Here is a 57,671-nt window from a genome sequence, read left to right as displayed (position 1 = left end):
AGACCCTGATTGCTACTGGGGAAAAGTTCTCAATCGACGGGGGAACCCTGGTACTACTCCCCCACTCTTCTGTCGGATCTTTTTCATTTTTCAAAACCATCGTCATCAACCAGAATGACTATGTCCATCATTTTGAGCCCATTCTTCGTCATGAGATGCTGCATGTTGAGCAGCGTCATAGCCTGGATATTCTGATGGTAGAACTGATGCGGATCCTGTTTTGGTACAATCCAGTGCTAAGTCTGTTTAAGCGTGATTTGCAGGACGTTCACGAATATCTTGCCGACCATGATGCAGAAAACCGCCAAACCTATGCGCACTTTCTGGTCGCCTATGCACTTGGCACGCCCCAACCTGCTTTAACCAATTCTTTCTTTCAATCTTCTCAAATCAAAACACGAATCACTATGCTTTACAAAAAACGAAGTTCAAAATGGGTCCTGAGCAGCTACTTGGTAGCTATAGTAGCCGTAGGGACCTTTGCACTGACCGTAGCCGGCTGCGAGTCCAGCACCAAACAAGGCGATACAATGCCAGAGACGGCCTTACAGGTCGAAGATTATGAATCTGCGCAAAAGCGAATTGAGAAGGAACTAGAAGGCAAAAAAATCTTTACTGTTGTGGAACAACAGCCTGAATTTGTCGGCGGAGTAGAGGCTATGTACGAATTTCTGGGCACACATCTGAAATATCCCGAAGAGGCAGTGAAGGAGAAGATTGAAGGCAGAGTTTTCCTGTCCTTTGTTGTCACAGAATCGGGAGAAATAGGTCAGATTACAATTCTGAAGGGCCTTGGCCACGGCTGTGATGAAGAGGCCGTGCGCGTGCTAAAATCCTTTCCAAAATGGAAGCCAGGCTATCAGGATGGAAAAGCCATCAACGTAAAATATAACCTTCCTATCCATTTCCAACTGGGAGAAGACTCGAAAAAAACCTCCCTTCGTAAGACTACCAAGAAAGATTCCGATATCGGTTCCCCTCTGGTACTGATTGATGGTAAGAGGCAAAAGGCAAGAGGAAACGAGGCTATTAAATCCATTGACCCGAATGACATCGAAAAAGTCAATGTCCTCAAAGGCGAAGCCGCCACTGCGGCCTATGGAAAAGAAGGTGCAGAAGGGGTCATCGAAATCACCCTAAAAAAAAGCTGATCATTCTTTTTGGGATTAGCACGCCTTAACGGCATGCCGAACCACTGATGGGGCCGGCATGCCATTTTTTAAAATAGAAGCCAATAATGTCACCCATTCTGGGATCTAAACATTGCTATTGGACATTTCTATAATGCATAACACCGCTATAATCATAACACCACTTCGTGGTTTAATTGGCCCGGACTAAACTGACAAAGTAATCGTATCAGATTGGTCCGTGAGGTATCAAGATGACATGATTATTGAAAAAACCAGAACCACAAGCCACGGAATCCCGAAGGGATGACATGATTATAGAATCAAACCAACAACCCAAGCCACCTAATCCCGAAGGGATGATATGATTATAGAATCAAACCAACATCCCAAGCCGCCAAATCCCGAAGGGATGATATGATTATTGAAAAAACCAGAACCACAAGCCGCCAAATCCCGAAGGGATGACATGATTATAGAATCAAACCAACAACCCAAGCAACCAAATTCCGAAGGGATGATATGAATATCGAACAAAACCAAAACCGCAAGCCGATGATTATTGAAAAAACCAGAACCACAAGCCACCGAATCCCGAAGGGATGACATGATTATAGAAGAAACCGACAACCAAATCCCGAAGGGATGATATGATTATAGAAGAAACCAACACTCCCAAGCCGCCAAATCCCGAAGGGATGATATGATTATTGAAAAAACCAGAACCACAAGCCACCGAATCCCGAAGGGATGACATGATTATAGAAAGAAGTAGCCAGAGCAAAAAAGTTCAAATAGGCCCCTACATATATCACATCAAAATAGTATTTTTTTAGACAAAATTTGTACATTAGGAATTACAAATTAAACTAACAGGAGGCTCTGCACAAATCGTAGTACCTCCTGTATCTATCCACCACTAACAACTTCATACCATGGAAAAAATGAGTCCCAATACCAATAGTCTAAACTGGTTCGAAATTCCTGTTTACAATACAAAGCGGGCTAAGCTGTTTTACGAGGCTATATTCGACATCCAAATGGGCACAGATAATATGATGGGGATGGAAATGACCTTTTTCCCTGCCGACATGTCCATGCAAAATGGCAAAGTGTCGGGTGCTTTGGTCAAAAGCGATATGCATATGCCAAGTGCTGACGGATCAATAATTTACTTAAATGCCAATCCAAGTATTCAAATAGTCATCGACAGAATCGAAAAAGCAGGAGGCAAAGTTCTCATGCCCAAGACACAGATCAGTGAAGATGTAGGCTTTATGGCCTTCTTTGCCGATACGGAAGGGAACAAAGTGGGGCTACACGCCGGAGGATGATCCAGAATAAATCTTCTAAATTTGTATGTGGCTGAACTTTCGGCCACATACAACCCCAAAACCCTTATAAACTTGAACCTTAACAAAAAATTCCGTGTAGCGCTAGTCGGAACAGGACATATTGCGGCACAAAATCATCTCCCGGCACTGAGGGCCTGTGCCGATAGGGCCGAAATTGTTGCAGTCTGCGGGCGCGACCCCGAGCGCACCTTCGCCTTTGCCACCCTACATCATATCCCTGCTCATTTTACCTCCCTGGAGCAAATGCTTGAAGAGGCCAAGCCCGATATTCTTATTAATTGCACGGCCAATAATTTGCACCATCCATATACCATCTTAGCCCTAGAGCATGGCTGTCATGTTTTCTGCGAAAAGCCCCCGGCCATGCAGGCACAGGAAGCACAAGAAATGGCCGACACCGCCACCTCCAAGGGACTATTTCTGGGGTATAACTTCCAACGCAGACAGTCTGCTGGATACCTGCTTTTAAAAAATGCAGTGGCGAAGGGTGAGTTTGGACATATCTACCATATCAAGGCCGACTTTCTACGGCGCAGGGGCATACCCGGCTGGGGCAATTTCACTAATAAAAGTATTCAGGGAGGTGGAGCGCTCATCGATCTGGGTGTGCATGTACTCGACCTGGCCCTGGGCCTAATGGACTACCCAAACGCCAAGAGCGTCTTGGGCAACACTTATGACTATATTGGCAAACAGGGGGGAACAGGACTTAAAGGGTCTTGGGACCCAGAGAAATTCGAGGTGGAAGATGCTTGCTTTGCTCATATCAGCCTACCGGGCAACGGTAGCATCACGCTATCGAGCAGCTTTGCCCTCAACCGTAAGGAATCAGAAACGGTGAATCTGCAAATTTTCGGCACCAAGGCTGGCGCCACCCTGCATCCCCTGGAAATCTTCACCGAGTCGGCAGGAGCCATCAGCGATATACAGTTCCCCTTCCTTACCGAAACGGATACTCAATTGGAGAACACCAAAGCATTTTTAGATGGGTGCGAAGGCCTGCCCACCAACATCTGCAATGCCAGTGAGGGGGCCATATTGCAGAGCATTGTGGAGCAAATCTACACCAGTGCACGAATGAATAACCAATCATAAAAATTGCCTGGATCCATAAAAAATGACCCTGATACAAGCACTGCATCAGGGTCATTTTTTATGGCTAGCATAGGACTCAAGGCCTATTTGGCAGTGGCCATCACCATTTTGATATCGTTCTTGGCACCTAGCTCAAGAACATCCACCAGGTCCTGCACGGCCAGATTCTTATCTACTCGCAGCACAATGGTCCTTTCCTCGATTCCAGCGAATATATCGATGAGTCGAGCCTCCAGCATATCACCGGGTATGGGCTCTTTATCGATATAATATACCTTGTTTTCATCGATGGACAACGTGATCTGCTTCTTGTACATCTGCTGACTCGCCGAAGCCTTAGGAAGCATCAGCTTGATCACGTTCGGATTGGACATCGTAGAGATGATCAAAAAGAACAAGAGCAGGAAGAACATGATATCGTTGAGCGAATGCGTAAACACCTCCGGTGCAAACCTGGCCTTTCGACGTATTTTCATAATTTACTTGATAAGCTTGAGGCCCACCGCATCAGTGCAGCGGGCGGTTGAAACGGGTATGGGTCGCAAAGGCCCCTACCTGATATCTGATTTATAAAATCACCATTTTAATTACTTGGAAGCCACTGGCTTCTGCAATACATCCAGAAAATCGGATGCGGCCATTTGCAAGCGTAGGGCGAAACGGTCGATCTTCATATTCAGAATATGGTATCCTGCATAGGCGATAAGACCGATGATCAAACCCGTTCCCGAGGTGATCATCTTCTCGTACATACCCCCTGCAATGGTGCTAATATTAAAATCGTTGGAGATAGAGATATCGTAGAAAATACGGATAATACCCGATATGGTACCGACAAACCCAAGCATAGGCGCAATACCGGCAATCACCCCAAGGTAGGGCAAGTTGCCTTCCATACGTTGGATTTCGATTTGGCTGGCATTTTCGATGGTGGTTTCAATGTCCTTTATCGGATAACCGATTCGGCCTATGGCGCGCTCCAGAATACGTCCTGCAGCATTGCGTTGGTTACGGCAGGTCGACTCGGCCGACTTTAAATTACCCTGCTGTATGAAATCTTTTACGTTATCCACAAACTGAGGCTCAATGGCCGCATTGGCCTTAATACCCAGAAAACGTTCGAAAATCAAAAATAGAGTGACCAAAAAGAGAATACCCAAGGGGAGCATTACCCAGCCTCCTTTTGCTAATAGGTCGAAAATAGAAAGTCCTTGATCGGCCATCGGGGCCGCCAAAGTAGAGTCAGAAAGTGCTTGCAGCAGCATCATATGGAATGATAAATGATTGGTTATGCGTTAAAATTGAGGCCCATAGGCCCAAATCAGGCTTTGAACATAAACGGAGCATTACGCTCCATATTGTTTAAAGGGCAAATATAGAAAAATTACTCTAGGAAGGTACTGCCCTTTGTGCTCTTGCAAAGCATTTAATGTCGTCTTGGGAATTATCTTGGTTAAAAGGAGAGAGTTCGAAGGAGTCCACGGTGGAAGGAACCAACTTGAAGAGAGGAAGGACAGCATACATAAGTCGCCCGCTTCCTAGGAAAGTAATAGCATGGGAACAAAGAAAAGCACAACCAGCAAAGAGGCTGCTATTCCACCAAAAGTACCTATGGCCAATGAATACCAGAAAGCCATATCGGAGCTGTACCATAAAAAGGGTGTCAGGCTGACCAAGACACTCAGTATAAAATACAAAACGGGCTTAAACTTGCCAATAATAGCCTTTTGATACGTCTCCACATTCGAATAGGCACCTGCTTTTAACAAAGAGTTATATTCGTTCATCACCATTACAATGGGAACAGAGGTGAGCCCGATTAGCAAAAGAAATGATGCATAGCCCCCTTGGTCAAAGCCAATATCCAGGGTATAAAAGGCAGCAAAAAGACCCACGAAAGAGAGTGTTACCGAGGCTATTAAAGTAAACGGCTGGCGTAACGATTCGAACATGATGGCCGATATGACAAAGATTAGTAACATGGATAAGCCAATTAACTCATACTGACGACGGCCGTTCAGCTGCCACCAACCAAATAATTTTCGCTCAGCCGTGTATCCCATGGGAAGTTCCTGCTGAAATACTTTTAAAGTTTTATCCAGAAATTTCCCGCCAAAGTTTGCGCTACCCATGTATTCAAAGCTGACCTGCCGAAGGTATTGTTGGTCTTCCTTCCTGATGCTGGGTATTATTTTTTCTTTCACCAAGTCTGCATGATCTCCGGTTTTTAGTCGAATACGATCAGAAACGGCTAATGGCTCATTCCTTAACGCAGTCACATCAAATCTGGATAATGATAAAGGTACGATATTGATTCCTGTATAGGTATCTCCAACAAGCTGGTAAAGATCCGGTTGTGGTCGGGCATTGTATTTTTCAATTGCGCCATATAAAGAATGCATAGAAGCATCATAATGGCTCCAATATACCGGATCCGTATTAATTTTGTAGGCGTACAAATCCTTTTGCCTGAAAAATCCGGGTACCTTGTTAATGTCTACCTCCTGAATACGGGGATGAGCCAGCAATCGTTTTTGAAGTACAATTGCCTTCTCTTCAAGTTCCTTGTAGTTATAACCCTTAAGGGCCACATTAAAGGTAGGTGTACCATTTTCATTTACATTTACATTAAACCCCTGTCCAACACCATAAATATCCCAATCTATCCCACTCATCTCGGTTGACATCGCTATTGCCTTACCTTTCATTTGATAAGGGAAGGAACCATCATTATATTGTTTCTTGAAATAGATAATGATGGTTCCCTGTTGGCCATTGTAAACCCTGCTAATGAACCGATCGATTTCCGAATGCCTTCCCAACTCACCTTCCATTCGTTTTAACACCGCATCCATTTGTTCTATCGTGCTGTGGTTGGGCAAGCCTGCATTAATGTATAATGCTGTTTGTTCCCGCGATCCATAATAAGATTTGTCATAAACATAATTAGAAAAAAGCCGCAGAAAACCGCCAAGCCCTTTGTCGAGATAGGGTCTGACATTTTCAACATACCAATCATTCCCTATTGTGTCGTTATAAATCGCTGAATAGCGACTTTCTTCATCAAGTCGTTGCGGAAGTAAAAATAGGGGTAAGCCAAAAAGTAGAATACAAAAAATGATAGCGGTACGACGGAAACGACAAAGAAACGCAAGTATTACACCATACAAATTTCCAACTATTACCAATAATCCTTTCTGAAGTATTTTCTTGTTCTGATCCTGTATGTTCAACTGCTGTAGCAGCGCAGGAATTAACCAAAGACAAACAGATAGTGACATACATTGTACAACCATCAATATCACTACAAAGTCCGTCAGGTCAGCTCTTATTTCGTCGGGCAGAAGCCATATTACAGATAAGGCCACGCCCAAGATCAGGGTGCTTCCAAAAATTGAAATGATGATCAACCTATTTCGCCTTTGAAGAAAATGAGTGAAGGTCAACAAAATACAACCACTAACCACGCCCATTGAAATGATAATGGTTGCCAACGACGGCACATAAACAACAATTCCCAGGACATAAAGGGCAAGAGCCGCCAGCAACATGCATGTTACCAGGCCTGCCACAACTAATAGTGATAACTTCAAACTCCGAAACACAATCCCTACCATTGCCATGATCGCGACCAAGGCCATTATAACCTGTTTGCTCAGCAAGTCCAGGCTTTCATAGATGTATTCGGTGGCGTCGTAGTCGATCCGGATGCCGTAGCCTGGTGGTAGTTCGGATCCAATTTTCCTCAGTGTTTTCTTTACTTCTGAGGCCACCCGCAGCTGGTTTACATTGGCCAAAGGCATTAAAGCAATTTGTACTGCACTTTTTCCATTAATCCTAAAATAGCCTTCTGCCCGTTTTTCTTGCTTTCTAATTGTGGCAATATCTGAAAGCCGAATTATCCGATCTCCTTTTTTGGCTACTAGGATATTTCCAAAATCCAAAATCCCTGAAGCCAATGAAATACTTTGTTTTAATCCATCGGAAGTGCTCATCCATCCCAGACTACTCAATAACCCATTTTTTGCGACGGCTGCACGAATATCTTCTTCTTTGATTCCCAAACTGAGAATGACATCGGGCTGATATTCCAACAACCATTCTTCTGGCTCACCTCCATGAACTTCCACCGCTCGGATACCTTCTAGGCGGGCAAATTGTGGTTTCAATGATGCCTCAATGTACTTCCTAAGCTGTCCGGGAGCTTCGTTACCATTGAGTTGAAGGCTTAAAAGCGGCTTGGCACGTTCATCGTCGGCGAGGCTATTGAGTGAAATTGCCGGGTAGCTCACACCTTGCGGTAAACTACGATACACTTGCCGAACCAATGATGCAGCCTCCAAACGCATTTTATCAATATCCGCTTTTTCGTCGAGTGACAATACAATCATCCCCTCTTGGTAGTCCGACGATGACGTGATACCCTTTACCCCCTGTATCGTACCCATAACCCCCTCCAAAGGGGCGGTTACCTGGCGCTCCAGTGCCTGTGGTGCGGCATGAGGCCAATGATATGATACAACAATGCGCTTTTCCCAGCTGCTTTTGCTAAAGCGAACAGGAATTTTTGGCAAAGCAAGCAACCCCAGAAGGCTGAACACCACAAATGTCAAAATGACCGAATAGGATCCTTTCATCGCCGATTTCCTTTTTTATTTCCGGATAAAGATCAATAATCGATGCACATTTTGCAATTTTTATTGTCAAGAACTACTAAAAATTAATAAAACACATAATTTTAAATATTGAATATATTAACCATTAATAGCTATTTTGCTATTCTATTGTATTAGATACTATACTTCATTAAATCATCACTGTAATGAAAGCACTTATCGCTAGTCGTGATTCTTTGCATACTGAAGCTATCACTGTCTTACTTTCAACTACAGGATACTCTCAAATACAAACTACTTTCTGCATTGATGAAACAACGAAAATCAATGAAAATATAATGCCCGATGTTTTGATTGTGTGCTACAGTATGAAACAGGAGGGATTTCTTTTCTGGATAGATAACTTACACAAAGTACCCCATGCCTCCCACATTGTAGCCCTTGTGCCTGACTTATTACCTGCAGAACTGGCGGGATTAATTGCCAGACAAGTAACCATTTTGCACGTGAGGGATGCCACAGAATGCTTGGCCTCGGCACTTTTACATCAGCATGCTACCCAGCATCAACCAGTAGGGCTCACATACGACCCATTTCTATCTCCTCAAATTCTGGAGGTAGTGGGGCTGGTACCACCCAAAGGGAATGCGCTTTACGAGCTTACCCATTCCGAACTAAAAGTGGCCTCTCTACTTCTACAAGGATATAATAACAAATGCATTGCCCATCTACTTTTACGGTCCCAACATACCATCGAAAACCACCGAAAACATATTAAAGATAAGCTCGCCCTGCCTGGAGGGAAAAATGCACTTATTGAACACCTTATTCCTTATACCCGTTGGGTACTAATTGCTGCGGGGGGGGGGTAAAAATCCCCATTTTTAATTTTGAAATGGCGATGCCTGCAATAATTTATACATATACTTTTACACGGTAATCCAAGAAACACTTGGGGGCAGTTTCATTTCAAAAAAATAATTATGAAAAAAGCAGTATGTGCAGTGATTCTGGCAGGAGCATTATTCTCTTCTGTGAATCAAAAAGTCGAAGCAGGCCCTATGGGGAATAAAGGGAGATGGCTTGTAAGATCGGATGGTACGTCTTGTTGCGCCTACGCATTATTTATCAATAAGTGTTATCGAGTCGGCACTAATGACTGTTAAAACCCAAACTAAGAATGTTGTATTTTTAAACCTATTTTTTTTATGAAAAAGTTAATTACACTACTCATATTTGTGTCTGCCAGTTTGGCAACTTCTACAACTACGCACGTTAGTGCGGGAATATTTGCCCAGAGAGGAAAGCTATACACCAATGATAATGGTATTTTATGCTGTAAATATGCCATTTTTAGAAACAATTGCGAAAAAGATGGTCAAAAATGGGATGGCTGTTGATCAATAATTTTCTATTGCTATGCAAAGAGATCGATTAGAGTCAAAATCTAATACTCGATTAAACGTATAAGTATATCATGATTTGTGCTGTTAGGAAAGTGTGTAATACGGAGACACCGTTAAATATCTCCGTTTTACACACTTTACCAACAGATATTTTTCTGGTCGCTTCTCCCGGCATTTACTGCATAAACCTATTAAGTAGTTATAATAATGGATAATTTGCCGACAACGACTAGTTCGTGCAAAATACTTTCTAAAGGATATTAGAATGAAATTGTACATAACAATACTTCCGAATCTGATCATAATTTTAATCTCTATAATTTTTCATGGGTGCCAAAAAGAAAGGAAATACCTCAATAACCCCTGCTTGGACCAAAGAAGAAACGCTATCTATTCTATGGCTATTGACACGATCAGTATATCAGTAAATGATTCTATGCCAACAGTGTACGATAAAGTTCAAATTGCAAAGGATAAATATCTGATTGGAAGGTCAAAGAAAAATTATAGATTAGACATTTATGATTTAGAAGTTGGAAAATTTATTAAATCAATAATAATAGATAAGAATTTTGTGCCAAATATGGTATCATTTTATGTTTATACGATGGACAGTATATTCGTAGCACAGGATCCATATACGATCTCACTGGTCAATTCCAGTGGAAACGTAATTAATAAATGGGTTTTGGACAATGCTCCTATAAACTGGAAATTAGATGAAATAATTAATACCCCTCTTTATTATTTTGATACAGATCGTGAGAATATCAATTTTTTTGACCCAAAAACTGGCAATATTCATCTAACTCTTACCAACACTGATATTTACTATTTCTCGGACAGAGAAAAATTTAAATTACACAATACCTTTAATATTCATACAAAAAAGTGGGGAATCCCATTTGGGAAAATAGAAGCAGCCTATTCTGGCGATTCAGAACGCGAGAAACAATATTTGCCTTTTCAGTCTCATCCATTTTGTGTTGTACTAGGTGATTCGTCTTTTGTTTCGTACCCCATGAGTCATAAGGTTTCGATTTACAATAACAAAACAGGTCTTCTCTTAAATGAAAATTGCGTATCCAGTAAGTATATTGAAAAATTGCCTCCACCAATTGACTACGAAACAAATCCTCAGACAGAGAGAAATTTCTTTGTCTCTACTTCCCTATACGGATCGTTAAATTATCATAATAAACTAGGTGTTTTTTCGAGAATTGCCCTGCATGAGCAACCTGAAAAATTACCCAGCGGAAAGCTGAACAGTCACCTGAACAAGACCGTATCTGTGATCTTGTTTAATAAAAAGCTTGAAAAATTGGATGAGTTTATTTTGGATAGGGAGAGCCAACTGTCCAGTTTCGGTGATCCTCAGTCACTTTTCGTATCATATCCCACCTCCAACGGGTTCATTGGAGCATTAAAGGAAAGGGTTGTGACATCCGAATCTGAATTCAGGCATTCAATCAGATTCAAATTTTTAAAGAAATGAAAAACTGGGCATTTGCATCACTTATTGTATTCATGGCCTGCTGCAAAGGCACATCCAGTGATTGTCCCTATTTCGAAGGGATATCGCTATATTTTAAAGACGAATTATACATTTCATTGAATGATATCAAAGACGAACATATTTTTTACGTCCTCGATCTGCAGGCTTGTGAACAGTGTGTTAACCTGAATACAAATATGCTTATGCGGGTAAAGGCAAACAAAAAATTAACAATTGTGTTTGTTGGTGAAACCTTCAACAAGCAGTTTTTAAACCGGGTGGCGGTATTAAAAAAGAGATTTGAATTTTTAACAGATACAAAAATGGCGGTATACGGTTATCAAACAAATCTGGCTAAACCTTTGCTCATCCATGTTAACAAGGGGCATTGTGTTAACGTAATAGACGTTATTGATCCTAAAATATCAGAAGCAGAAGTTTACATCAACTCAATATAATACATTTTGTACGAATGAAGTGGATCGTAGTAGCACCAGTAGTTTTTTTTAGTTTCATTAATTCATTGTTTGGGCAAAACATAACCATTAGTGGTTTTGTCAGGGAACAGGGTTCCCGAGAAAGTATTGCCGGAGCAATCATTTTCAATGCAGATCTAAAAATTGCTTCCCATACCAACGCTTATGGCTTTTATTCTCTAACGGTTTCCCGGGCAGACACTATCGATTTGCAGGTATCGCTAATGGGTTATCAGACACTGCTGATCAATGTAGCCGCCAGGAAAGACTATAAGATGGATGTTTCGATGGCTCCATTAAGTTTGGAATTGGAAACCGTTACCATCACGTCCAGTGAGCAGGAGAAAAAAAGTCTTTCTCCTAAAATAAGCACAATTAATGTACCCATTCAACATTTGAAAGATTCCCCATCCTTGTTAGGAGAAAAGGATATACTGAAAGCCATACAACTTTTGCCCGGAGTGCAGAGTGGAACCGAAGGAAGTAATGGGCTCTTTGTCCGTGGCGGCGGATCGGATCAGAATCTGATTCTAATGGACGAAGCAAAGGTTTACAACTTCTCGCATCTCTTTGGGTTCTTTTCTATTTTTAACGGAGATGCCCTAAAATGTTTAGAATTTATAAAAGGTGGTTTTCCTGCCCGCTATGGAGGGCGACTATCTTCGGTATTGGACGTTCAGATGAAGGAAGGAAACAAAAGTGCTACCCACGGAGAAGTGGGAGTGGGGCTGATTAGCAGCAGGATAACCTTGGAGGGACCACTTAAGAAAGACAAGTCCTCATACATTATTTCCGCTCGACGCTCCTATCCCGACCTGTTGTTATCTTTAGCTAAAACTCCGTCAGGTGCCTCCCTGAAATCCAATTTCTATGATGTTAATGCAAAGGTTAATTTCGAATTGAATAAAAACAACCGGTTATTTTTCAGCACGTATCTGGGAAAGGATAATTTGTTCGAGCGCGTAAATAAGAAGGGCGATGAGTACCGGAACATGGGTTTCAGCTGGGGAAATAAGACAGGCACCTTGCGATGGAACCATTTGTTTTCTCCCAAAGTGTTTTCTAATATGAGTGTGATATACAGCAATTTCAATTACGAATTGGAAAATACAATTGGCTCGTCCAGCCAAATCTACTCGTCCCGCCTGAATGAGCTCAGCTTAAAATATGACTTTGACTACCTGCCAAATGCCAAACATGATATTCGTTTTGGAATCAATCTTTCCAGATTGAATTTTGTACCGAACAGCGCTGCGTTTAAGGAGGATGGTGTACCGGACAGACAAGAAATAGAACGGGTAAATGCATTTGACGGAGCCATTTATGTCGAAGATATTTATACGCCCACGAGCAAGGTAGTTATTAATTACGGACTGAGGCTTGCCATGTTTGCCCCATCACAAAAGACCTATACCTTCGTTGAACCCAGATTGGCAATTAATTATAATTTTATCAAAAATTGGTCGGTAAAGGGCGCATATTCCGTGATGAACCAGCCTATTCAGTTACTGACGAACAATGGCTTGGGGTTGTCTGTGGATGTATGGGTTCCCTCCACACCCAAAATACCTCCACAAAATTCCCGCCAGTTCACCTTTGGCCTCACCCGCGATTTCACAGAAAAGAAATTTAGCATAGAACTGGAAGTTTATTCCAAAAGGATGAAAAACATTCTTTCATTTAGGGACGGAGCAAGCATTCTGTCATTGGTAAGCTTGTTCAGGGACAGGGATTTTACCTCAGCCCGAATCTTATGGGAAGACCTCAGCACATATGGTGTTGGAAACTCCAGAGGTTTAGAATTATTCATCCATAAAAAAACAGGAAAATTGACCGGTTGGACAAGCTATACGCTAAGTAAAACCATATATCAGTTTCAGGAATTGAATTCAGGACAGCGCTTCTTTCCCATTCAGGATCGTAGGCATCAGCTTTCAATGGTTGGAGGATATCAGCACAGCAAGCGGGTGAAATTTTCTGCCAACTTTGTTTTAAAAACTGGCAATCCGGTCACCCTACCTAAACTTAGTTATGATAAGTTTAACATTGACCCCTTTACCAATAGGCCAACAGCCAGCCTGGCTGTCATTGACTATGGAAATCAAAGAAATGACAGCCGAACGCCTATTTACAATAGACTCGATTTAAGCATGCAATTGATAAAACAGAAAAAACGAGGCCAACGGACATGGGAATTTGGTTTTTACAATATTATGGGAAGTAAGAACGTATTCAGCTATGAGGTAAATATTAATGGAAAATTCAATGAAAATAAAGAATACATCAGGACCAAAACTATAAATGCAGCAAGTCTGATGCTGTTTATCCCCTCTATCTCATACAGTTTCAAATTTTAGCCATGACAAAATATATTGGTATCATCGTTCTTCTTTTTTCATTTAACTCCTGTATTGAGGAAATAGATGGATTGTCAAACACACCAGAAGAACTTGTACTGCATTGTTACATTAGTCCTTCCGATACGTTGATTAGTGCAGTTTTGTCAAGGGCGACATCCTTTGCCATGAACGAAATCAAGTTTAATGACCTTTTTGTAAAAGATGCCCACATCACGATGAGTGATGGAAATCTTGAAAAGCAGCTTGTTCTAAACCCAAAGAATAATTTTTACGAATTTAAAGTTTCAAACGACTTTAAAATTGAGAAAGGGAAAACGTACTCGATAAAGGCCGTTGCCAAGGATGGCAAGGTGTTGACATCTTCCTGCACAGTTCCTTTAAAATCGATTAAACAAGAGGAAATTGAAGTAGAAAAATCATTCAGAGGAAGTGATTTTGTAGACATACGCTTGAAATGGCCGAGCAATAGGACAAGTTTTTACGTGTTAAGGCCATACTTTTACTATTCAGGTATCCGATCTAAAAATTTACCTACTTCTCATACGATTCAATTTTTTAGCGGTGCCGATATTGAAAGCGACAAGATCACCTCGAATTATTTTACAAACGATTTGATAAATAACCAGCGCAGAAATATTGTCTTTCTGTATGTGGCCGATGAGAACTTCTATACCTATTCGAAATCGACTGAATTAAACTCGAACAATCAGGACGACCCATTTGCGCAGCCCGTTAATGCCAAACACAACATAAATGGTGGATTTGGCTGCTTCGGAGCGTATTATACTATACGGCTTGACTTGGATTTTTAAATAATCTACACCATACCAATCCATACTGTTTTCCACAACCTATGTAAACCAATCTTTTGAATCGAATATTTACTACAATATTAGTACTTACGGTATCTCTCTCCTGCACTACGGATAAGCAGGATAAAGATTTATTAGCACGTGCCGATAGCACTACTGTTGGAGAAGTCACTCATGTGCAAACAGCTCCTGCTCAAAGTAAAACCTTTGTTGCTCAGATAATCAGCAATGGAAAGGTTCTTGCTGCTCAGGAAATCCCCCTTTCGTTTCAAAGCCAGGGGATTATTACACACATTGCCGTAAAGAATGGTGTCTCGGTGAAGGCAGGACAGCTGATCGCTTCAATGCATAACGACGCGCAGAAACTTGCGCTTCGGGAGGCCCAGCTACAACTGGAGGAAAGCCGGGTCGAGGTGAGCGACCAGCTCATAACCCAGGGGGGGAAACGTGGCGACACGGCTTCGGTGAGCAAGGAGGTGTATGCGTATATCAAGCTTCGCAGCGGTTATAACAGAGCCCTGCTTGCAGTACAAAAAGCACAACTAGAATTGTCGAAAACTTTTTTATACTGCCCTGTTGCAGGTACGGTTGCCAATCTTACGGTCTCCAATTACAGTTCTTCGCCAAGTGATAAGCCATTGTGTACGTTGCTCAACCGTAAGGAGATGCTCATCCGTTGCCCCATTCTGGAAACCGAACTGGCTGCGGTGCTTGTAGGGCAATCGGGGCAAGTAGAGCCCATAGGTCGCCCAGGACGGGTATACAAAGCCAAGGTACTGGACATTAACCCGGTGGTAAGTTCGCAAGGACTGGTAGATGTCACCATTCAGGTTCTGAAACCGGATGCTATGCTGCTTTCCGGAATGAATGTAAGGGTAATGATAGAGAAATCGTTTCCGGGGCAACTCGTAGTACCCAAGCAGGCAGTAGTAGAACGGAGTGGCCGCAAGGTAATATTCACTTATAAAGACGGGCTGGCCAAATGGCATTACGTAACTACTGGACGAGAGAACGACAGAAACGTTACCATTACAGAAGGATTAGAAGCGGGAGAAGAGGTGATATTGTCGGGACATCTGAACCTGGGTCACGATGCAAAAGTGGAAAAAACGGAAGTTAAGAGAGAGAAAGTGGACGAGTAAGCGAGCCTTTGATGTAATAATCAACCCTTTTGAGTAAAACAAGCGAAAAGACTAGCAAGATCCTTATAATCAACATGTTACATTAATCGATCTCGAAATAATCTCAGCAACATAGTAAAAAGTAAAAATGGAGACGTGGAATTATAAACCTGGAAGCCATTTTAAGGAGCGTTTTATTGCCCAGCCAGCATTTATCGTCTGGCATGGGTTGAGATGTATTGTTGATCACACCAGGCACCTTTCTTGGGTTGTCCTCGCTCCTATGTCCCGTTTCACTCTTCTCCCTTTCCTCCTTATTTCTTTTTCTTGTTTTTCACAAAAAACGCTGTCCCTGCATGAAGCCATAAGCCTGGCGCAGAGCCAATCACCATTTTATCACCGTGCCAAAAATACGTATGAGCGGAGCTATTGGCAGTTTAGTAATTTTAAGGCTGGTTTTAAGCCTCAAATCAGGCTTAATGCAACCGTTCCTACTTTTTACCGGGCCATTAACCCCATTACACAACCGGACGGCTCCATACAGTTTGTGCGTGTTTCCCAGGCTAACAACAGTTTAGGGCTAAGTGTATTACAAAACATAGGATTTACGGGCGGAACCTTGCAGGCGGGTACCAGTCTTCAACGTACCGACAATTTTTCCGGAAATCAGTCAAGCTATTTTCTATCCACACCGATACAACTATCGTACACACAAAACTCCCTTCTTTATAACGATTTTTATTGGAAGAGAAAACTCGAACCGGTATTGTTTGAAACGGCAGGCCGAGGATACGCCGAAGATATGGAACTTACCTCGCTTGAAGCGGTCAAATTGTTCCTTGAGGGCCTTGAAGCGCAGGTCGCTATTGATATTACTGAGGCCAACCAGGCCCAGGCAGATACGCTGTACAACTTGTCGCAGGAAAGATTTGCCATTGGCACCGTGCCCCGTACCGATTTGTTACAGTTGGAATTGAATATGCTCAAAGCAAAAAGTGAACTGAACGACAATAGAATTGCTAGAGAAGAAGCGATAAGAAGTCTCAAGAGGGTTTTAGGGTTAGGTGACGAAGATCGTCTTCATTTGTTGGTTCCATCTATACCGGAGGAAATAAGCATATCGTATGAAAAGGCATTGGAACAGGCGCAGTTTAATCGGCCAGCCATACTGAAATTTCGTAGCGAACGCCTACAAGCCGACCAAGAAGTTGCTAGGGCAAAAGGACAAAACAGCCTGGAACTAAGCCTGATAGCCAACCTGGGCACACAGCAAACTGCTGCCAGGCTCGGAGATTCGTACCGTGGCCTGCAAAATCAGCAATATATTGGCGTTACGCTCGACGTTCCTATTCAGGACTGGGGCTATCGTAAATCCCAAATACGGCTAGCGCAGGCCAACCGTGAGCTGGTGGAAGTAAACATGCAACAGGAAGAGCTGATTTTCGAACAGGAAATATACATGCAGGTACTCAGGTTCAACCAAAAGTATAGTCAATTACAAATTGCAGGTAAAGCAGATACCGTTGCCCAGCAACGATTGGCAATTACCAAGGAGCGATATCTGTTGGGCAAGCTAACAATACCGGATTTAAATCTAGCGCTGCAAGAAAGCGTTACTGCAAAAAGGGGGTTTATTCAGGCTTTAAGCGATTACTGGTTATTATTTTACACGCTCCGGCGGCTGACTTTGTATGATTTTCTAAAAAATGAACCACTTAAATATAAAAAGGAATGAGGTTGGCTACAAATGAAAAGTTTAAGGTGAATGTCGTCTTCAACCTCAGGATGGAAGTCAACCGCCCCACCCTCCCTAATAAAGAGAAGGAGTCGGCAATTATTATCCGCTGGTAAATGGTACGCTACCTCATATACCGTCCCATTGGTACCTGCGTAGTGGCACTCACGTTGGTCGTGTTGGGCATTATTGTTACCAGATTGCTACCCGTTTCGTTATTGCCCGATATTCCCGTTCCTGAAATTACTGTACAAGCAAGCTATCCAAACGCCGATGCCCGACAAATACAGCAGATAATAGCTCAGCCATTGCGGAATCAGCTTCTTCAATTGAACCATCTCGACGATCTGGAAGCGATATCCAATGATGGTCAGGTAATCATAAAATTACGATTCGACTACGACACGGATGTCAGTCTAGCCTATCTGGAAGCCAATGAGAAGATAGACATACTCATGGAAAGTCTTCCTAGAGATATGCAAAGGCCGAGGGTTATCAAAGCCGGAGCCGGTGACATTCCAGTGTTTCAACTGAATGTGCAATACAAGGATGATAGCAGCGATTTTCTTGAACTTAGTAATTTTTGTGAGAATGTGCTGAAACGGCGGCTGGAACAATTGCAGGAAATCTCATTTGTTGATATGACCGGATTGGCCATGGCGGTAGTGCTTGTGCAACCCAATATATCCTCCTTGCAACAGACAGGTGCTACCCTAAACGATCTTTCGGAACTGATCAGAAAACAGTCTGGAGAGCTTGGAAACGTCATCATCAAGGATGGCCCCTATGAATACAGCATTAGCTTTGAGGCTTCTTTGAGGAATACCAGGGATATTGAAAATCTGTACTTTAAAATTGGGAAAGAAAATCCGCGGCTTATAAGACTGGGGGATGTTGCCAAGATTTCGATACAAGAACAGAAACCTACCGGCTTATATACTTTCAATGGAAAAAGGGCGATTGGTATGGCGGTAATCAAACAAAATGAAGCCCAGCTATTGCGGTTGAGGGAAACCATGAACAGTTTGGTCAAAACTTTCGAGAAGGACTACCCCCAATTAGATTTCAAAATAAGTCAGGACCAAACAGAGTTGTTGGACTTGTCGATTAGTAACCTGATAAGCAGTCTCATTACAGGTGCCCTTTTGTCTTTTGTAATGATCCTTTTCTTTATGAAGGATAAAAGAATACTATTATTAATTGGCTTGGTTATCCCCATTTCCTTAACAATCACCCTTTTGGGATTTTTTGTGTTTGGCATATCCATCAACATCGTTTCACTGGCGGGGCTCGTACTGGGTATCGGGGAGATTATTGATAGCGCAATCATCATCATTGAAAACATTGAACAGCATCTGGAACGGCAGCAAGAAATCGGTGCGGTTTCCATTTCGGATGCTTGTATACACGGAGCCGAGGAAGTGATAAAACCATTGTTCACTTCCGTTTTAACCAACTCGGCAGTATTTCTGCCCTTGCTCTTTTTAAGCGGGATAGCCGGAGCACTGTTTTTCGATCAAGCCATTGCTGTTTCACTGGCTCTGGGCATTTCATTACTTACTTCCTACACCTTTATTCCGGTCATGTATTTTCAATTTTTCAAAAACACCAAACCTGCGAAAAGCCTACCGACCGCTGCATCAAGGATGTCCTTAAAGCTGTATAACAGGGTATTTTACTTTGCCATGAAACACCCTGGAATAATGGTCTCCTTTTGGGTTTTGCTGACATTGGGCTCCATTTGGGTAGTTAAACATATTGATAAAAGAGGGATGCCCGCCATTAGCCGTACGGAGCTGGAAACATACGTCAACTGGAACGAACCCGTAAGTCCTCAGGAAAGTGATCGACGCTTGATCAGCATCATCAATAAGCTAGATGTCAAGCCTTTGGAGACAGGCTTGTTTGTAGGGCAGCAGCAATTTTTATTAAATAACCGTCTGCATCAATCTTCTACTGAGGCATTGGTTATTGCCAAGGTGAATTCTCCCGCTGCCTTCGATTCCCTTGATTTGGCGATCAGCAAAAGCATTCAACAGGATTACCCCTCTGCAGTATATGAAACAAGACCCGCCCTTAACGTTTTTGAACAGTTGTTCCAAACAGCAGAGTCACCTTTGCGTATATTATTATCGGGACGCCACAGCCAGTTATCTCCAACACTTGCTATGGTTGATTCCACCAATAAATTGCTGGCCAAAAACGGAATTATTGTTCAAGCACCGCCTAGGAGAGAGCGTATTCAATTACACGTTCAAACAGACAAACTTTTATTATACAATGTTGATGCAGAACAGGTAATAAAGGTGTTGCGAATGCAGCTAAATAATGAAAACATTGGCATACTACGATCTGACCAGCAACAAATCCCCATTTTTTTAGGTAATCAGACATCTCCTTTGGGTTTGCAGGATTTACTTAACAAAAGTTTCGTGACCAATCGGGACGGTCAGTATATTTCCCTGAAAGAATTCTTGAATTATACCAAAAGTGTTGATTTTGCAGCGTTGTATATGGGAAAGGATGGATCTTATGTGCCTTTAGAACCGGAAGTTAAAAATGAAAATGTTCCTGCTCTCAGAACAAAAGTAGAAAATCTTCTCTCCAGCGTAGAGATGTTATCTTCACAGTTTACAGGAAGTTACTATCGTAATTTGTCATATATTGAAGATTTGGCCGGCATTATCCTCATTGCCGTCGGGATGCTGTTCTTTATTCTTGCTGCGCAGTTCGAATCGTTGCAACAACCCTTCATCGTGTTACTGACGATCGTTTTTGGCACCACAGGGGCACTGGTGTCCCTTTATTTGGCAGGCAATGGCCTTAACATCATGTCGGCCATTGGGTTGATCGTCTTGATCGGCTTGCTGGATAACGATTCAATTTTGAAAATAGATACTATGAACCGTACCCGTGATACCTTGTCTCTAATGGAAACGATCCGAAAAGGAGGAGAAAAAAGGCTGCAATCTCAATTAATGACCTTATTGACAACCGTACTGGGCCTACTACCCATACTTTGGTCATCAGGATTGGGTGCTGAGCTACAAAAACCTCTGGCATTGGCTGTAATAGGAGGCATGTTGTTGGGTGTGTTGATCTCATGGACTTTTATTCCATTGACGTATTATTGGTTAGAGAAAAATCGTGTTGAAAGAAATAAAAAATCTTAGGTGCCATTTCTTTGACAAGGTTCCTAACCGCCTGAATCCTTGAACCATTTTGTAGCTTAAACAAGCACAAAATGATGGCAGATGAATTGATCAAGAATATTCGCATAATTGCTAATGACGGAAAGTTTCAATGGAGGTAAGAATAAGCATATTTAACTCAATTACGATTATAATGTCTGTGAAAACCATACCACAATGCCGCACCTACAGCGCTAACTTTCGACGGTCAGCAATGCGTATTATATGGCAGTTGTTGCCAAGACCAATGCCTTGCTCCGGTTCCTTGCTCTAAACATTCCAGGAGTTCGGCAAACTCATTTTTTAGCGAGAGGTATTTTTTAGCCAGCCGCTTGAGTTGCTTGTCAAATGGCGGTATGGTCAGAACATTATAGCTGATTCAAAAAAGTTACAAAACTCTGCCCACATCTCTCCTGAAAGAGAAGACTTCACGATAGAAGAATTATCTAAGATAAAATGACAACCCCAGCCGAAAACGGTTCCCTCTTATCATATCATTCGTATTCGAGTCTACAACTAAAGGCAAATTATACTGAGTCTGCAATCCCATATTCTTACCGATCCGCAAACTCAAGCCAACGGCCCAAAACATGACGTAATGATTGGTATTCATCGTGATTTCTTCTCCTGCAATCGTCGAGGCTCCTGTCAATTTCCCAAAGTTATAACCTGATGATAACTGTACAAAGGGCGTTAGCCGGAAGGGTAGGACATAATAACGGGTGTATACTTCGGGTGTAAAAGCAAATTCCTTTAGCCCACCCCGCTTCAGACTTGCCCAGCTGTTTCCCCGCTTCGAAAAACGGTTTGCCATAGACAACTGAACCCCAACCACCCATCGATCCGCCACCAGATAACCGGCCTGGGGCGTCAATGACCAACCTGCCTTTTGTTCACTATTATTCGCTGAGCCATTCAATGTAAAAGTAAGGGCTCCTTTTTGTAAGTCCTGATAGGTGGGACGCTCTATTGACCTATCCGCATGATTAGAATCAACACCCTGCTGTGCAAATGAATACCCCGCAATGAGGAGACAGGCCAGAAAGAAAATGGATGCTTTTGTCATGGTCAATTTTGAATATTAATATTGTTGTTTAAAATTTCAATGTATAGCCTATATAAGGCAAGATGGGTAGGAAGGAAACCTGCTTGATAACAATCCGGGTGGGGGAATTAAGGTTTTGCTCTGTCTTCAGATCCAGATATAGCGGATTGCTCCTATTATAAGCATTATAGAGGCCGAGTCGCAACTCAGCTTTTCGCTTGTGAGGCGTTACCAACGATTTGCTAGCACCTAAGTCTAGCCGGTGAAACGCAGGCATTCTTCCGTTGTTTCTTTTATCGTATATAAATCGGGGACCGCCACTGTCGTCAGTAACGAAAGCACTCTCGGGCAATGTAACGGCATGTCCGGTCTGATAAATAAAATTGGTATTTAATTTCCATTTTTTACCTAGGACATAGCTTGCTGTGATGGATAGATTATGGCGTCGGTCATATTTCATCGGGAACCAGGCAGCGTCGTTGATTTCCGAAAATCTCCTTTCCGATTTTGACAAGGTATAGGAAAACCAGCCATTGAATTTGCCCGTCTTTTTACTCAGCATAAACTCAATTCCTTTTACACGCCCCTTTCCATTTTTTATAACAATATCATCCCAGGACTCAGCCAGTAGTCCGGTAAAATTGGTACCATCCGGATAGTCTATCAGATTTTTCATCTTCGTTGTATAAACTTCAACAGATAGATCCAGACCAGGGCGAGGAAAAGTTTTGTACACTCCAACTGAGATTTGATTGCTTCTGGATGGCACAACCTTGGCGGTAGACGGAAGCCAGGCATCATAGCCAAATCCAAAGCCATTATTGGTGAGCAGATGAACATATTGATTCATCATCGTGTAACCACCTTTGAGAGTCCAGTTGGCTGGAAGGTCCCAGCTCAACCCCAAGCGAGGCTCTGGATTCAAAAACGTACGATCTTCAACCTGATAGGTACTATAGCGTAGACCTGGATCAAAGCGTAATGTCGGCGTGATGGCGATAGCAGCATCAATGTAGAGGTCTAGCTGCGTTGCCGGAAGCTTGTCTTTTTTTGTATCGTTGGGTGCATCATTATAATTGCTTTCGGTAACAAATGGGCTAAAGGAGTGTCTGGTGACGTCCAATCCAAACTTCAGAGTTGAACGGTTGTTCAGGAAATAATCGAACTGGGCCTTACCGCCTAAGTCCACTACGCCGGCATTTGTGTTTCGAAACAATTTTACGGGATCAACATTCAACTTTATATCGTCAAAACGATTGGTCATCTCACTGGTATATTTCGAATAGAGTAGAGCGAATCGGGCAAAGAGTTTTTGAGAAAAAACCTTACTATACCGGATCGTTGCCGTGGTGTTACCCCAGTTGTTCCCTAGGGCCGCTTCCGTTTCCCTCCCGCCGTTAGCACTCCATTCACTGTAGGTAAAGTGGTCAAAACCATTGTACACACTGAAGTAGATCTGGTCTGTTTTATTGATCGGGTAGTTGAATTTTGCATTGAGATCGTAGAAGCGATACTCCCGTGTTTCACCATATCCGCTCGACTTCTTCGGCTGCAACAAGGAAGATAGGCCTAAGGTAGAGATCCGACCCGACACAATAAACGAAGCCTTGTTACCAATGATCGGCCCTTCCAAAGTAAGATTTTGGTTGAGGATGCCGATGCCCACTTCTCCGCCGAATTTCTGATTGTTCCCGTCTTTCATGGTGAGGTCTATCACCGAGGCCAGCCTGCCGCCATAGCGGGCAGGGAACGCTCCTTTGTATAATTCAACCGACTTTAAAGAACTTGGATTGAAAACCGAAAAGAATCCACCCAGATGGGTAACATTATAAACGGGGACTTCGTCCAGTAAAATCAGATTTTGATCGGGTGTCCCTCCACGGATATACAAGCCAGCACTGCCCTCCGTACCAGTCGAAACACCTGGTGTAAAGCTTAAGGCCTTCAGCACATCCACTTCTCCCAACAACGCTGGCATTGATTTTATTTTATCCATCGACATCGATAGCCCTCCAATGGGCATAGTCTTCATCTTATCTTCCTTCACCGTAACCTCCTGTAGCAGATAATCTTGTTTAAGTCTGACCTCTAAGGGATATTTGAGTGAGGTAAAATCTGCGATGTAACAGGGCGAATAGCCAACAAAGCTCACTGTAAGTGGGTGGTCACCCGAAGGAATTTCCAGACTAAAAAAGCCATAAGCGTTGGTCTGCACGCCCGTTTGTGACAGACTATCTTTTACGGTGGCGCCTACCAGAAGTTCCCCGGTGGCCTCATCACGGACCGTTCCACTTATGATCAACTTCTGAGAAAAGGTGGCCTCCATACCAGCGAGGAAAAGAAAAGCCATTAAAAAATATTTTGTCATGGTATTTCTATCGTTTTTTCATTGGAAGCAAAAATGAGCCCATAGCCATTCTTAATGTTGGTCAATGCTCTTTGCGGAGGAAGCACCAGAAGGTCAGCGCCCTCAGGTTGGTCATATTCAATTTTGGCATATTCAAAAGCCTCTTTTGTTACGCTCCCAATGCGCAGCATAACCTTATATGCCGACTCTCTATCATTACCCGCTATGATATAAAATTTTATGGGGTCTCGTGTATCTGGTAGGCACTTACTCTTCATTAAAAAAACGGTAACAAGCCGATCATAGGTAATTCCTGCCGTTTCACTAAAATAGGTCCCTATTTTTTCCTTTGCCCAGGTATGACAATCTTCTTCCTGGGCGGGTATATTGTCGGTGGCACCATACGGAGCAGATGAAACCGTATCTTTCTTGTAGTAAGATAAAAATGTGAGGGTATAATATTTCTCGACCTCCGAAAGCTTTTCTGGGAAGTTTAGGCTTACAAGGTCCTGAGGTGTCTGATGGTTGATTTCACCAGGAACATTTCGGTCTCTTTCAACGGTTACATCCGGTAGTTCCAACGGCACCAATACCGGCTCCGATTCGGCAGTAGGCAGCATGGGCGCAGAAGCTATTACAATATAAGTCGCCCCTGTCTGTATCTGGCGATCGGATACGTAAACACCCCTTTCACTAGCATGTGGAGTTAATTCAATAGATTCTTTACCATCCCGTATTATTTTCACCTTTGCATCTGAAACGGTAACGTCTTCCGGAATATAGCCAACGGGAGTGAAGGTTCTGGTAACCTGTATTCTTATGGGAGCTCCCGCTTTAAGTTTCCCCCATAAAACCAGCTTATCGCCTGCATAAGGAATATCCAGATCTAGGCTGGACTCCTTGCACCCCGACACCATTAGCAATAGTAAAATACATAAATACCTCATATGTACATTAAAAATGATTCAGCAAAACGTTGGAGACGCTCATCAATATTACATGGTTTAAAGGTTAAATGCTCCCTTTCATTCTTTATGTGTCGCGATAAAAATGGCCAACCGATGTGCTGATTATCAATGCTGCTTCAGTGATTGGTATAATGATTTAAACAAATAATCGCCTCGCCCTTGATCAAGTAAAGCTTGGCGGGGTGTTGTTTGGCAAAGGTAAGAAACAACCCTTCCAATACTTTCTGACATATGTCAGAAAATTACGATCGATAAAAAAATACGAATCCAAGGAATTGGTTTTATATTGAAGCAATAAGCTTGATTAAACGCTTACCAGCTTGTGGCACTGTCCCAGATTGTAGCATAGTTAAGGATACGATCGTGGCAGATGCTATTTCAAATTTCCCAGCTGATATCGGTCAGTTTGGTATTTAGCTTGTAACTTTGCAAACCTTAAATCAACTTGTCTTTTACATGGCTGATACCAACGCCCCCCACCTTATTCGTCATATACCTATAGCCATCATCTTCGGTGTGCTTTCCACCGTCATCAGCTTTTACAGTGAAGGCATTCATTTGCCCTTTATGATTATGCTCCTTTTGAGTGTTGTGGCGGGCTGGCTCGAACCCCGGAAAGGCTGGATATTAGCCTTGACCATGGGCGCTAGCACGCTCGTCAGCTATTTTATTATCAGTAATACAGAGCTAATGGTAGCCCAAAGAGAGGATATTGCAACCTTTTCCGTCTATCTGGGTTGCACCCTACCCCTCGTCGGCAGCTATATGGGCGGGTTCTTTCGACGAGCTGTCAAAAATGGATAAAAATGAATTTTCCATGCATATTAAAGCATCCTTACTTATATTTGCCTAAAATGTGACCTCTAGGTCACCAACGGTCTACTCTATAGTGAAAGCAAGATCTCAACAAATCGTCGCACTCAGCCTGCTGAGCCTAATGCTTGTAAAAGTATGGGTGATTCCTTTGTTGTATCTGGACTTTGAAATCCGCCGCGATTATATTGTCGCCAATCTATGTGAAAACAGAACACGTCCCCAGCTTAATTGTAACGGACAATGTTTTCTGGCCAAGAAATTAGCAGCAGTACAAGAGCAGCAAGAAAAAGAGGCGGCACAGAACTATGTCATCAAGTTGATTGATGCGCCCGCTCAGCTGCTTGCTTTCTACCAACTGTCTACCCCTATCCATCGGATAAAAACCATCATAAAAACTGGTTTCATTTATTCATCCCTATTCATTATCGGGGATGTAGCCTCCGACATATTCCATCCCCCCATTATAGCCTAAACGGGAAGCACCAAGGATTTTAACGCTATTAGCCTTTAAAAATGAGCGGATTACATTTATAATCCCTCCTATTGATATGCCATTAAGCCGTTTGATCTGCTTCCATTGTCCCTTTCCAAAACAAAATCAATGTTCCCACCGTTTTCAGGATGGGTTTCATATATAAACCTATTTTACCCTCTGCAAAGCAGTTGTTTGCTAACTGAGGCGCTACCTTATATTTTAATAAAATCATGAAATTTTCGATCCGTATATTCCTTGCTTCTATTTGTGCAGTATTTGCCATGGTACTCGTTTCATGTGACAATAATATGGCTCCCCTGGAACCTCAGGCCAGCACGGGTAGCCTAAAATTAGAATTCGATAATGTCGTAGGAGACCGTGACCTAAAGCTGGATACTGATTTTTATACCAATGCTGCTGGCGAGCGCTTCAATATTACCGCCTTTAATTACTATATTTCCAATATCAAACTTATAAAATCTGATGGAAGCAGTTTCACCCTACCCCAAGACTCCAGCTATTTTCTGGTACGTGAAAATGATATTGCTTCTCAGGTTCTGGACCTGAAAAATATTCCTGTAGGAGAATACACCGGCGTAGAGTTCATGGTGGGTGTAGATAGCTTACGGAGTGTTTCGGATGCCAGCAATAGAAAGGGCGTACTAGATCCCGGCTATTCCGAAGTAATGTATTGGTCTTGGAACTCAGGTTATATTTTCATGAAAATGGAGGGCACTTCGGAGTCCATTAACACGGCAAACGGAAAATATTATTTTCATATTGGCCTTTTTGGAGGGTTGGAAAAGGCCACCTTAAATAATATTAAGACGGTCAGGGTCGATTTTGCCGGAAAGAAGGCCTCTGTAACCGGTACCATGGCCCCCCAGGTTCACCTGCTTGCCGATGCGATGAAAGTAATGAATGGCAGCACAGTGGTAAGTGTAGCCGCCACTCCAGTGGTAATGGCCTCGGACTATAGCAAAAATGTTGCTGACAATTATATCAATATGTTCAGTCTGGATCATATCCATGCCAATTAACGCCTTTAAAATCGTAAATCGGATGAAAAGGAAATTCAAGGTACAAATGCTATTCTGGGGTCTTCTGGCTTTGGTGGTAGCATCCTGCAAATCCGGGACGGGAGATTCTCCTGAACCGGAGCCGACAGGTCCTACCCCATTAACCTGGAGCAAACCCAGTCATTTCCCGGATCCGGTTTACGATCTTTCCAAAAATACCATGACCGAAGAAGGGGTCGAGCTAGGCAGATTCCTGTTTTACGACGGCATTCTGTCGCGGACTGGAAATATTGGCTGCGGCACCTGCCACCAGCCAGCGGCTGCTTTTACCCACCACGGCCACGATCTTAGTCATGGCGTCGACGACCGGGTAGGTGTACGCAATTCCCCATCAGTTCAAAATTTGGCCTGGAACACCTCCTTTTTTTGGGATGGTGGTGTGCATCATTTGGACTTGGTCCCGCCTGCCCCTATAGAAAATCCCGTGGAAATGGACGAAACTCTGTCTAATATTCTTGAAAAACTAAGGAACACGGGCAAGGCCGGCAGCAACAGCAAGGTCAATTACCCCAAATTGTTTCAAAAGGCCTATGGGACTGAGGAGATCAATTCGGAACGTATGCTCAAAGCCATGTCACAGTTTATGATGACCCTGGTATCAGCTACCTCGCGGTACGACTATTATGTGCAGGGCGACCAAAATGCGTTGAACAGTCAGGAGAAGGAAGGGCTGAGCATTTTCCAACAAAAATGCGCCTCATGCCATACCGGCACCTTGTTTACCGACCATAGCTTCAGGAATAATGGGCTTAGTCCCAACCGAATAGACGACAAAGGAAGGTCAGCCATTACCTTGGACGTAACTGACGATTATAAGTTTAAGGTGCCCAGCCTAAGAAATGTAGGACTGACTGCTCCCTATATGCATGATGGTCGGTTTTATAGCTTGGAGGAAGTGTTGGATCATTACGCCAACAATCAAAACTCCAGCAAATTATCCGTTATTGAGGTATCGCCAACTCTGGATCCCTTGCTATTGCAAGACCCGAGCCGACCGGGCATCAGAATCAGTACGGCAGAAAAATTAGCACTCATTGCCTTTCTACGAACTTTAAACGATGAGCAGTTTACCAAAGACCCTCGTCACGCGGATCCAGGAGTTGGAAACGCATTTTAACAAAAATATTATGAGACTTACAATATTGCTAGCCTTAGCGCTATTGCTGACCGCTACAGAATCCAAGGCCTGCGACGCTTGTGGTTGTGCCAACAGTGGATCGTACTTTGGGCTGATGCCCCAATCCAACAAATCGCTTATAGGCCTACGGTACCAACAAATTCAGTTTACTGCCCATCCTGAAAGCAGGGTACTACAAACAAAGGAAAATTTTGAAGTTGCCGAGTTATATACCCGTTTTTTCCCTATAAAACGGGTACAGGTACTGGCTTTTCTTCCTTACCGTTTATCCCAACAAACCACAACATCGGAAACCAAGAAACAAAATGGTCTGGGAGATGCCAGTATACTGGTCAACTATAACATCATCAACACGTTTATGGATACTGAATCGAATGCCGCGTTTACACACACGCTTCTGGTCGGGGGCGGCGTTAAGCTGCCCACTGGCCGATTTAAATATAATGAAGACGACCTTACCGATGTAGCCAACCCCAATTTCCAGTCGGGAACAGGAAGCACCGACTTCATGATCAATGCATTTTACACCCTCAATTACCAGCAATGGGGCCTTGCCACCAATATTTCCAGGAAGTTTAATACTACCAATAGGGAGGATTACAAATTCGGCGATCAGCTATATGGAACCATAGACCTGTATCGCTCGATTCTTATAAAGAAGCTGACAGTAACGCCTCACATAGGGGTATATGGCGAAAAATCGCAACTGGGAAGCAGAGCGGGTGTAGAAATCCGTGAGACTGGAGGGACTCTAATTAACGGAACCTTGGGACTTACCCTATTTGCTGAACGTTGGACCTTGGGTGTCAGTGCTCAAAAACCTTTGGCACAGGATCTTTCCGACGGCTATGTCCTTGCTAAGCCTAGGGGTCTGATCCAGCTTGGTTTTTTGTTTTAGCTTCACGCATCATATTCGTTATCATCATAATCACCATAATCATGAAATGTATCTTTTTCGCACTAATAATAGCTACAGGACTCTGGGCCTGTAACTCTAAACCTTCCGGACAAACAGGCAACCACGACATGGCCGATGTACATCACCAGCATCCCGAAGTCTTAGGCGATCCCAGGGCGGCAGAAGTTATGGCCATACACGATAGCATAATGCCTCGTATGGAAGATATTATGCGTCTTAAGAAAGACCTACGTAAGGAGATTCAAGAGTTGGAAGGACTTGAAAAATCTACCACGAACACCAAAAGAATTGCAGAGGCGGAGGCCTTAGAGCAGCGTCTGGAACAAGCCGATCAGCATATGATGGGATGGATGCGGCAATATAGCCCCGATACCCTTACCGACCTCAGTGACGAAGGAGCGGCCTCCTACCTTCAGGTACAGAAAACCCGAATCGAATCGGTGAGAACCGCCATGCAGCAAGCCATAGCCAGCGCGGAAAGCTATTTTAAAGAAAAGTAAGCTTCAGTTCCTTCTTAATTTGAAAAGAATCAAAATCGTTTTTCTCCAAATTAAGAAGGAATTAAAATTGGGTAATCTTGAAAAAACCATTATGAACAGGTAATTAATTCCTTTAAATTTGCCAGAATAATGAATATGAAGCGAGATCAATCTACGCTAAGACGATAACCAAAAACGGAAAAATGGCGGAAATGGAAAAGAGTGCACAACCATGGTTGGGAAAGATGCAAGAGAAATGGGGGCTGGAAACCACAAGACAGGTGCTATTGGTATTAGCCGTCTTTACCCTATCGGGCTCTTCGGTGGTATGGTTACGTAAAGGGCTATTTCATTTATTGGGCTACGACGATGCCACCCCTCTTTGGCTTAAAACCATCACTTATATCATCTTTATTTTCCCTACTTATCAGTCTTTATTACTGATATATGGTTTTTTGCTGGGGCAGTTTTCTTTTTTCTGGGAAAAAGAAAAGAAGATGCTACAGTGGATTGCCGCCAAATTCAAATAAATTAAAGTGCGCAGGAGTGGGCCCTGGCCCGCTATCGGGAGCCACCCTCCCGGCAATAGGAAACCAGGATTTTATCCTAAGGCCACACCTTCTGGTAGGGCCTTTTTTTGTTACCTGTTAAATAATCAGCCCAGAGCCTTAGGTAGTTTTCTACTACTCCCTTTTTTATTTGTACATTTGTGATTATTTTAAATCAGGATTAGAATCATTCATATCGTTCCATGTTTGAAAACTTACAAGATAAGCTAAATACGGCCTTTAGAACCCTAAAAGGGAAGGACCGGATTTCGGATATAAATGTTGCGGCAACCACCAAAGAGGTAAGAAAAGCATTGGTTGATGCCGATGTTAACTTCAAGATTGCCAAAGAAATCACCGACCGTATCAAGGAAACGGCTCTAGATCGTAAGATTTTGATTTCGGTAGAGCCTGGACAAATGTTTGTTAAAATCGTCCAGGAAGAGCTTACCGAACTGATGGGAGGCAAGGCTGAAGGAATCAATATCAAAGGTGACCCGGCTGTAATCCTGATCGCCGGTCTACAGGGTTCGGGTAAGACGACCTTCTCGGGAAAGCTGGCGCAGCACCTCAAAAAGCAGGGCCGCCAGGTATTGCTTACCGCTTGTGATGTTTACCGTCCGGCCGCAATCGACCAGCTTAAGGTTCTGGGCGAGCAGATTGGTGTGGAAGTTTATTCTGAGCCAGAAAATAAAAATGCCGTTAGTATTGCCGAAAATGCGGTGGCTCATGCCCGCAAGACCGGAAAAAAAATTGTGATTGTCGATACTGCGGGTCGCTTGGCCGTAGATGAGGTGATGATGCAAGAGGTGGCCGACATCAAGTCGACCGTAAAGCCTACTGAAATCCTATTTGTAGTCGATTCTATGACGGGTCAGGACGCGGTAAATACTGCCAAGACCTTCAACGAGCGCCTGAACTTCGACGGAGTGGTACTTACCAAGCTTGATGGGGATGCCCGAGGTGGAGCGGCCCTATCTATCCGTCAGGTAGTAGACAAGCCTATTAAGTTTATCAGTACTGGTGAAAAGATGGAAGCCCTCGACGCTTTCTATCCCGACCGTATGGCGAGCCGTATCCTGGGTATGGGTGACGTGATCTCCCTGGTAGAAAGAGCCCAGCAGGCCTTCGACGAAGATGAAGCCAAGAGGATTAACGCCAAAATGCGTCAGAACAAATTTGACTTTGACGACTTTTTGGGACAGCTTCAGCAAATCAAAAAGATGGGCAACGTGAAAGACCTGATCGGCATGATTCCAGGAATGGGCAGTGCCATGAAGGATGTAGACGTAGACAACGATTCTTTTAAGCCTATTGAAGCCATCATCCAATCGATGACAAAAAAGGAGAGAGCCAACCCCGACATCATCGACGGAAGCCGCAAAAAACGAATTGCCAATGGTAGCGGCACCACCATTCTGCAGGTAAATAACCTGATCAAGCAATTTGATGAAATGCGGAAAATGATGAAGAAAATGAACACCATGCAAGCCGCTGGTAAACTCAGCAAGGCGCTGAAAAGATAAATAGAAAACAACGTCCCGTCTGCACGCCAGTCGGGACGTTGTTTTTTCTTCATAACGCACCTTGAAAGCAGGGAATACCGGTACGGATAGAGAACAGAATCAAACCCCCTGAATAAGTTTGGAATATGCCACCACTTATAGTTGAAATCCTGGGCTGGGCTGGCGTTGTCTTTTATGTCCTCGCCTACTTTTTGCTGTCAACCGGTTTGTTAAAGGCATCAAGTCCTGTCTTTCATCTTTTGAATATGGCCGGAGCCATCGGCCTCATCATCGACGCGTGGGCTCATAATGACCTCCCTAACTTGGTAGTTAACAGCATCTGGCTTACCATAGGATTTTGCACCCTTCTTTTCCGACGCATTCGAAACACTCCCGCTTAATCCCCCATCATCTATTAACAAAATTTCAGCATGGATAAGGCCTGTTGCTTATAAGCTTTCACTTTTCGCTCATACTCTTCCTTGTTGTCGACAAGACTCAAATAATAATAGGCCCCATCTACAAGTACAAACATGCGGTCGGCCACTACTTCAGGATCATCAAACTCCAGCAACCCCGCTTTCTGGCAGATCCCTATCTGCAAAGAAAGCTCTTCTCTTAACCGGTCTAGCATGGACTTATACATGCTTCGAACTCTTTTATTCCTGAAAGTCAGCGAATAACAGCTGTAAAACAGACCATCATCGAAGAGTGTATTCCATTTTTTTGAAAACAAATTATCGATCATCTCTAGGAGAACCTCCCTAGGAGATTCCATTTTTTTGGACGTAACCTTGTAAATCAAAAGGTATTTGTCTAGAATAAAATCTATTAATCCATATGTCAGATCCTCCCTGGTTTGAAAATAATGAATAATCAGACTCGGATTGATATCCATTTCCTTGGCAATTTTTGCGATCGACGTATTTTCGATCCCCTCCTTTTTTGCCAACTTATAAAACACCTTAATGATCTCCTTCTGACGATCTTCCTTCAGACTTTTCCGCCCCATCTGGATTCTTTTTACAGTTTTAACCGGCAGCAATATACCACATTTTCCCAGGAAACAAACCGCCTCAATTAATGAATACTTTGAATGAACGTTCAATTAATTTATGTTCACAATTCATTAACAATAGCTTAACCTACAGAAGTTTAAAAAGCCACACCTTTATTGCCTGTATTGATATTGTATTCCAAATTCATCGTTATTATGAGAAAAAAATTACAAATTATCCTGCAAGTAACCAGCATGAAATGGCTTAGCCTGATGTTGGCATTAATGATCGGGATACCGGGCCAGAGCCAGGACCTGGACATTGAAGGAACCGTACTAGACGCTAAGCTTTCGGAGCCATTGCCGGGGGTGAGCATACTGATTAAAGGGACTACGCGTGGAACCAGCACAGATGATCAGGGAGGTTTTACATTAAAAAACATCCCTCCTAACTCTGTCCTCATCTTTTCTTATATCGGTTTCATAATGCAAGAGCTTCCCATCAGCAGTTCTGGCACACTTACGGTTTCGCTTCAGGAAGACGTGAATACGCTGCAGGAAACGGTGGTCGTAGGCTTTGGCACTCAAAAAAAGATCAATCTGGCCGGAGCCGTAGACCAGATTGCTGGCAAGCAACTTGAAGATCGGCCTATTGCAAATGTCATGCAAGGCTTGCAGGGTATCAGCCCCGGACTCAACATTACCTATGGGGGTGGAGCACCAGGAACAGTACCGGAGATCAATATCCGTGGATACACTTCCATTAATGGCGGCAGTCCTCTGATCGTTATCGACGGAATCCCGTCTTCGGATGGCAACGACATGTTACGACTTAATCCCGCCGATATAGCATCCTTTACCGTACTTCGTGACGCCGCCTCAGCCGCCATCTATGGAGCCAGAGCCGCCTTCGGGGTCATTCTGATCACAACCAAACAAGGTGGACAAGGCCGGCAGTCTATTAGCTACAACACCTATTTTTCCTGGGGCAAGCCCAGCGTACTTCCCAAGCCTGTAACCGACCCTTATATTTTCTCAAGGGTGCTGGAGACCGCTACTGACAATACACCTTGGGATTATGTGAACTTTTCGGATGAGCATTATGCTTGGGCCAAGCAACGATCGGAAGACCCCTCCCTTCCCGACACCCGTCTGAACCCACAGGATCCAAGCAAATGGGCCTATATGGGCGATACTGATTGGTATACCTACTTTTTTAATCCTTCCGCATTTTCACAGAAACAAAGTCTTTCTTTCAGCGGAGGAGCTCAGGTCAACAAAATGCCTATTGGGTACTATTTATCGGCCGACTACACCCGCGAAAACGGCCTGAACAAATTGGCAGCGGACTATTGGGATCGCTATGGTCTGAAGGCACGCACCAACTTTTCTCCTGTAAAATGGCTCAAAGTCGACAATAACCTATCCATTTATCAGACCAAAAGGGAACAACCCTTAGCGAATATCACCAATCTATATACCTTACAACCCATCGATGTGGCACAGAACCCGGATGGAACCTGGGCCAATACATCGGCCGGACGGCTGGCGGCTACCCTCGTGGATGGAGGGCAAAACCAGGAAAACTTATTTGGATTACAAAACATTACCTCTCTTGCCGGGACCTTTTTTAAGGGGGATCTACAGGTGAATGCCGATTTTAGCTTCAAAAAAGAATCGAGACAATACGATAATTATCAGCAGAAGTATAGCATCGGCTATGGCCCCGACGACATCCGTCAGGAAGGTGGCAATGGCTATGTATCGCAAAATAACGGCGATTTGAAAAACAACGCTATTAACCTATATGCTAATTATCGTAAAGATTTCGGGACACATGGACTAAGTGTTCTTGCAGGCTATAACCAGGAAAGCTATATCTATGGAACGGTGATGGCTCAGAGAGACCAGTTAATATCTTCTTCCTTGCCCTTTATTGGACTTACTACCGGCGAAGCTAAAATATTCAGCGGATATGACGCCTACGCCACCCGGAGTTATTTCAGCCGCTTAAACTATACCTTCCAAGACCGGTATATTCTAGAAATTAATGGACGTATGGATGGGTCCTCACGTTTCCCATCCGAAAGACGTTGGGGTCTGTTCCCTTCCGTTTCTGCGGCTTGGATAGCCAGTTCAGAAGGTTTTATGAGTTGGGCAAAGCCTACACTTTCTACTCTTAAATTCAGAACCTCCTATGGTACGCTAGGGAATCAGAATGTAGGTTATTACAACTATTTACAAACACTTCCGGCAGCCCTCTCCAGCTACCTGATAGCGGGCAGCCAAAAAATGGTCATCACAGGTGCTCCATCGCTGTATATCGATCCCGCACGCTATACCTGGGAACGGGTTGCTACCCAGAATTTCGGGATGGATCTTGGCCTCTGGAAGAATAAAATTCTCCTCAATTACGACTACTACATTCGCAATACTACCGGGATGCTTACCGCAGGAGAAGAACTTCCTGCCGTGCTGGGCTCTTCGGCTCCAAGCCAGAATTCAGCTGACTTGCGAACCAATGGTTGGGAACTATCTCTGGCTTATTCGGATCATACCGACCTTGGTGCCAAGCCCCTCTCTTGGCAAGCTAAGCTCGTACTTTCCGACTCACAGGCAGAAATCACGAAATTTAAAAATGACCAGCAGTTACTGGTTAAACATCGGGTAGGAGAAAAACTAGGAGAAATATGGGGACTGGAAAGCGATGGATTTTTCAAAGATGAGGAAGAGATTAAGAATCTGGACCAATCGGCCATCGTTCCTTGGGGAGCCCTTGACATCATACCCGGCTGGCCCAAATACAAGGATCTAAATGGGGATGGAAAGATTGAAAAGGGCCTTACTGCCTCTGACCCCAAGGACCTGAAGGTAATCGGCAACAGCACACAGCGATACCGCATAGGCCTCAACCTTGCCACCGACTGGAATGGCTTCGACGCTTCCGTTTTCCTTCAGGGAGTATTGAAAGGAGATTATTACCCTCACCATTATCTATTCTGGGGTCCCTACCAACAGCCCTATGCCAATGTATATCCCTGGCACCTGGACCATTATCGAGCGACTGCCGACAGCGATGCCCAAAGAGCCAAACATTCGGCATCATATATCGCCGCAGGCTTAGCCGATGCTAATACCAATCCCAACTATCCTGTAATGCAATCATGGCTAGCCGACAATAATTATGGTAGTGGACTCGATATCCCACAAACAAAATACCTCCTCAGTGGAGCTTATGTACGGATAAAGAATATCACCTTGGGCTATTCACTCCCCCGTAACGTACTTCAGCGCCTGGCCCTAGAGCGTCTGAGGGTCTTCGCTACTGCAGAGAACATCTTCGAATTCTCAAAAATCAAAAAATTCGTGGATCCAGAAGCCATCAATCAGGGATCCAGTGCCAGGGCCTATCCATTCCAAAGAAAACTGGCTTTTGGCCTGAACATCGAATTTTAAACCTCATTTGCTTACGACATGAAAAAATACATATTCTTTTCTCTGCTGGTGCTAATTACCGGCCTCACAGCCTGCGACGAAGACTTTTTGAACCGGTATCCGCAGACCTCTATTTCTCCTGAGGCATTCTTCAATACCGAAGAGGATCTGGCCCTGTACATCAATGGTCTGCTATCGATGCCCGACCGGTATTCTTATCTTAACGACCAGAATACAGATAATGCGGCTACCACAGGAGCGGTAGAAATGAAAACCATTATGACGGGTTCGACCACTTCCGAAAACATTACCGGTGGTTGGAGCTGGAGCCGGCTTCGCGATATCAACTATTTTCTTGACAATTACCAAAAGGCCGAGGTGTCTGCCGAAGTGAAGAATCATTACGCAGGCCTGGCCCGGTACTATCGGGCACTTTTCTATATGGAAAAGGTCAAACGCTTCTCCGATGTACCTTGGTATGGCAGCGCCCTCGGAGCTAACGATGAAACCCTTTATAAAACCCAGGATCCACGTACAATGGTAGTCGACAGCCTCATGGCCGATCTGGAATTTGCCAATAACCATGTCAGGGAGAACGTCGATGCTGGAACTCCGGGAAAGTGGGCGGTAAAAATATATTATGCACGAACAGCATTATACGAAGGTAGCTACCGTAAATATCATAGCGAGCTAAACCTGCAGGGGTCTGCCCAAGCTTTTCTGGAAAAGGCCGCTGCTTTGGCCATGGAAATTAAGGCTTCCGGGAAGTTTCAAATTTACAATACTGGAAAACCGGAGCAGGACTACGCCAGCCTTTTCAATGCTCAGGATCTCACCAGCAATAAAGAGGTCATTTTAGTAAATGCATTCGACCCAGTAAAAAACCGATCTCAGAATATCAATTCTGTAGTCTTTGGAGAATATGAGCAATCACCAGCCAGGGATCTTGTCCAGACCTACCTTATGAAAGACGGTAGCCGGTTTACGGATCAGCCCGGATATTCACAATTTGATTTCGTCACAGAATTCAAAAACCGAGATCCTCGGCTTTCCCAGACCCTGGTATACCCTGGATGGATCAGGGAGCCAGAAACTTCCGCTTATATCCTTCGCCTTAATAAAAATTTCACCGGTTACCATCAGCTTAAGGGCTACGCCAACACCACCATCACCACCCTCAACCAAGGCATCGACTTTCCAGCTTATCGCTATGCCGAGGCACTGCTCATTCTTGCTGAAGCTAAAGCAGAACTAAATACTCTTACCCAGTCAGATCTGGATGGGAGTATTAACTTGCTCCGTCGAAGGGTAGGTATGCCAGACCTTTCTCTGGCCATTGCCAATGCGAATCCAGATGCCATTTTGGCAAAAAAATACCCTACACTTACAGGCAGCAACCTGGGTGTACTCCTGGAAATCCGAAGGGAAAGAAGGGTGGAGTTTGCCTTTGAAAATACCCGCTTCGATGACCTGATGCGTTGGAATGCTGGAAAGCTATTAACCAATATTCCTGAAGGCCTGTACTTCTCCGGCCTGGGAAAATACGACCTAACCGGCGACGGAATTGAAGATATTATCCTGATCGGAAAGGATGCTACCATCCCCGAAGAGGCAAATAAAGAGAAGAACAGTCTGGGGAAAGCGCTGATATATTACAAAACGGGGGCTTTTGGAGAGGACGTTACTGTATATTTGAAAAATGGAAGCTCGGGCGGAAGCACGGTGACCGAAACGACGTCAAGGACGTTTGAAGAACCTAAATATTACTATAGACCTATCCCGCAAACTCAGATTATACTGAATCCCAATCTTAAACAAGTATTTGGCTGGTAGCCGTTTAATAGACCTATGAACAGACGTAACTGGATAAAAAATGCCGGCATATTGGGTGGAGTAACTGCGGTTGCTTCCCCCAATATGCTTTTATCGGAAGATTCCGACTCACCCATCCTGACCATCGCCCATATCACGGACGTGCACATCCGTGCCGAAGAAGGTGCTCCCTCACGATTTATAAATTGTCTGGAAGAGATCAAAAAACATAAGGTCGATTTCTTCCTCAATGGGGGTGATTCCATTATGGCGGCCGATTACGACCATGTCACCAGAGAAAAAACCCTGGAATATTGGACCATTTGGGACAAGTGTATGCAGACCATTTCCGATTATGAAGTATATAGCTGCATCGGCAATCATGACCCTTGGTGGGCTGCTCCCTCCAAGCACGATCCCATGTATGGGAAGGATTATGTGGTCCAGCGCTTAAAAATTCCAAACCGCTACTATTCCTTCCAGAAAAATGGCTGGCATTTCTTTATACTGGATGGAAACCAGCCCAAAATTACGCTGGATCCAGAGCAATTTGCCTGGCTGGAGACGGAATTGCAAGCCCTTCCGGATCGGTCTCCAGTAATTCTCATGTCCCATTACCCCATTTTGGGCACCACACCGGTTCTGGTAGGGGGAGGCCACTCCGACTTTAAAGCCCTAAAAGACCTCTTCTACCGGCATCAGGACAAAGTAAAGCTCTGTCTTAGTGGTCATCAACACCTTCTTGACCATACCGTTTATAATGGGGTACAATATTGCTGTAATGGAGCCATGAGCGGTTTTTGGTGGGGTAAGGGCGACAAAGAATCAGCCGGACCTTATTTTTATCAGGAAACACCTCCGGGATATAGTATCCTAGAATGTTATGCAGACGGTAGAGTTATCAATACTTATCACCCTCATACGTACTAAATACAACCTTAAGTCAAATATGAAAAAATACTCTTTAACCCTTTTGGCCCTATTATGGGGATTAAACCAAGTACAGGCGCAAAAAACGCCTAAAGCACTCTTCGTCATCGTCGATGGAATTTCCAGTGATGTAATCGAAAAAATAAGTACTCCCTACCTGGATTCCATTGCTGCCGCAGGAGGCTATACCCGTGCCTATGTGGGAGGTGAAAAGGATGGGTATTCCCAAACACCCACCATTTCGGCAGTAGGCTATAACAGTTTGCTGACTGGCACCTGGGTCAACAAGCATAATGTTTGGGGAAACAGTATCAAAGATCCGAATTACGCCTACTGGTCGATCTTTCGGTTCTTTAAAGAACAATACCCCGACAAACAGACCGCCGTTTTCTCTACCTGGCTCGACAACCGTACCAAGTTAATCGGCGAGGGACTCCCCCAGACAGACTATCTGCGCATCGACTATCCCTTCGACGGATTCGAACTAGACACCATTCAATTCCCCCACGATAAAGACAAACGTTATATTCACCTCATCGACGAAAAGGTGACGGCAGAAGCGGCGCAGTATATTCGGACTCAGGCTCCCGACCTCTCCTGGGTGTACCTGGAATACACCGACGATATGGGCCATCGGTATGGGGATAGCCCTCAGTTTCATGAATCCATTCAGATCATGGATCAGCAGATGGGAAAACTCTGGCAGGCTATAAAAGATCGGGAGAAAAATCATGAGGAAGATTGGATGATCTTTATCACCACCGATCACGGTCGGGACCCGAAAACGGGTAGAGGCCATGGGGGGCAATCCGACCGGGAGCGTAACACCTGGATGGTCACCAACTCCAAGTTGCTCAACCCCGCTTTCAAAAAAAATCCAGGCATTGTAGATATCATGCCTACTCTGGCCCGCCATTTAAAAGTTCGCTTCCCGAAGGAACAAGCCTTTGAAATCGATGGCGTTCCGTTGACTGGTCCTGTATCTGTAATTAAACCCAGTGCTACCAAAAAAGATGGAAAAATTGAAGTGTCTTGGCAGGCAATTGACGGTAAAGCACCGGTGAAGATTTGGTTGGCAACTACCAACCACTTCAACACGGGTGGACGCGATCACTATCGCTTGGTAGCTGAAGTGGAAGCAGGTTTGCAAAAAGTAGAAATTGACGCTTCTAAATACCCCTCAAAATTCCTAAAAGTGGTAATAGAAGCGCCAGATAATTGCGTTAACCGCTGGATCGTCGATAGCAAGGATTAATTCCCCCCGCGACCCGCTTTATAAGCGTCGTACTCCTGGAGAAGAATGACCAGGTCGTCGGCCTCTGCAAAATCGAATTGAGACTCTTTGATGATATAATTCATTTTGTTACGCTCATCGGATAGAACCTTTAAAAAACTCTCCCGATTGCTAAGGCTAACTGGGTTCATCTTCCCTGCCTTCAGAATATACAATTTCCCGTTGTCAATGATATTCGTCCCCGCTTTCTGGGGCGAGTATCGTTTCAGCAACTTCACATTGCCATCGTATAGCACTTGATAAAAAGTTTCGGCCGACCCGTTGTCTACCGCCGGGAAGCCCCTTTGAAAATAATATAATGCCGTGCCCGTAGGAAGCGTAAAACCTGTCACGGCGGCGCCCGTCACGAACAGTGAGTCTTCCTTCTTAATTTCAAGCCTATTGCTGGCCGTATTGAATCGGAGGTTGACGCCGTCGACGACAAGCCCCCCTTCCCCAGTGACAGAACCTGTGTAATACTCATCGAACAAATAGGCCGAAGGTTTTTTGGCAGCTGCGGAATCGAGCTGCATGGCCCCTAACAAGCTTAAGTCCTGACCATTTGCCAGACCGGCCGAAGCGATCAATATTGTAAGAAAGAAATATCGGAAAGTTTTCATAAATCAATTAGTTTAGTCCTTAGGATGGATTCCCTACCATCTTTATGTACTTTTGCCAAAAAAATTGTACCTGCCCCATTGGATTTAAACGAACAACTCCTGCACATACGTCAAAGCCTAACCGGAATCTTACCTGAGATCTTCCTGATGCTACTTTTCTGTGTTATTCTGCTGGCTGAGTTAATTTTAATAAAAAGCCCTAAGCGTAAGCAGGTCGCCAATATACTTCATGGGATCTGTGTGGCTGGCGCTTTAATCACTTTTGTATTGGTTTGTTGCCAATGGGATAGTGGCGCTTCCTTCCGCTTTTATCCGTTGCTTTTCTTGGATCACCAGGCTATCTTTTTCAAACTGCTTATCCTATCGGCATGGCTATTCACACTGATGCATGTCCGGCTGCTAAAATACGATTTCCCTCCCGAATTTAACGCCATACTCATCGTCACCGTTGCTGGCCTACACCTGCTGGTGATGTCCACACATCTCCTTACCATTTATCTATGTATTGAATTGGTATCGATATGCTCCTATCTGCTGGTAGCCTTACAGCCCAACCGTAAAGCCGCCGAAGGGGGTATAAAATACCTGCTTTTTGGCGCAACCAGCTCGGCTGTTATGCTCTACGGGATTTCCCTGGTCTATGGCCTTACAGCTACCATGAACATCACCGACCCGGGCTTATACTCGGGGCTTATGGCCAACGAACCGGTCGTGAGCGTTACTGCTATGGTCATGCTTTTGGGAGGACTTCTTTTCAAACTTTCCTTGGTACCTTTTCATGTGTGGACGCCCGATGTATACGAGGCTGCCCCTACCCCTCTGGTTTCTTTTTTATCGGTGGCACCTAAAGCGGCTGTTCTGCTTGTCGTCATTCGGCTCACCACTGCCCTTCCCGACCCCTACTTCCCGGTATTGGGGGGCATAGCCCTGATCAGTATTACCATGGGCAATGTGGGCGCCCTGTGGCAGCGCAACGCCCGCAGACTCATGGCCTATAGCTCCATCGCTCAGGCCGGATATCTCATTATTGGCGTGACCGTAGCCAGCAAGCTTGGCTTCGAGTCGGCAGTGTTTTATGTCGCAGCCTATTTGATTGTTAACCTTGCCGTCTTCTTTTTAATCGACCTATTACAGCCCCGTTCCAGTGCCAACCTGGCCGACTTCGAAGGACTGGGCCGGAACAATGTATTGGTAGCGGCTGCGCTCACCGTCGCCCTCATCGCCCTTGCGGGACTTCCTCCTACGGTAGGCTTTACGGCCAAATTATTGATATTTTCGGCCTTGTGGGATGGTTATCAGCACCAGGAAAGTACCTGGATGCTCTGGCTTCTGATTGGTGGCATCCTCAATGCTGCAGTGGCACTGGCCTATTACCTCCGGCTTCCTTATCTATTATTTTTCAAGGAAGAAAAGGATCTTCCCCTTATTCCAGCTATGGACACTTTCTCTGGAAAAACTATGGCTCTGGGGCTTACTTTACTCATCTTGGGACTATTCGCCAGACCCGAGTGGTTAATGAACTGGATTAGTGCTTTTTAAGAAATTAAATCTTTATTGTACCGGCTCGACCTGATAGCCTGCATTTCTTAAAAGGGTAATTACTCCCTTGGCTCCACCCAGATGTGCCGCACCAACGGCAAAGAATGAGGGTTTATCTTTCATGAGCACTTCCATCCGTCCGATCCACGCTCGATTCCTGTCTTCAAGCAGGGCCTTATCGTAGTTTTGCACTTCGAATTCGCTGGTCTCTGTCAACTGAAACAATCCATTGATATCCTGCGCCCGATAACGTGATACCATGGCCGCAAACTCCTCCCGTGCCTTGGGCAAGTCGCGCACCAAGTGCATTAGCATCTCTGCCTGATCGGCATAAGAAATAGCATTCAAGGCCGTCATCTGTTCCTCAACGGTCTCAAGACCGACGACTTCTTGGTGTTGATCTTCCAGCAGATTCATTAGTTCCTGCTCATAAGAAAGGGGGTCGCAAGAGAGGATGGCTCCAAGCATAGGCCCCAAAAGCAGTATAGGCTTGGCATTGCCAAATACCGCCAGATCCAAACCTACCGAATCCTTAAAGAAATTTTGAAGAAACGTATAATCCTGGGGCTGAAGCAGGGTTTGCAATGTGGTATCCTTCATAAAAACGGCTTGCATCATCGTAGCCATCATAGCCGGATCGTCCATGTCTACTTCCAGCACCAGTTGCTCCGTTAGTTTTAATTTTTCCTGAATAGAAGCATTTAGGTCGAAGTCGTCCGGACAAACCAAATGTATGGTTCCAAAAAGAAAGGAGGTCTGCGACAGGTTGTTACCGGAAATAGCCCATAGCAAACTTTTGTCCTCAGGAGCCTGAGCCTGAGCCCTCAGACTGAATAATAAAAGAAAACAGCAAAGTAATTTTCTCATGATATTTTAAAGATAAAATAGTAGAACGCTGAAATGAGGATTGCAAAGACAAAAAACAGTCCTTTGATTAAAAAAGCCCTATGACACCTTCCTGATACAGGCCGGAGACATAGGGCTTCGATTTTCTTTGATGGGCTGCCAGACTTACTTTTTATTGCTGTCTACCACAATGCGGCTCTCCCGATTGACCAGCTCCCAAGCCGTGTGAAACACCAACTTCACGATGGGTGCCTGCTTATCGAACATAATTTTCTCCACATCGTCGCCAGGGCGGTGGTAATCTTCATGTACGCCGGTAAAGTAAAAGATCACCGGCACATTATTCTTGGCAAAATTGTAATGATCGGAACGATAGTAAAAACGATTAGGGTCGCTAGGATCATTGAAAGTGTAGTCCAGATCGTAGTTAATATACTTCTTATTCGCCTCTTCGCTGATCGCATGCAGTTCAGACGATAGCTTATCGGAACCTATCAGATACACATATTTCGGGTCATTTTCATGCGCTGCATCCACCCGGCCAATCATATCGATATTCAAGTTGGCGATGGTATTCTTCAGAGGCAAGATAGGGTTCTCGGAGTAATATTCAGACCCAAAAAGTCCTTTCTCTTCACCTGTTACATTCAGAAACAAGATACTCCTACGAGGTCCGTTACCTTCTGCCTTAGCTTTTCCAAAGGCTTGAGCCAGTTCCAAAAGAGAAACCGTACCTGAACCATCATCGTCGGCGCCATTATTAATTTCCCCGTTGGGCGATATACCAATATGGTCGATATGGGCGCTGATCACCAATACCTCCTCTTTCTTATCGGTACCTTCCAGAAAAGCCGCGACATTTTCGGTGTCGATGGTTTCGCTTAAGCGCTCCGCCTTCAGGGATACTGAGCCTGACAGGCTTCGCAACGTTGACTTTCCAGACTTTGTAATGGATTTCTTACTGGAGGCCAGCTTCTTGGTAGAGGTATTCAGCAGGTTGGCTGCGATGTCGGCCGATATAACGAAGGCCGAAAGTGCATCTGCCGATTCTTCTACAGGTTTCAGCGTGGGTGCTCCAAAGCGGCGCGCCATCACGGCACGTTGGCGAATCTCCTTTTCTGCATCCTCTCCCGTTTTTTCGGTTACGATAAACACCTGGGTAGCGCCGTTGGAGCGGGCAATTTTCACCTTATTCTGCCAACCGATATTACTTCCCCATTTGCTCTTCTCTGTGGTTCCCGTAAGGATATATTTCCCCTGCTTATCCTGAGGTTCTCCGTCATATACCACAACTGCTTTGCCTTTTACATCCAATGATTCATAATCAGAATAACGGTCATCGGCGATGCCATAACCGGCAAAGACTACGGGTACTGTGATTTCCTCGGGGACATTGATCAGTCCATTCACGAAAAAGTCTTGACCAAGTTCGTAGCGTTTGCCCTGAGCAGCAAGGTATACTTCGCCCCAGCTACGCTTGTAAAGCTCGTATTTCTGTAAAAATGTTTTCTGTCCGTCGGCGCCTACTGCGATGGGTTGCATGCCGTATTCTTTGAAATACTTCACCACATACTCTACCGCCTTTTTCTGTCCCGGCGATCCCGTATCGCGCCCTTCCAGACTGTCGGAGGCGATGATCGTCAAATGCTTCTTAAGGTCAGAAGGGGTAATGGTTTCGGCATACTTGGCTGCATGGTCCTGGGCCATAGCAATGGTTCCAACCGATAGCAGGAGTCCCGCCAATAAGTGTTTGTTCATTTTATAAGTTTCGTTGATACTAATAGATGTACAAAGAAACGAAACGGAAAGTGATTGGCAAAATAGAAGGTGCATGCCTTCATCTGATAACCTCCTAGTCTTTTAATACAATTTCAAAGGGTTCACTGGCATTTTGCGAAGCAAATACCCCGAAACCACCTTCGATATTCGAAAAAACGCGCACCGGACTTTTAAAATTAGGGATGATACCGCCATCTACATTGAAGCCCCAATTCCTGTATTCCTTATAGGTCTTCCAATACTTAAAATTGGCCTCTTCAACGTGAACCACCCTCAGTGAAGCCTTAAGCGACCCAGGAAATCCTTCTCCAGAGCTCGTCCACCCCTTGACTCTATTGACTCCATTCAACTGCTTGTCCGAGGGCATAATTTCATAGAGATCCTGATCAAAACTAACCTGACTACCGCCTCCCATAAAATAGTACAAAGAGTCTCCCAAATTGCTTGATAGCTTTCCTTCTAAATCGTAATAAGGATAATTGATATCATTGTGCCACAGCATTTCAAATTCATACAGGCGATCCTTGACCTGCCCCGTTATTTCTGGCTTTCGGGGCTTGGGAGGTAAAAGCGATTGGGCGCTTACAGCTACCCCATCAGGCGTCGATACCCGAAGATGAAATACCGTACCGTCTTTGGCTGCCCCAAAAGGATTCATGGCATTATAGGTTCGAAGAATGGGGTCAAAGACTAAGAATACTTCCTTTTTACCATCGGAAATAACGACCGTAGCATTTTTTTCTAGTACCGACACCCGCCCAGCCACATCCCCGTTCGACCGGGCACGATACACATAGGCCGTTAGGGTCGAGTCCTGAGGGGAAATAAAGCTTGTGACACAGAGCAGATTTTCGGCATCAATATTTTCAATGGAAACGCCAGGATCGCAAGAAGCCAATCCAAGGGCTATCATCAACAGGTATAAAAAAGATGCTAGACGACACATAGACTCAAAATTTAAAATTATAGCTCACCGACGGCACTACTGGGAACAGCGACTTCTTGGTCACCTTGCCCGCTTCGCCATACTCCCCATTAATACCGACCGTGCTGTATTTCAAATAATAATAGGTGGGATTCTTTCGAAAATAGGCGTTATATAGGCCAAACTCCCAGTACTGCTCTCCCCATTTTTTCTTTTTATGAAGCTGAATTCCCAAATCGAGCCGGTGGTAAGCTTCTGCTTGATAGCTGTTGCGGGAACCAAAATACTCGGTCAGCTGCAGGTCGCGCCCCGAATGAAATCGATCGGGTTGCCCGTTGTATCCATAGGAATAGCTCTGGGGAACGGTAAGCCGGTTGCCCGTCAGAAATACCCAATTGGCCGATAGTTTTACCCTTTCGGACAGGGCATAACTAGATACAAGACTCAGGTCATGCCGGCGGTCGAAGGTAGGAAAGAAGCGCTTTCCACTATTGATCTCCTCAAACTGATGAATGGTCCAGGAAAGGGTGTACCCCACCCAGCCTGTAAGCTTTCCTTGCTCCTTTTTTAATAAAAATTCGGTACCGTACGACCATCCTTTGCCCACGGTGATGTTATCCGTCCAGGGCAAATCCTGAGGACCGTCGTCGAAGGAGATAAAGGAAGCCCCTTCTTTATAGGCCACAGTATTGCGCATCCACTTTCTATACGTGTCTACCTTTAATGACAATCCCGATTCTTCAAATCGTTTTTGAATTCCAAAAGAGATCTGATTCGACTGTTGCGCAGGGCTTTGGTCCGTTACGGGTACATACAAATCGGTCGACAAGCCCAAACCGGTATTGGAAAGCATATGAATAAACTGGTTGTTGCGGTTATAAGAAAGCGTAGCAAACCACTGCTGCGGCCCCTGGTATTGCAGAGAAAGCCGTGGCTCGACAAATAAAAAGGATTTTTGGGCCGTGGCCAGTCCGGCAAGGCGGACGCCGACATTGGTTTTTAGTTTTTCAGACCATTGAATTTGATCTTCCAGATAAAGGCTGGCATCATGATTGACATACGATTCGGTAGCAGCATAACTCGTGCCAGTGACCTCATCACGGTAGGCATAATCCCTTGGACGGAAGGCATACCGCGTCAGTTGAATTCCTGCCTGAAACTGGTGCTTATTGGATAGGTAATAATCAAAGTCAGCCTTAACACTATAATCGTTCAAACTGGACGAGAAGCTGGCTAAGTTCTGGATAAGATCGTCCGTCTTTAAATAGTAATTACTTTCCTTCGTATAAAACCGATATTGTGTATAATATGCGGTGGTGTTGGCAAATAGTTTTTGACTGAATTGATGATTCCAACGTAAAGAAGTCGTAAAATTCCCCCATCCTAAATTTTGATCGATTTTACGCTGTGAAGCCGAACGGTTCACGGTTTCCTTCAGCGATAAATTATCCTTTCCAAAATAAGCACTGGCATAAAGTTTGTTTCGGTCATTGAGCTTCCAGTTTAGCTTGGCATTCAAATCCTGAAAATAATATCCTGGCTTATAGTTGTCTTCCGCAAACGGCTTGGTCACCAGGTCCAGATACGACCTCCTACCCGAGACCATAAACGAAGCCTTGTCTTTCACGATGGGCCCATTGACCGACAAGCGCGAAGAAGTAAGTCCGATCCCCCCTTCCACATGTATTTTATCGGTGGCCCCCTCTTTCATTTGTAGGTCCAAAACCGAGGACAGTCGTCCTCCATAGCGTGCCGGGAAACGATCCTTGTAGAAAGTCACCGATTTGATGGCATCCACATTAAAGGCAGAGAACAACCCAAAAACATGATTGGGATTGTACACAGGAGCCTCATCCAATAGGATCAGGTTTTGATCGGCCCCGCCCCCACGGACATAATACGTCGCAAAGCCTTCGGTACCCATTTTTACCCCCGGTAGTAATTGCAGGGTCTTTATAATATCCCGCTCTCCCAGCAGGGATGGGATATCTTTAATGACGGCAACGGGTATTTCTATAGGGCTTGCCACGGAAACGGCCTTGGTCTTCACCGTAAATTCCGCCAGTTGTCGGGCTTCTGGGGTCAATAAGATGTGGATTGTTTGGTCGGAACTGGTATGAATATTCTCGACTGCGGTTTTATACCCCAGCGCCGAAAAAAGTAGGGTGCTTTTAGTATGGGCCAGAAGCTCCACAGAATAAAAGCCATAAGCATTCGTGATGGTACCATCAGGACTATTGGCTACGCTTACCGAAACACCGGCAATGGCCTCCTTGCTATGCTGCTCTTGTACGTAGCCGCTTACAATCACCTTTCGTTGCGCCCACGTATTGGCACAAAGCAATAACAAGATACCCGACAGCATTAGCCGAAGCTGGGGAATTTTCATAAAGTGTATATTGACAAGAATCGAATCACCTGATTGCTGCAAACCTTCGGTAAACTATTTCCGTTTGGCGGTAAACTTCACCAGGCCTCCGTGATCCATAACACTCGATTTCATTTCTCCACTGAGCATTTCTCCATCTGCTACCAACTTCCAGTTGCCACTCATCAGATTCACCACCTTTTGAAGTTTAACTTTTTGGGCCTCCGTAAGTGCTGGCGCCCCCGGTACATCTTCCTGCCTGAAAGCTAATTTATATTGACTCAAATCGAATAGATACTGATAATTCAGTTCAGAAGCAATACCATCGTAAGTGTAACTACCTGCACATAATAATGACGGTGCGTCATCCATATAATTACAGGTCCCGAAGTAGAGCTCCAGGGCTGTATCTTCCAACCTTACCGAGTCTGGAATACCAGCATCATAGCTCAGGCTATTAACCACCCAGGTTTTATTGAGTTTTTCAATATCAGCATTGGCCTTCTTCTCCGAAGCGCTTTGATTTTCACAGGCAATGAGGGCTAGCAATAGAAATACGAAATATTTAGTCTTCGCCATAAATTTATTCCGTCAGAATAATGTACTAAATAAATAGAAAATCAATCATTTACGAGCATGCAATCTGGCAAAAATAAATGATTACAAAAAATGTTAACAATATCGAATAGAAATGATCACAAACCAGAATGGCTGAAATTATTTTTTACAATCATGTCATCCCTTCGGGATTTAATGGCATCTGGGCTGTTTATTTTTACAATCATGTCATCCCTTGGGATTTAATGGCATCTGAGCTGCTTTTTTTTACAATCATGTCATCCCTTCGGGATTTAACGGCATCTGAGCTGTTTATTTTTACAATCATGTCATCCTTTCGGGATTCGGTGGCTTGCATGGCTTGTTTGATTCTTTCGTACGTTTCGCCTTCATCAAGCCGGTAAATCCTGAACCACTCGAGAAATACTCTTTCAGCTGGGTGAAAATCCTTCAATATGCTAGCTAAAACACATGGCCAAGCAGGATGGCCGGTAGTACCTTGGCACTAGCATTTCACATTAATGTCCTATTCCACTCACTGCCAATCGGAATAGGCCGACAGGAAGGGGCCTACTTATTGTTAGCCAGTATTATAGCAGTCAGCAGCAATATCCCGGCCCGGTGTTCCAGATTATGATTCTGTTATTTTAGATAAAAAAAATTGTAAAATACTCTAATTCAGCGAAAAAGTGCGTACATTTGCACTCTATTTGGCACAGAAAATAAGCATAGCCAGTCTGAAACATTTTTAAGTACGGCTCTCTTTCCTTTCTGTGGTCATAAACAATTGATATATAAAACAATGCAAGCCATTCGTAACATCGCAATTATTGCGCACGTTGACCACGGAAAAACCACATTGGTTGACAAAATTATCCACGCTTCAAAGTTATTCCGGGATAACCAGGAATTTGACGACCTCATACTCGACAATAATGACCTGGAGAGGGAACGTGGGATTACCATTGTATCCAAGAACGTATCGGTTAGATATAAGGACATTAAAATTAACGTAATTGATACCCCTGGTCACGCCGACTTTGGTGGAGAAGTAGAGCGCGTTTTGAAGCTGGCCGACGGTGTATTGCTTTTGGTGGATGCTTTTGAAGGCCCAATGCCCCAGACCCGCTTCGTGTTGGGAAAGGCTATTGAGCGCGGTTTGAAACCTATCGTAGTAGTGAACAAGGTAGATAAGGAAAACTGTCGCCCCGAAGAAGTTCAGGAAAATGTATTTGACCTGATGTTCAACCTGGGCGCTACCGAAGATCAACTAGACTTTGTTACGGTTTACGGTTCCTCTAAGCAGGGCTGGATGGGACCTGACTACACTACTCCTACCACAGACATTACCTTCCTTTTGGATACCATTATCGAGCAAATTCCTGCTCCCGTAATCGAAGAAGGTACTACTCAAATGCAGATTACATCTTTGGATTATAACGCTTTTGTAGGCCGTATCGCCATTGGTCGTGTAAAGCGTGGAGGCCTGAAAGAGGGTGCTACCATGATGTTATGTAAGGCAGATGGGGTTAACAAAAAAGTAAAAATAAAAGAACTTCAGATTTTTGAAGGTTTGGGTCGTGTGAAGGTTTCAGAAGTTGCCGCTGGTGATATCTGTGCCGTTACGGGTATCGAAGATTTCGAAATTGGTGATACACTTGCCGATGCCGAAAATCCTGAGGCACTTCCTCGTATTGCCGTGGATGAGCCCACAATGAACATGTTATTTACGATCAACAACTCACCTTTCTTCGGAAAAGAGGGTAAGTTCGTAACATCACGTCACCTTCGGGATCGTCTGATGAAAGAGACAGAAAAAAATCTTGCCCTACGGGTAGAATCGACCGACACCGAAGACAAATTCTTAGTATTTGGACGGGGTATTCTTCACTTGTCAGTTCTTATTGAAACGATGCGTCGTGAAGGATACGAACTGCAATTGGGACAACCTCAAGTATTGTTCAAAGAGGATGAAAATGGTCAGCGCCTGGAGCCTATCGAAACATTGGTAGTAGATGTTCCTGAATCTACCGCCGGTAAGGTGATCGAATTGGCTACTCAGCGCAAAGGTGAGCTACTGGTAATGGAACCTAAAGGCGATCTTCAACATTTGGAATTCCTTATACCATCTCGTGGATTGATCGGTCTGCGTTCTAATGTATTGACGGCAACACAGGGTGAAGCCGTTATGACGCACCGTTTCAAATCTTTCGAACCTTTCCGTGGTCCTATCCCAGGACGTCAAAACGGATCGATTATTTCTAAAGGAACGGGTATGGCTACGGGTTATACCATCGACAAGCTACAGGATCGTGGGCGTTTCTTTGTAGAGCCTGGAGACGAGATCTACGGTGGTCAGGTAATTGGAGAGCACAACCGCCCCAACGACATTGTGGTAAACTTGCAGGAAGCGAAGAAATTGACCAACATGAGAGCTTCTGGTTCTGATGACGGCCTTCGTATCGTTCCGAAAATCAACTTCTCTTTAGAAGAATCGATGGAATACATCCAGAAGGATGAATACCTAGAAGTGACGCCAAACAGCATGCGTATGCGTAAGATCTATCTTGAAGAGAATGATCGCAAGCGTAATGCCAATAAGGTTGAAATGGCGTAAGCCTTTCGAGCATATACAAAAAAAGGAGCTTAATGGCTCCTTTTTTTGTATATCAGCAGTGAAATTATAATTGCTTGATCAGGATATTTTTCCATTTCACACGGATACCTCCTCCGTCGTGAATTTGTAAGGCTATGGAGCCATCGGCTGCGCCGATTTTTTCGTCGTGAAAATCCACCATTGCGTGGCCATTGAGCCAGGTCTGAACATGGTCGCCTACCACTTTGATCCGCATGGTATTCCATTCTCCCATTTTCAAATGACCTTCTTCAGCCTCGTCGATCTGCACCAACCAACCGCGGCCATAGGACTCGTACACACCACCTGAATCGTGGTTTGGGGGCGCTACTTCTACCTGCCAGCCCGATACCTTAGTCCCCTCTACGGAAGAGCGAAAGAATATCCCACTGTTCCCATTGGCTTCCTGTAGGAAGTCTACAGAAAGGTCGAAGTCTTTAAAGGTCTTTTCTGTCTTCAAATATCCATACTGCTTGTCGGGGCCACTTTCACAAACCAGAAGGCCGTTTTCTACGTACCATTTTTCTGTCCCGTGAATCTTCCAGCCATTCAAATTCTTGCCATTGAAGAGCTTGATGGTCTTTTTGGCCTTTTCAGCCCCTCTATCAACACTCATAAATGCCGAACCGACGAAGAGCATTGCAGCGGCAAGAAGCATGGCATACCTTTGTTTCATTAACATACTTTTTAGGATTTAGGATAAAAATAATTAGAATCGGAAAATCTGAAACCTATTTTTCCGTTAGATTTGCAGTGATTAACCAACTCGAAAGCTATGAAAAAAAGCCGTTTAAACCATTTTACAATCCTATTTTATTTCCTATCTGTCGTAGCAATCTTTGGTTTGGCCTCTTGTCAGGAAGATGACGCCGATCTGGTAAAGCCAAAAACAATTGCTGAAATTATCAGCCAGAGCAACGATTTTACTTTTTTTCAGGAAATTGTTCGAACTGCTAAAATGAGTGATGCCCTTAGAACGGAAAACCTAACCCTACTGGCTCCTAACGATGCGGCTTTCAGAGCCTCCGGAATCAGCAGTGCAAGCGCTATTACTTCACTCCCAGCCGATTCTATGGTTTCCTTTGTCAACTACCATATACTAGGCAAAAGATATGAGTACAAAGATATCCCCGCTGGATCTGTGAAGGCTATGAATGGAATGGATATTCGGGTTACCAAGCAAGATACCATTATCATCCTCAACAAGGCAGACGTACGGCTTAAAAACGTAAACGCTGATAACGGAATCGTCCATGTCATCGACAGACTGCTTACCGATAAATAACGACCTCTCTTTTTACTGCCCAAAGGCTATTTACCTCATAACAAATCAGGAATCGGAGCCTGATTCGTTATGAGGCATCAATTTGTCTAGGTTTTAAAATACGCTCATCAAACCTAACATCTTCAAAGCTAGTGGCTACCATAATGTGCAATTAGTGACTGGATAAGCCTTATTTTTGTAAAGACCCGGTCTAGGCGACCCCGTCTAGGCGACCCGGTCTGGGCGACCCCATCCATTTTGGGCAGGTCATAGATTCTTCCTTCTTTGCTCCTGCATCGCTCAGTCACGCATACGTCCCTATTCTGTTATTGCTATACGCTAACTTATAGTTAAAACACTATTAGACAAGGGTTACATTACAGACTCAAGCGGTTTTCAAAAGTAAGTGCATATCGTAAATTCAAAGGACAATGCTTCGAAGCTGGCAACTAACTATTTGACCAACGTTAGCACTCATAAGGTCAAAAAACCAAAGTCAGGGCTAAATCTATAGATCTTTTCAACTCTTCCTTCTTCGGATTAATCTTTGAAATAACTTTTAATCCATTATAAAGCAGAAAAAGGAACGATGCCAATGACATGAGGTCCTGCTGGGTTTTTAATTGACCATTATCTTTCCCTTTCTTCAAATACTCAAAAAAAAGGTTCTCAAAATCACGTTTGTTACTCTCAATTACTTCTAGTAATTTTTTATCCTTTGGAATAAGTTCAGTTGCCATATTTACGACAAAACACCCTTTTAAATCCTTATCAAGTATTGCTTGATGAATTGCGATGTCAAATAACTCCGAAAATCCCTTTTCTACATTCGGATGACTATCAAAAAACTGAATTAATCCCTCCAAATTTGTCTTTCTGTAAAGTTCAAATGACTTTTTAAACAATTGTTCTTTATCGCCAAAAGTATCGTACAGACTTGCTCGATTAATACCTAGATGCGTTACTAAATCTTGAACAGAAGTAGCCGAATAGCCTTGTTTCCAAAACAAATTCATTGCTTTGGTTAGAACTTCGTTTTCATCAAATAATTTAACCCTTGGCATAGACAAAAATGTGGAAGCCTTAAACACTTCCACAAATATAAATACTGGAATTATCATTCCAAATAAAGATCAAAAAAAATCAGTTTAAAAGTGGATTGATATTTATCCCCCCGTCAATATTGTATTCACTTCCAGTAATGAAAGAAGCATCATCAGAAGCTAAAAAACAGACCAGTTTGGCAATATCTTCAGGTTGTCCAAAACGTTTTAAAGGGATACGATTTTGCATAGCTTCTGCAAATCCATTTAATTGCTCTTCTTTCATCAAAGTTTTCCCAAAAATTGGAGTGGATACAGGGCCTGGATTAACAGAATTTACTCTGATTTTTCTGGGTGCTAATTCAGTCGCAGCAGTCCGGGTGTATGCATTTAACGCAGCTTTTGATGCCGCATAAACCGCAGTATTTGGCATTCCAGTATAGGCATTTATAGATGAAAGATTGATTATGGATGCACCATCACTTAAAATTGGCAGAAATTTTTCGGTTGTAAATAATGCACCTTTAAAATTTATACCCATTTGGTAGTCAAACATCTCCTCACTTATCTGGCCTACTGCTGCCGGTTGAAAAATCCCCGCATTAACGAAAAGTATATCGATTTTCTCATAAGCTTTCTTCACCTCTTCCACCAATTTATCAATGGCCGATAGGTTTTTAACATCGGCCACAATTCCTTTCACGCCAAGTTCTTGAGAAGCTTTTACAACTTTAAGCGAATCCCTTCCTGTAATAACAACAGTTGCACCTTGATTTTTTAATTCTTTTGCTGTTGCATATCCAATACCGCTATTGCCACCGGTAACGATGGCAACTTTTCCAGTTAATTTACTCATTGCTTATTCTTTTTAAATTGTACATAATAACGGAACGATCATTCCGATTACAAACATACAAATAACGGAATGAGTATTCCAATTAAAATGGATAATTTAACACCTGAATAAAAATGTTCTAATTACTGCCCATTCAAAACGGGCGTTTAGCAGTGAAATCAAGTATTTTATAGTTTCAAATTCTGAGCTTACTAGGAGATTTAGAGCATCGAAATTGCGACTTCCCCCTTTCTAATCCTTTAGGCAGCCCTAAGTATCGTCTCAATTGAGGTCTGTATCTCCGCCGACCTAAAACAGAACTTTGGTATAGTTTAAGCTTAAACTCGCTGCATCGCTAGCCCGTTGCATACGGAAAGGGCTTTATTCAATAGTAAGAGAACAAATAAAAGAAAGGTGAGACCAATAAAAGGATCTTAACTTCATAAAAACAAAAGCAGGGATTGAGCGAACCATCCCTGCTTTTGTTTTTATAGGTATTACCTGATCGTATTAGAAACGCTCCGTTTCTGAGAAGAAAAAGCTACCTTCTATAGCCGCATTCTCGTCGGAATCCGACCCATGAATGGCATTGGCCTGGATAGACTTGGCATATAACTTCCGAACTGTCCCCTCGGCAGCCTGCTCTGGATTGGTAGCGCCTATGAATGTACGAAAATCGGCTACGGCATTTTCCTTTTCAAGGATCATAGGAATTATAGGCCCGGAGGACATATAACCACAGAGATCGCCGTAAAATGGACGCTCGGCATGCACCTGATAAAACTGGCCTGCACGTTCAGCGGTAAGTAAAGTTTTCTTCATGGCGATGATTTTAAATCCAGCCGCCTCAATCATTTTAATAATTGAACCAGAATGACCGTCTGCCACTGCATCCGGCTTAATCATGGTAAAAGTTCTATTGGTAGTCATACTTGTTGAATTTATATTTGGAACAAAAGTACACTTTTATACCAATTTTGGAAGTTTGGAAGCCTTTTCCAACATGTTTAAATTAAAAACTTTGTCAGCAAACTCACTGATTCTCTATCATTTTAAAACTATTCTCAACACTTTTCGTAATTTTGTGCGCTTGAACCTATTTTTAAGCATTTTTCATTTGAATAGTCTACTGTGAATCAAACCATTGAAGAGCTTTTAGCTTTTCTTACTTCCCCCCAAAAGATCATCGTCACGATGCATAGGGACCCCGATGCCGACGCATTGGGATCGTCTCTAGGCTGGGCACGCTACCTTTCAGGAAAAGGGCACGATGTAACAGTGATCAGTCCCACCGACTACAGTGCCAACCTGAAGTGGTTACCTGGCATGGAGTCGGTGCTGGTATATGAAAAGCCGGGGCACCATGCCTTGAGCAAAAAGAAAATCAAGGAAGCATCTTTAATCTGCTGCCTAGACTTTTCGGCTTTATCCAGACTGAAAGATTTGGGTAAAGTAGTCGAACAGGCTACAGCCATCAAGATGGTTATAGACCATCATCTGGGCCCCGAAGATTTTGCCAAGTGGATGATCTGGGATACCGTAGCTGCCGCTACCGCCCAGCTTGTATACGAGACCATCAAAATCATTGAATCCGATAAAGATATTACCGAGGTGATCGACATGGATATGGCAGCTTGTCTATATGCCGGCATTATGACCGATACAGGATCATTCCGACATTCCAATGTGACCCCAGCGGTCCACCTGGCCGTAGCCGATCTGATGCGCACCGGGCTCGATACCAGCCGGGTTCATCGCCTTATCTATGACAGTGCTCCCCTATCCAGACTTCAGTTTCTGGGGTATGTGCTTTCACAAAAATTGGTGGTTTTACCTGAATACCGTACGGCATATATGGTGCTTACCGAGGAAGAACTCATTAAGTTCAACTCCAGCACGGGCGAAACGGAAGGCATTGTTAATTATGGACTTCAGGTAGAAAATGTGGTGATGTCGGCCCTTTTTATAGAACGCAAGGGTGAGGTCAAAATCTCTTTCCGCTCAGTTGGCGTCTTTTCGGTCCGCGATGTAGCCAGTACTTACTTTAGTGGTGGCGGACACAAAAATGCTTCGGGTGGTAAATCTGATGCGCCGGTAACCCAGACGGTAGATAAATTCCTGAGTATATTACCCCAATACCAGCAACAATTGCTGGATGTTGAATAAAAGCGAATCAATTTCACATTATAAACAATACCTTTTTAAATCTATTCTGATGAATTTTAAAACAGTCGGTTATGCATTGGGCATAACTATTCTTGCTGCCGCTTGCAACAACTACCGCACGCAAGTAACCGATAGCGGTCTTAAATATCAAATTTTTGAGCACGAGGACGATTCACGTCAGGCAAAACTGGGAGACATCATGTCTTTCCATTTGGTGCTTAAAAATGGTGCTGATTCGGTACTTAGGGACACCTACAAAGAAGGATCTCCTATGAAAATGGTGCTTCAAGAGCCACCTTTTAAAGGTAGCTTCGAGGAAGGACTTACCCTTCTGGCTACTGGAGACAGTGCTAAATTTATGGTAAATGCAGATACGCTTTTCGCCAAAATGCAGCAGCCTCTTCCTCCTATGATTGCCAAGGGAAGCGAAATAAGCTTTACTGTAAAGGTATTGAGCGTACAGACTTCTGAAGAGTTCCAGAAAAGCCAGTCAGAAGACGCGGCCAAGCAGAAGGAAGTAGACGCCAAGGTAATC

At 43.9% G+C, this 57,671-nt stretch carries 47 protein-coding genes (2 of these 47 only partly in view); 30 read left to right on the top strand and 17 right to left on the bottom strand.

Annotated features, from left to right (window positions below; genetic code table 11):
- The 3 genes from X939_RS0116530 to X939_RS0116515 form a co-directional block, all read left to right on the top strand.
- Positions 1-1,151: the 3' portion of a M56 family metallopeptidase gene (locus tag X939_RS0116530; RefSeq protein ID WP_025764407.1), read on the top strand. It extends 340 nt beyond the left edge of the window; 1,151 of the gene's 1,491 nt are visible here — the last part of the coding sequence; the start codon falls outside the window, past its left edge; it ends in the stop codon at positions 1,149-1,151.
- Between the two features lie 914 nt (positions 1,152-2,065).
- Positions 2,066-2,464, top strand: coding sequence for a VOC family protein (locus X939_RS0116520; protein ID WP_198034436.1), 399 nt, complete (start codon positions 2,066-2,068; stop codon positions 2,462-2,464).
- 72 nt (positions 2,465-2,536) lie between these two features.
- Complete coding sequence (locus X939_RS0116515) at positions 2,537-3,580, top strand: Gfo/Idh/MocA family protein (RefSeq protein ID WP_044199829.1); 1,044 nt, start codon at positions 2,537-2,539, stop codon at positions 3,578-3,580.
- A gap of 83 nt (positions 3,581-3,663) precedes the next feature.
- On the opposite strand, the gene X939_RS0116510 is transcribed toward X939_RS0116515, so the two are convergent.
- The 3 genes from X939_RS0116510 to X939_RS0116500 all read right to left on the bottom strand — a co-directional run bounded on the left by X939_RS0116510 (position 3,664) and on the right by X939_RS0116500 (position 8,217).
- Entirely contained in the window at positions 3,664-4,056 is a 393-nt protein-coding gene (locus X939_RS0116510; RefSeq protein WP_025764403.1) for an ExbD/TolR family protein, read from the bottom strand.
- Between the two features lie 111 nt (positions 4,057-4,167).
- The gene (locus tag X939_RS0116505; protein ID WP_025764402.1) at positions 4,168-4,848 is read right to left on the bottom strand and encodes a MotA/TolQ/ExbB proton channel family protein; all 681 of its coding nucleotides are present in this window, start codon (positions 4,846-4,848) and stop codon (positions 4,168-4,170) included.
- Between the two features lie 270 nt (positions 4,849-5,118).
- Positions 5,119-8,217 carry an efflux RND transporter permease subunit gene (locus X939_RS0116500; protein ID WP_025764401.1) on the bottom strand — a complete coding sequence of 1,033 codons (3,099 nt, stop codon included), beginning with the start codon at positions 8,215-8,217 and terminating at the stop codon, positions 5,119-5,121.
- Positions 8,218-8,402: 185 nt separating this feature from the next.
- Here X939_RS0116500 and X939_RS0116495 point away from each other — a divergent pair, with 185 nt between their 5' ends.
- From X939_RS0116495 to X939_RS0116450, 9 genes are all read left to right on the top strand, one after another.
- A complete protein-coding gene (locus tag X939_RS0116495) occupies positions 8,403-9,068 on the top strand; it encodes a helix-turn-helix transcriptional regulator (RefSeq protein WP_084299518.1) in 666 nt (221 codons plus the stop codon).
- A gap of 336 nt (positions 9,069-9,404) precedes the next feature.
- Positions 9,405-9,596: a hypothetical protein gene (locus X939_RS23670; protein ID WP_131694788.1), complete on the top strand. Its 192-nt coding sequence runs from the start codon at positions 9,405-9,407 to the stop codon at positions 9,594-9,596.
- A 403-nt stretch (positions 9,597-9,999) separates the two neighbouring features.
- On the top strand, positions 10,000-11,097 hold the full coding sequence (locus tag X939_RS0116485; protein WP_198034435.1) for a hypothetical protein: 1,098 nt from the start codon (positions 10,000-10,002) through the stop codon (positions 11,095-11,097).
- Positions 11,094-11,555, top strand: a complete 462-nt coding sequence (locus X939_RS0116480; protein WP_025764398.1) for a hypothetical protein — start codon at positions 11,094-11,096, stop codon at positions 11,553-11,555. The genes X939_RS0116485 and X939_RS0116480 overlap by 4 nt, the downstream gene beginning before the upstream one ends.
- 14 nt (positions 11,556-11,569) lie before the next feature.
- Positions 11,570-13,930, top strand: coding sequence for a TonB-dependent receptor (locus X939_RS0116475; protein WP_025764397.1), 2,361 nt, complete (start codon positions 11,570-11,572; stop codon positions 13,928-13,930).
- A gap of 2 nt (positions 13,931-13,932) precedes the next feature.
- A complete protein-coding gene (locus X939_RS22545) occupies positions 13,933-14,745 on the top strand; it encodes a DUF4249 domain-containing protein (RefSeq protein WP_044199772.1) in 813 nt (270 codons plus the stop codon).
- A gap of 56 nt (positions 14,746-14,801) precedes the next feature.
- On the top strand, positions 14,802-15,887 hold the full coding sequence (locus X939_RS0116465) for an efflux RND transporter periplasmic adaptor subunit (protein ID WP_025764395.1): 1,086 nt from the start codon (positions 14,802-14,804) through the stop codon (positions 15,885-15,887).
- A gap of 127 nt (positions 15,888-16,014) precedes the next feature.
- A complete protein-coding gene (locus X939_RS0116460) occupies positions 16,015-17,601 on the top strand; it encodes a TolC family protein (protein ID WP_084299517.1) in 1,587 nt (528 codons plus the stop codon).
- Between the two features lie 116 nt (positions 17,602-17,717).
- Positions 17,718-20,774 (top strand): efflux RND transporter permease subunit, encoded by a 3,057-nt coding sequence (locus X939_RS0116450; protein ID WP_025764393.1) that lies wholly within the window; start codon positions 17,718-17,720, stop codon positions 20,772-20,774.
- A 460-nt stretch (positions 20,775-21,234) separates the two neighbouring features.
- Here the strand turns inward: X939_RS0116450 and X939_RS0116445 are convergent, their stop codons facing one another.
- Genes X939_RS0116445 through X939_RS0116435 form a run of 3 tightly spaced genes read right to left on the bottom strand, consistent with a single transcriptional unit; the run spans position 21,235 to position 25,131 of the window.
- A complete protein-coding gene (locus tag X939_RS0116445) occupies positions 21,235-21,858 on the bottom strand; it encodes an outer membrane beta-barrel protein (RefSeq protein ID WP_025764392.1) in 624 nt (207 codons plus the stop codon).
- A 28-nt stretch (positions 21,859-21,886) separates the two neighbouring features.
- Positions 21,887-24,187 (bottom strand): TonB-dependent receptor, encoded by a 2,301-nt coding sequence (locus tag X939_RS0116440; protein WP_198034434.1) that lies wholly within the window; start codon positions 24,185-24,187, stop codon positions 21,887-21,889.
- Between the two features lie 14 nt (positions 24,188-24,201).
- The gene (locus tag X939_RS0116435; RefSeq protein WP_084299515.1) at positions 24,202-25,131 is read right to left on the bottom strand and encodes a DUF4249 domain-containing protein; all 930 of its coding nucleotides are present in this window, start codon (positions 25,129-25,131) and stop codon (positions 24,202-24,204) included.
- Between the two features lie 477 nt (positions 25,132-25,608).
- Between X939_RS0116435 and X939_RS0116430 the strand changes: the two genes are divergently transcribed.
- The 9 genes from X939_RS0116430 to X939_RS23665 all read left to right on the top strand — a co-directional run bounded on the left by X939_RS0116430 (position 25,609) and on the right by X939_RS23665 (position 32,512).
- A complete protein-coding gene (locus X939_RS0116430; RefSeq protein WP_025764389.1) occupies positions 25,609-25,956 on the top strand; it encodes a hypothetical protein in 348 nt (115 codons plus the stop codon).
- Between the two features lie 85 nt (positions 25,957-26,041).
- Positions 26,042-26,440 carry a hypothetical protein gene (locus X939_RS0116425; protein WP_131694790.1) on the top strand — a complete coding sequence of 133 codons (399 nt, stop codon included), beginning with the start codon at positions 26,042-26,044 and terminating at the stop codon, positions 26,438-26,440.
- 233 nt (positions 26,441-26,673) lie between these two features.
- Complete coding sequence (locus tag X939_RS0116415; RefSeq protein WP_025764387.1) at positions 26,674-27,483, top strand: MbnP family protein; 810 nt, start codon at positions 26,674-26,676, stop codon at positions 27,481-27,483.
- A gap of 22 nt (positions 27,484-27,505) precedes the next feature.
- Entirely contained in the window at positions 27,506-28,639 is a 1,134-nt protein-coding gene (locus X939_RS0116410; RefSeq protein WP_025764386.1) for a cytochrome-c peroxidase, read from the top strand.
- Between the two features lie 10 nt (positions 28,640-28,649).
- The gene (locus X939_RS0116405; protein WP_025764385.1) at positions 28,650-29,558 is read left to right on the top strand and encodes a hypothetical protein; all 909 of its coding nucleotides are present in this window, start codon (positions 28,650-28,652) and stop codon (positions 29,556-29,558) included.
- A 41-nt stretch (positions 29,559-29,599) separates the two neighbouring features.
- The gene (locus X939_RS0116400) at positions 29,600-30,079 is read left to right on the top strand and encodes a hypothetical protein (protein ID WP_025764384.1); all 480 of its coding nucleotides are present in this window, start codon (positions 29,600-29,602) and stop codon (positions 30,077-30,079) included.
- 182 nt (positions 30,080-30,261) lie between these two features.
- Positions 30,262-30,588 carry a DUF6787 family protein gene (locus X939_RS0116395; protein WP_025764383.1) on the top strand — a complete coding sequence of 109 codons (327 nt, stop codon included), beginning with the start codon at positions 30,262-30,264 and terminating at the stop codon, positions 30,586-30,588.
- A gap of 221 nt (positions 30,589-30,809) precedes the next feature.
- A complete protein-coding gene (gene ffh / locus X939_RS0116390) occupies positions 30,810-32,132 on the top strand; it encodes a signal recognition particle protein (protein WP_025764382.1) in 1,323 nt (440 codons plus the stop codon).
- Between the two features lie 125 nt (positions 32,133-32,257).
- On the top strand, positions 32,258-32,512 hold the full coding sequence (locus tag X939_RS23665; protein ID WP_131694791.1) for a CBU_0592 family membrane protein: 255 nt from the start codon (positions 32,258-32,260) through the stop codon (positions 32,510-32,512).
- A gap of 14 nt (positions 32,513-32,526) precedes the next feature.
- Here X939_RS23665 and X939_RS0116380 read toward each other — a convergent pair whose 3' ends face one another.
- Positions 32,527-33,123 (bottom strand): TetR family transcriptional regulator, encoded by a 597-nt coding sequence (locus X939_RS0116380; RefSeq protein WP_025764380.1) that lies wholly within the window; start codon positions 33,121-33,123, stop codon positions 32,527-32,529.
- Positions 33,124-33,324: 201 nt separating this feature from the next.
- Here X939_RS0116380 and X939_RS0116375 point away from each other — a divergent pair, with 201 nt between their 5' ends.
- The 4 genes from X939_RS0116375 to X939_RS0116360 are packed head-to-tail and all read left to right on the top strand — an operon-like array spanning position 33,325 to position 40,540.
- The gene (locus X939_RS0116375) at positions 33,325-36,564 is read left to right on the top strand and encodes a SusC/RagA family TonB-linked outer membrane protein (RefSeq protein WP_025764379.1); all 3,240 of its coding nucleotides are present in this window, start codon (positions 33,325-33,327) and stop codon (positions 36,562-36,564) included.
- 18 nt (positions 36,565-36,582) lie between these two features.
- Entirely contained in the window at positions 36,583-38,376 is a 1,794-nt protein-coding gene (locus X939_RS0116370; RefSeq protein WP_025764378.1) for a RagB/SusD family nutrient uptake outer membrane protein, read from the top strand.
- A gap of 15 nt (positions 38,377-38,391) precedes the next feature.
- A complete protein-coding gene (locus X939_RS0116365; protein WP_025764377.1) occupies positions 38,392-39,285 on the top strand; it encodes a metallophosphoesterase family protein in 894 nt (297 codons plus the stop codon).
- Positions 39,286-39,304: 19 nt separating this feature from the next.
- The gene (locus tag X939_RS0116360) at positions 39,305-40,540 is read left to right on the top strand and encodes an alkaline phosphatase family protein (RefSeq protein WP_025764376.1); all 1,236 of its coding nucleotides are present in this window, start codon (positions 39,305-39,307) and stop codon (positions 40,538-40,540) included.
- On the opposite strand, the gene X939_RS0116355 is transcribed toward X939_RS0116360, so the two are convergent.
- Positions 40,537-41,178 carry a hypothetical protein gene (locus X939_RS0116355; protein WP_025764375.1) on the bottom strand — a complete coding sequence of 214 codons (642 nt, stop codon included), beginning with the start codon at positions 41,176-41,178 and terminating at the stop codon, positions 40,537-40,539. The two genes, X939_RS0116360 and X939_RS0116355, sit on opposite strands and share 4 nt — an antisense overlap.
- Before the next feature lie 24 nt (positions 41,179-41,202).
- On the opposite strand from X939_RS0116355, the gene X939_RS0116350 reads away from it, so the two are divergent.
- Complete coding sequence (locus X939_RS0116350; protein WP_229236075.1) at positions 41,203-42,717, top strand: NADH-quinone oxidoreductase subunit N; 1,515 nt, start codon at positions 41,203-41,205, stop codon at positions 42,715-42,717.
- 12 nt (positions 42,718-42,729) lie between these two features.
- On the opposite strand, the gene X939_RS0116345 is transcribed toward X939_RS0116350, so the two are convergent.
- The 5 genes from X939_RS0116345 to X939_RS0116325 all read right to left on the bottom strand — a co-directional run bounded on the left by X939_RS0116345 (position 42,730) and on the right by X939_RS0116325 (position 49,214).
- Complete coding sequence (locus X939_RS0116345) at positions 42,730-43,584, bottom strand: TraB/GumN family protein (protein WP_025764373.1); 855 nt, start codon at positions 43,582-43,584, stop codon at positions 42,730-42,732.
- A 144-nt stretch (positions 43,585-43,728) separates the two neighbouring features.
- Positions 43,729-45,321: a M28 family peptidase gene (locus tag X939_RS0116340; protein WP_025764372.1), complete on the bottom strand. Its 1,593-nt coding sequence runs from the start codon at positions 45,319-45,321 to the stop codon at positions 43,729-43,731.
- 94 nt (positions 45,322-45,415) lie between these two features.
- Complete coding sequence (locus tag X939_RS0116335; protein ID WP_084299513.1) at positions 45,416-46,288, bottom strand: DUF4249 domain-containing protein; 873 nt, start codon at positions 46,286-46,288, stop codon at positions 45,416-45,418.
- 4 nt (positions 46,289-46,292) lie between these two features.
- On the bottom strand, positions 46,293-48,656 hold the full coding sequence (locus X939_RS0116330) for a TonB-dependent receptor (RefSeq protein WP_044199768.1): 2,364 nt from the start codon (positions 48,654-48,656) through the stop codon (positions 46,293-46,295).
- Positions 48,657-48,710: 54 nt separating this feature from the next.
- The gene (locus X939_RS0116325) at positions 48,711-49,214 is read right to left on the bottom strand and encodes a hypothetical protein (protein WP_025764368.1); all 504 of its coding nucleotides are present in this window, start codon (positions 49,212-49,214) and stop codon (positions 48,711-48,713) included.
- 781 nt (positions 49,215-49,995) lie between these two features.
- On the opposite strand from X939_RS0116325, the gene typA reads away from it, so the two are divergent.
- Positions 49,996-51,810, top strand: a complete 1,815-nt coding sequence (gene typA, locus X939_RS0116310; protein ID WP_025764366.1) for a translational GTPase TypA — start codon at positions 49,996-49,998, stop codon at positions 51,808-51,810.
- 64 nt (positions 51,811-51,874) lie between these two features.
- Here typA and X939_RS0116305 read toward each other — a convergent pair whose 3' ends face one another.
- Positions 51,875-52,468 carry a 3-keto-disaccharide hydrolase gene (locus X939_RS0116305; protein ID WP_198034438.1) on the bottom strand — a complete coding sequence of 198 codons (594 nt, stop codon included), beginning with the start codon at positions 52,466-52,468 and terminating at the stop codon, positions 51,875-51,877.
- A 135-nt stretch (positions 52,469-52,603) separates the two neighbouring features.
- On the opposite strand from X939_RS0116305, the gene X939_RS0116300 reads away from it, so the two are divergent.
- Positions 52,604-53,113 (top strand): fasciclin domain-containing protein, encoded by a 510-nt coding sequence (locus X939_RS0116300; RefSeq protein WP_025764363.1) that lies wholly within the window; start codon positions 52,604-52,606, stop codon positions 53,111-53,113.
- A gap of 461 nt (positions 53,114-53,574) precedes the next feature.
- On the opposite strand, the gene X939_RS0116295 is transcribed toward X939_RS0116300, so the two are convergent.
- The 3 genes from X939_RS0116295 to X939_RS0116285 all read right to left on the bottom strand — a co-directional run bounded on the left by X939_RS0116295 (position 53,575) and on the right by X939_RS0116285 (position 55,900).
- Positions 53,575-54,213, bottom strand: coding sequence for a TetR/AcrR family transcriptional regulator (locus X939_RS0116295; RefSeq protein ID WP_198034433.1), 639 nt, complete (start codon positions 54,211-54,213; stop codon positions 53,575-53,577).
- A gap of 22 nt (positions 54,214-54,235) precedes the next feature.
- The gene (locus tag X939_RS0116290; protein ID WP_025764361.1) at positions 54,236-54,991 is read right to left on the bottom strand and encodes an SDR family NAD(P)-dependent oxidoreductase; all 756 of its coding nucleotides are present in this window, start codon (positions 54,989-54,991) and stop codon (positions 54,236-54,238) included.
- Positions 54,992-55,480: 489 nt separating this feature from the next.
- A complete protein-coding gene (locus X939_RS0116285; protein ID WP_025764360.1) occupies positions 55,481-55,900 on the bottom strand; it encodes a nucleoside-diphosphate kinase in 420 nt (139 codons plus the stop codon).
- A gap of 201 nt (positions 55,901-56,101) precedes the next feature.
- On the opposite strand from X939_RS0116285, the gene X939_RS0116280 reads away from it, so the two are divergent.
- Together X939_RS0116280 and X939_RS0116275 are read left to right on the top strand one after the other, a co-directional pair.
- Positions 56,102-57,136, top strand: a complete 1,035-nt coding sequence (locus X939_RS0116280; protein WP_025764359.1) for a DHH family phosphoesterase — start codon at positions 56,102-56,104, stop codon at positions 57,134-57,136.
- A gap of 49 nt (positions 57,137-57,185) precedes the next feature.
- Positions 57,186-57,671 carry the 5' portion of an FKBP-type peptidyl-prolyl cis-trans isomerase gene (locus X939_RS0116275; protein WP_025764358.1) on the top strand. The gene runs 399 nt beyond the window's last position, so 486 of the gene's 885 nt are visible here — the first part of the coding sequence; its start codon is at positions 57,186-57,188; its stop codon lies beyond the right edge, outside the window.

Origin of the sequence: Dyadobacter tibetensis Y620-1 (assembly GCF_000566685.1) — a bacterium.
Taxonomy (GTDB): Bacteria; Bacteroidota; Bacteroidia; order Cytophagales; family Spirosomataceae; genus Dyadobacter; species Dyadobacter tibetensis.
The sequence above is the reverse complement of the archived record's forward strand: the minus strand, read 5'-3'. Positions and strand labels throughout refer to the sequence as shown.

Coding starts and splice junctions, on each gene's coding strand:
- X939_RS0116345 (WP_025764373.1), bottom strand. CDS start 43,584: ATGAGAAAATTACTTTGCTGTTTTCTTTTATTATTCAGTCTGAGGGCT.
- X939_RS0116380 (WP_025764380.1), bottom strand. CDS start 33,123: ATGGGGCGGAAAAGTCTGAAGGAAGATCGTCAGAAGGAGATCATTAAG.
- X939_RS0116300 (WP_025764363.1), top strand. CDS start 52,604: ATGAAAAAAAGCCGTTTAAACCATTTTACAATCCTATTTTATTTCCTA.
- X939_RS0116325 (WP_025764368.1), bottom strand. CDS start 49,214: ATGGCGAAGACTAAATATTTCGTATTTCTATTGCTAGCCCTCATTGCC.
- X939_RS0116445 (WP_025764392.1), bottom strand. CDS start 21,858: ATGACAAAAGCATCCATTTTCTTTCTGGCCTGTCTCCTCATTGCGGGG.
- X939_RS22545 (WP_044199772.1), top strand. CDS start 13,933: ATGACAAAATATATTGGTATCATCGTTCTTCTTTTTTCATTTAACTCC.
- X939_RS0116330 (WP_044199768.1), bottom strand. CDS start 48,656: ATGAAAATTCCCCAGCTTCGGCTAATGCTGTCGGGTATCTTGTTATTG.
- X939_RS23665 (WP_131694791.1), top strand. CDS start 32,258: ATGCCACCACTTATAGTTGAAATCCTGGGCTGGGCTGGCGTTGTCTTT.
- X939_RS0116495 (WP_084299518.1), top strand. CDS start 8,403: ATGAAAGCACTTATCGCTAGTCGTGATTCTTTGCATACTGAAGCTATC.
- X939_RS0116305 (WP_198034438.1), bottom strand. CDS start 52,468: ATGCTCTTCGTCGGTTCGGCATTTATGAGTGTTGATAGAGGGGCTGAA.
- X939_RS0116500 (WP_025764401.1), bottom strand. CDS start 8,217: ATGAAAGGATCCTATTCGGTCATTTTGACATTTGTGGTGTTCAGCCTT.
- typA (WP_025764366.1), top strand. CDS start 49,996: ATGCAAGCCATTCGTAACATCGCAATTATTGCGCACGTTGACCACGGA.
- X939_RS0116430 (WP_025764389.1), top strand. CDS start 25,609: ATGGCTGATACCAACGCCCCCCACCTTATTCGTCATATACCTATAGCC.
- ffh (WP_025764382.1), top strand. CDS start 30,810: ATGTTTGAAAACTTACAAGATAAGCTAAATACGGCCTTTAGAACCCTA.
- X939_RS0116480 (WP_025764398.1), top strand. CDS start 11,094: ATGAAAAACTGGGCATTTGCATCACTTATTGTATTCATGGCCTGCTGC.
- X939_RS0116365 (WP_025764377.1), top strand. CDS start 38,392: ATGAACAGACGTAACTGGATAAAAAATGCCGGCATATTGGGTGGAGTA.
- X939_RS0116505 (WP_025764402.1), bottom strand. CDS start 4,848: ATGATGCTGCTGCAAGCACTTTCTGACTCTACTTTGGCGGCCCCGATG.
- X939_RS0116370 (WP_025764378.1), top strand. CDS start 36,583: ATGAAAAAATACATATTCTTTTCTCTGCTGGTGCTAATTACCGGCCTC.
- X939_RS0116450 (WP_025764393.1), top strand. CDS start 17,718: ATGGTACGCTACCTCATATACCGTCCCATTGGTACCTGCGTAGTGGCA.
- X939_RS0116460 (WP_084299517.1), top strand. CDS start 16,015: ATGGAGACGTGGAATTATAAACCTGGAAGCCATTTTAAGGAGCGTTTT.
- X939_RS0116375 (WP_025764379.1), top strand. CDS start 33,325: ATGAGAAAAAAATTACAAATTATCCTGCAAGTAACCAGCATGAAATGG.
- X939_RS0116395 (WP_025764383.1), top strand. CDS start 30,262: ATGGCGGAAATGGAAAAGAGTGCACAACCATGGTTGGGAAAGATGCAA.
- X939_RS0116410 (WP_025764386.1), top strand. CDS start 27,506: ATGAAAAGGAAATTCAAGGTACAAATGCTATTCTGGGGTCTTCTGGCT.
- X939_RS0116285 (WP_025764360.1), bottom strand. CDS start 55,900: ATGACTACCAATAGAACTTTTACCATGATTAAGCCGGATGCAGTGGCA.
- X939_RS0116520 (WP_198034436.1), top strand. CDS start 2,066: ATGGAAAAAATGAGTCCCAATACCAATAGTCTAAACTGGTTCGAAATT.
- X939_RS0116475 (WP_025764397.1), top strand. CDS start 11,570: ATGAAGTGGATCGTAGTAGCACCAGTAGTTTTTTTTAGTTTCATTAAT.
- X939_RS0116355 (WP_025764375.1), bottom strand. CDS start 41,178: ATGAAAACTTTCCGATATTTCTTTCTTACAATATTGATCGCTTCGGCC.
- X939_RS0116405 (WP_025764385.1), top strand. CDS start 28,650: ATGAGACTTACAATATTGCTAGCCTTAGCGCTATTGCTGACCGCTACA.
- X939_RS0116350 (WP_229236075.1), top strand. CDS start 41,203: ATGGATTCCCTACCATCTTTATGTACTTTTGCCAAAAAAATTGTACCT.
- X939_RS0116290 (WP_025764361.1), bottom strand. CDS start 54,991: ATGAGTAAATTAACTGGAAAAGTTGCCATCGTTACCGGTGGCAATAGC.
- X939_RS0116440 (WP_198034434.1), bottom strand. CDS start 24,187: ATGGCTTTTCTTTTCCTCGCTGGTATGGAGGCCACCTTTTCTCAGAAG.
- X939_RS0116360 (WP_025764376.1), top strand. CDS start 39,305: ATGAAAAAATACTCTTTAACCCTTTTGGCCCTATTATGGGGATTAAAC.
- X939_RS23670 (WP_131694788.1), top strand. CDS start 9,405: ATGAAAAAGTTAATTACACTACTCATATTTGTGTCTGCCAGTTTGGCA.
- X939_RS0116400 (WP_025764384.1), top strand. CDS start 29,600: ATGAAATGTATCTTTTTCGCACTAATAATAGCTACAGGACTCTGGGCC.
- X939_RS0116340 (WP_025764372.1), bottom strand. CDS start 45,321: ATGAACAAACACTTATTGGCGGGACTCCTGCTATCGGTTGGAACCATT.
- X939_RS0116415 (WP_025764387.1), top strand. CDS start 26,674: ATGAAATTTTCGATCCGTATATTCCTTGCTTCTATTTGTGCAGTATTT.
- X939_RS0116485 (WP_198034435.1), top strand. CDS start 10,000: ATGGCTATTGACACGATCAGTATATCAGTAAATGATTCTATGCCAACA.
- X939_RS0116435 (WP_084299515.1), bottom strand. CDS start 25,131: ATGAGGTATTTATGTATTTTACTATTGCTAATGGTGTCGGGGTGCAAG.
- X939_RS0116335 (WP_084299513.1), bottom strand. CDS start 46,288: ATGTGTCGTCTAGCATCTTTTTTATACCTGTTGATGATAGCCCTTGGA.
- X939_RS0116510 (WP_025764403.1), bottom strand. CDS start 4,056: ATGAAAATACGTCGAAAGGCCAGGTTTGCACCGGAGGTGTTTACGCAT.
- X939_RS0116295 (WP_198034433.1), bottom strand. CDS start 54,213: ATGATAATTCCAGTATTTATATTTGTGGAAGTGTTTAAGGCTTCCACA.